Annotated in this window: 39 protein-coding genes (1 of these 39 running past the window's edge); 20 read left to right on the top strand and 19 right to left on the bottom strand. The window is 48.2% G+C overall.

All coding sequences use genetic code 11. The annotated features are described in order from the left end of the window. The 4 genes from DXD65_RS04530 to DXD65_RS04515 form a co-directional block, all read right to left on the bottom strand. Nucleotides 1-737 carry the 5' portion of a RagB/SusD family nutrient uptake outer membrane protein gene (locus tag DXD65_RS04530; protein WP_117866950.1) on the bottom strand. The gene continues 730 nt to the left of window position 1, outside the view, so only the first 737 of its 1,467 coding nucleotides appear in the window; the start codon lies at nt 735-737; its stop codon lies beyond the left edge, outside the window. A 20-nt stretch (nt 738-757) separates the two neighbouring features. Next, a complete protein-coding gene (locus DXD65_RS04525) occupies nt 758-4,114 on the bottom strand; it encodes a TonB-dependent receptor (protein WP_117887390.1) in 3,357 nt (1,118 codons plus the stop codon). 18 nt (nt 4,115-4,132) lie between these two features. After that, a complete protein-coding gene (locus DXD65_RS04520) occupies nt 4,133-5,308 on the bottom strand; it encodes a FecR family protein (protein ID WP_005823927.1) in 1,176 nt (391 codons plus the stop codon). 104 nt (nt 5,309-5,412) lie between these two features. Next, complete coding sequence (locus DXD65_RS04515; protein ID WP_005823929.1) at nt 5,413-5,979, bottom strand: RNA polymerase sigma-70 factor; 567 nt, start codon at nt 5,977-5,979, stop codon at nt 5,413-5,415. A 467-nt stretch (nt 5,980-6,446) separates the two neighbouring features. Between DXD65_RS04515 and DXD65_RS04510 the strand changes: the two genes are divergently transcribed. The 3 genes from DXD65_RS04510 to DXD65_RS04500 all read left to right on the top strand — a co-directional run bounded on the left by DXD65_RS04510 (nt 6,447) and on the right by DXD65_RS04500 (nt 10,454). After that, nucleotides 6,447-7,838, top strand: coding sequence for a PTS galactitol transporter subunit IIC (locus tag DXD65_RS04510; RefSeq protein WP_005823931.1), 1,392 nt, complete (start codon nt 6,447-6,449; stop codon nt 7,836-7,838). Nucleotides 7,839-7,865: 27 nt separating this feature from the next. Further along, nucleotides 7,866-8,822 carry a 5-dehydro-4-deoxy-D-glucuronate isomerase gene (gene kduI / locus DXD65_RS04505; protein WP_005835232.1) on the top strand — a complete coding sequence of 319 codons (957 nt, stop codon included), beginning with the start codon at nt 7,866-7,868 and terminating at the stop codon, nt 8,820-8,822. Nucleotides 8,823-8,963: 141 nt separating this feature from the next. Beyond that, nucleotides 8,964-10,454: an MFS transporter gene (locus DXD65_RS04500; protein WP_034523103.1), complete on the top strand. Its 1,491-nt coding sequence runs from the start codon at nt 8,964-8,966 to the stop codon at nt 10,452-10,454. Nucleotides 10,455-10,775: 321 nt separating this feature from the next. On the opposite strand, the gene DXD65_RS04495 is transcribed toward DXD65_RS04500, so the two are convergent. The 6 genes from DXD65_RS04495 to DXD65_RS04470 all read right to left on the bottom strand — a co-directional run bounded on the left by DXD65_RS04495 (nt 10,776) and on the right by DXD65_RS04470 (nt 20,266). Continuing rightward, the gene (locus DXD65_RS04495; RefSeq protein WP_165859430.1) at nt 10,776-14,207 is read right to left on the bottom strand and encodes an AAA domain-containing protein; all 3,432 of its coding nucleotides are present in this window, start codon (nt 14,205-14,207) and stop codon (nt 10,776-10,778) included. Then, nucleotides 14,207-15,028, bottom strand: a complete 822-nt coding sequence (tatC, locus tag DXD65_RS04490; protein WP_005835227.1) for a twin-arginine translocase subunit TatC — start codon at nt 15,026-15,028, stop codon at nt 14,207-14,209. Before tatC ends, DXD65_RS04495 begins: the two co-directional genes overlap by 1 nt. Before the next feature lie 177 nt (nt 15,029-15,205). Beyond that, nucleotides 15,206-15,421 (bottom strand): twin-arginine translocase TatA/TatE family subunit, encoded by a 216-nt coding sequence (locus tag DXD65_RS04485; RefSeq protein ID WP_005823939.1) that lies wholly within the window; start codon nt 15,419-15,421, stop codon nt 15,206-15,208. Between the two features lie 111 nt (nt 15,422-15,532). Beyond that, nucleotides 15,533-18,049 (bottom strand): bifunctional UDP-N-acetylmuramoyl-tripeptide:D-alanyl-D-alanine ligase/alanine racemase, encoded by a 2,517-nt coding sequence (locus tag DXD65_RS04480; RefSeq protein ID WP_117887388.1) that lies wholly within the window; start codon nt 18,047-18,049, stop codon nt 15,533-15,535. Beyond that, a complete protein-coding gene (locus DXD65_RS04475; RefSeq protein WP_009037151.1) occupies nt 18,025-19,014 on the bottom strand; it encodes a GSCFA domain-containing protein in 990 nt (329 codons plus the stop codon). Before DXD65_RS04475 ends, DXD65_RS04480 begins: the two co-directional genes overlap by 25 nt. Before the next feature lie 154 nt (nt 19,015-19,168). Then, on the bottom strand, nt 19,169-20,266 hold the full coding sequence (locus DXD65_RS04470; RefSeq protein ID WP_117877933.1) for a hypothetical protein: 1,098 nt from the start codon (nt 20,264-20,266) through the stop codon (nt 19,169-19,171). A 571-nt stretch (nt 20,267-20,837) separates the two neighbouring features. Here DXD65_RS04470 and dxs point away from each other — a divergent pair. From dxs to DXD65_RS04395, 14 genes are all read left to right on the top strand, one after another. Further along, a complete protein-coding gene (dxs, locus tag DXD65_RS04460) occupies nt 20,838-22,742 on the top strand; it encodes a 1-deoxy-D-xylulose-5-phosphate synthase (protein ID WP_117877857.1) in 1,905 nt (634 codons plus the stop codon). A 66-nt stretch (nt 22,743-22,808) separates the two neighbouring features. Then, nucleotides 22,809-24,149: a Trk system potassium transporter TrkA gene (gene trkA, locus DXD65_RS04455; RefSeq protein ID WP_009037154.1), complete on the top strand. Its 1,341-nt coding sequence runs from the start codon at nt 22,809-22,811 to the stop codon at nt 24,147-24,149. A gap of 21 nt (nt 24,150-24,170) precedes the next feature. Further along, a complete protein-coding gene (locus DXD65_RS04450; protein WP_005835219.1) occupies nt 24,171-25,622 on the top strand; it encodes a TrkH family potassium uptake protein in 1,452 nt (483 codons plus the stop codon). Between the two features lie 103 nt (nt 25,623-25,725). Next, nucleotides 25,726-26,097, top strand: coding sequence for a hypothetical protein (locus DXD65_RS04445; protein ID WP_005823953.1), 372 nt, complete (start codon nt 25,726-25,728; stop codon nt 26,095-26,097). A gap of 111 nt (nt 26,098-26,208) precedes the next feature. Further along, nucleotides 26,209-26,559, top strand: coding sequence for an NADH-quinone oxidoreductase subunit A (locus DXD65_RS04440; protein ID WP_005823956.1), 351 nt, complete (start codon nt 26,209-26,211; stop codon nt 26,557-26,559). Beyond that, a complete protein-coding gene (locus tag DXD65_RS04435; protein ID WP_005823959.1) occupies nt 26,550-27,131 on the top strand; it encodes an NADH-quinone oxidoreductase subunit B in 582 nt (193 codons plus the stop codon). The genes DXD65_RS04440 and DXD65_RS04435 overlap by 10 nt, the downstream gene beginning before the upstream one ends. A gap of 15 nt (nt 27,132-27,146) precedes the next feature. Next, nucleotides 27,147-28,736 carry an NADH-quinone oxidoreductase subunit D gene (locus tag DXD65_RS04430; protein WP_008665629.1) on the top strand — a complete coding sequence of 530 codons (1,590 nt, stop codon included), beginning with the start codon at nt 27,147-27,149 and terminating at the stop codon, nt 28,734-28,736. Nucleotides 28,737-28,876: 140 nt separating this feature from the next. After that, a complete protein-coding gene (gene nuoH / locus DXD65_RS04425) occupies nt 28,877-29,953 on the top strand; it encodes an NADH-quinone oxidoreductase subunit NuoH (RefSeq protein WP_009037156.1) in 1,077 nt (358 codons plus the stop codon). Between the two features lie 57 nt (nt 29,954-30,010). Beyond that, a complete protein-coding gene (locus tag DXD65_RS04420) occupies nt 30,011-30,514 on the top strand; it encodes a 4Fe-4S binding protein (protein WP_005835213.1) in 504 nt (167 codons plus the stop codon). A gap of 30 nt (nt 30,515-30,544) precedes the next feature. Then, on the top strand, nt 30,545-31,057 hold the full coding sequence (locus tag DXD65_RS04415) for an NADH-quinone oxidoreductase subunit J (RefSeq protein ID WP_005823970.1): 513 nt from the start codon (nt 30,545-30,547) through the stop codon (nt 31,055-31,057). Nucleotides 31,058-31,062: 5 nt separating this feature from the next. Beyond that, the gene (nuoK, locus tag DXD65_RS04410; RefSeq protein ID WP_005823972.1) at nt 31,063-31,371 is read left to right on the top strand and encodes an NADH-quinone oxidoreductase subunit NuoK; all 309 of its coding nucleotides are present in this window, start codon (nt 31,063-31,065) and stop codon (nt 31,369-31,371) included. 58 nt (nt 31,372-31,429) lie between these two features. After that, complete coding sequence (gene nuoL / locus DXD65_RS04405) at nt 31,430-33,343, top strand: NADH-quinone oxidoreductase subunit L (protein ID WP_117887387.1); 1,914 nt, start codon at nt 31,430-31,432, stop codon at nt 33,341-33,343. A gap of 51 nt (nt 33,344-33,394) precedes the next feature. Next, nucleotides 33,395-34,879, top strand: a complete 1,485-nt coding sequence (locus tag DXD65_RS04400) for a NuoM family protein (protein ID WP_117887386.1) — start codon at nt 33,395-33,397, stop codon at nt 34,877-34,879. Between the two features lie 121 nt (nt 34,880-35,000). Then, nucleotides 35,001-36,440 (top strand): NADH-quinone oxidoreductase subunit N, encoded by a 1,440-nt coding sequence (locus tag DXD65_RS04395; RefSeq protein WP_005835210.1) that lies wholly within the window; start codon nt 35,001-35,003, stop codon nt 36,438-36,440. 135 nt (nt 36,441-36,575) lie between these two features. Here the strand turns inward: DXD65_RS04395 and DXD65_RS04390 are convergent, their stop codons facing one another. Further along, a complete protein-coding gene (locus DXD65_RS04390) occupies nt 36,576-39,359 on the bottom strand; it encodes an ATP-binding protein (protein ID WP_117887408.1) in 2,784 nt (927 codons plus the stop codon). 234 nt (nt 39,360-39,593) lie between these two features. Between DXD65_RS04390 and DXD65_RS04385 the strand changes: the two genes are divergently transcribed. Next, on the top strand, nt 39,594-42,299 hold the full coding sequence (locus tag DXD65_RS04385) for a TonB-dependent receptor (RefSeq protein WP_117887385.1): 2,706 nt from the start codon (nt 39,594-39,596) through the stop codon (nt 42,297-42,299). 119 nt (nt 42,300-42,418) lie between these two features. Continuing rightward, nucleotides 42,419-43,600, top strand: coding sequence for a hypothetical protein (locus DXD65_RS04380; RefSeq protein WP_117877855.1), 1,182 nt, complete (start codon nt 42,419-42,421; stop codon nt 43,598-43,600). Between the two features lie 121 nt (nt 43,601-43,721). Here DXD65_RS04380 and DXD65_RS04370 read toward each other — a convergent pair whose 3' ends face one another. The 4 genes from DXD65_RS04370 to DXD65_RS04350 all read right to left on the bottom strand — a co-directional run bounded on the left by DXD65_RS04370 (nt 43,722) and on the right by DXD65_RS04350 (nt 47,643). Continuing rightward, a complete protein-coding gene (locus DXD65_RS04370; RefSeq protein WP_005835201.1) occupies nt 43,722-44,147 on the bottom strand; it encodes a hypothetical protein in 426 nt (141 codons plus the stop codon). 335 nt (nt 44,148-44,482) lie between these two features. Further along, the gene (locus DXD65_RS04360; protein WP_009037162.1) at nt 44,483-45,760 is read right to left on the bottom strand and encodes a mechanosensitive ion channel family protein; all 1,278 of its coding nucleotides are present in this window, start codon (nt 45,758-45,760) and stop codon (nt 44,483-44,485) included. Nucleotides 45,761-45,787: 27 nt separating this feature from the next. Beyond that, nucleotides 45,788-46,801, bottom strand: a complete 1,014-nt coding sequence (locus DXD65_RS04355; protein ID WP_005823997.1) for a DUF4435 domain-containing protein — start codon at nt 46,799-46,801, stop codon at nt 45,788-45,790. An 11-nt stretch (nt 46,802-46,812) separates the two neighbouring features. Further along, nucleotides 46,813-47,643 carry an AAA family ATPase gene (locus DXD65_RS04350; protein ID WP_057282152.1) on the bottom strand — a complete coding sequence of 277 codons (831 nt, stop codon included), beginning with the start codon at nt 47,641-47,643 and terminating at the stop codon, nt 46,813-46,815. Between the two features lie 139 nt (nt 47,644-47,782). Here DXD65_RS04350 and DXD65_RS04345 point away from each other — a divergent pair, with 139 nt between their 5' ends. Next, nucleotides 47,783-48,694: a DMT family transporter gene (locus DXD65_RS04345; RefSeq protein ID WP_009037165.1), complete on the top strand. Its 912-nt coding sequence runs from the start codon at nt 47,783-47,785 to the stop codon at nt 48,692-48,694. Nucleotides 48,695-48,710: 16 nt separating this feature from the next. Here DXD65_RS04345 and DXD65_RS04340 read toward each other — a convergent pair whose 3' ends face one another. From DXD65_RS04340 to DXD65_RS04325, 4 genes are all read right to left on the bottom strand, one after another. Then, nucleotides 48,711-49,295, bottom strand: coding sequence for a Crp/Fnr family transcriptional regulator (locus DXD65_RS04340; RefSeq protein ID WP_005824006.1), 585 nt, complete (start codon nt 49,293-49,295; stop codon nt 48,711-48,713). A 24-nt stretch (nt 49,296-49,319) separates the two neighbouring features. Beyond that, the gene (meaB, locus tag DXD65_RS04335; protein ID WP_057282151.1) at nt 49,320-50,423 is read right to left on the bottom strand and encodes a methylmalonyl Co-A mutase-associated GTPase MeaB; all 1,104 of its coding nucleotides are present in this window, start codon (nt 50,421-50,423) and stop codon (nt 49,320-49,322) included. Between the two features lie 49 nt (nt 50,424-50,472). Next, the gene (locus DXD65_RS04330) at nt 50,473-51,546 is read right to left on the bottom strand and encodes a DUF1573 domain-containing protein (RefSeq protein ID WP_005824010.1); all 1,074 of its coding nucleotides are present in this window, start codon (nt 51,544-51,546) and stop codon (nt 50,473-50,475) included. Between the two features lie 141 nt (nt 51,547-51,687). Then, entirely contained in the window at nt 51,688-57,585 is a 5,898-nt protein-coding gene (locus DXD65_RS04325) for an alpha-2-macroglobulin family protein (RefSeq protein ID WP_117887384.1), read from the bottom strand. Nucleotides 57,586-57,671 lie beyond the last annotated feature (86 nt).

Below are 57,671 nucleotides of genomic sequence, written 5' to 3'. Positions count from 1 at the left end.
CCCGCAATGGCAGCTTCAGCCGTAATCAAGGCATTCTGATTATCTTCCATATACAAATAGGCTCTACTCAGCAACAGCATTGCCGCCCACTTATTAATCTTACCCTTGTTGAATTCTTCATCCAGCAGGTCAGCACCTTCCTTCAAATCCTTGATGATTGCCTCATAACACTGGGCAACGGTATTGCGCGACGGCTTGTTTTCCGTATTGGATACTTCGGTCACAATAGGCACTCCCAAAGAAGCTCCTCCATCCTTGGCATACGGATAGCCGAAGAAACGGGTCAGGTCGAACAAGGCAAATCCACGGAGAGCCAAGGTCTGGCCTTTCAGGTCGTTGAAGTATTCCGTATCATCCTCACTGACATCCAATCCGTCTATTTGAGACAAAATGATATTACAATTCTGGATAATCTTATAGGCATAAGACCAGTGGGAAGACGGACCGGAATCCTTTGTATAGTCCAGCATATAGTAGCTGGTGGTACGCTTTCCGGTCTTTATGGACTGCGCATCGTCACCCGTCACGTCTCCGTAATAAATCATACGGCCCGAGTAATAGTTGGTACTGCGCATCACGTCGTAGATACCGTTCAAGCTATATTCCACATCATCCAGATTCTGTATGGCGGTTTCAGTCGGAATCTTTGTACTGGATTCAACATCAAGCCAGTCATTGCCACAGGAGGCGGTCAGGCTGACCAACATCCCCATCATCATATATTTTAATGCTTTCATTGTGTTTCTTTATTATGAGGTTAGAAATTCAAATTAAGACCGAAAGTTACTGTTTTCAAAGGAGGTGTTCCCCAGCCGGCTGTACCTGCACTGACTGATTCCGGATCATAGAAATCGTAAGCCGCCCAAGTCCACAAGTTGTTGGCAGATGCGTAAAGGCGCAGGCTGTTTACGCCGATTTTCCGAGTCCATGTTTTAGGAACGGTCACACCGAAAGTCAACGTTTTCAGACGGATAAAGTCCGTGCTGTGCAAGCGGCGGGTAGTGGTAACGCCATTCATGGCTACCGCCGGCTTCTCTATAAACACTTCATATTTACTGATATCTCCCGGTTGCTTCCAATTGTCACGATAATAGGCCGGAATATTAAGAGTAAAGTCCTTGCCGCCATGTTCTGTTTTCTGTGCCCAGTTATCATATCCATAAGCACCGAACTGATAAGAGAACATGAAGCTCAAATCGAACCACTTGTAACGCAAAGTATTAGAGAGACCACCGGTCACATTGGGCTCGGCATGTTTCTTCAGAGGAATGGCTTTGGCATCCTTGTTATTCTCTGTGATTTCCTTAATATAGTTTCCATTCTCGTCCACGTCGTTGGTATAGAACTGAGGTGCACCGGTCTCGGGGTTGATTCCGGCAAATTCTATCATGTAGAATGTACGGTAGGACTTGCCAATCATGTGAATCTGCGAGCCGCTGATAATCTGGGTCTGTTCGCCGTCCAGTTTCACAATCGTATTCTTGTTGTGCGAAAGGGTGAAAGAGGTAGACCAGTCAAAGTCTTTGGACACAATGTTCTTGGAATTGATTTCCAATTCCACACCCTGGTTCTTCACCTCACCGATATTCATCAGATAGGAACTGAAACCGGTAGTCATAGATACGGGACAGTCCATCAAAAGGTTCTTAGTAGTACGGGTATAGTACTCCAAAGTGAAGTTCAAACGGTTGAAGAAGCCGAAATCCAGACCGATATTCAGGTTGTAATTCGTTTCCCATTCCAAATCCCTATTTTCAATCTGCGACTGAATCAATGCGGGATTCTCCATATAGCCGCCACTAAGGCTTGTCAGGCCCATATAGCCGTATAAGTCGGAGGGCAACGTACCATTCACACCGTAGGATGCACGGAGTTTCAAATCGGTCAGCCATTTGGACGTGGGTTTCATGAAATCCTCTTCGATAATACGCCATGCTCCTGAAACAGACCAGAAACTTCCCCAGCGATTATCTCTGTGCAAGCGTGAACTGCCATCCATACGATAGCTCCCACCCAGATAATACTTGTTCTTGTAGTCATAGTTGAGACGGGTGATGTAAGAAACCATTCTTGACCTCTTGGAAGAACCATCTATGCTCTCCAAAGTCTGCCCGTTGGCAATGTCATTCTTTATCGGAGTCAGGAAGTTAGTAGCATATCCCGACAAGAAATCATTGTACTTGGAATCGATTTCATATCCGACAAGGGCATCCAAATTGTGGTCCTTTTGGATAGTAGTCTTGTAAGTCAACTGGTTTGACCACACCAACTTGTTATATTCACTATATGCCTTTTCGGCTCCACCATTATTCTTCTCACCGTCGGAGGTACGGGAGTCTTTCCATTCTTTACCCTTACTGATGTTATAGTCATAGCTCAAAATAGACTTTAACTTCAAGTCCTTGATAAATTCATATTCGGCATTAATCGTATTGAACATACGGGTAACATACTCACGCTGGTAATTGTACTCCTGGGCAAGAACGGGATTTCTTCTTGACAACGAAATCAAGTCCTGGTTATAGCTTCCATCTTCATTGTAAACCGGATCTGAAGGCGTCAATTTGCTTACGCTGGAGTAGAAAGGAGCAGTATAACCGGTTCCTTCACTATATACATCCTGATTCAGATTGGTAAACATGATGTTGGCACCGAATTTCAATTTATCCGTAGCCTGAAAATCAACATTCAAACGTCCGGTAATTCTTTCCAGACCCGATGTTTTTACAATGCCCTCTTGGTTGAGATAGGACAATGAAGAATAGTATTTGAATTTGTCGGTTCCTCCGGATATGGAAGCCTCATAACTGGAATGGCTTCCTTTCTTGAACAGATAATCTCCCCAATCCGTATAGCCGCACCAGGGAACCGGAGCATATTTGTCGATATTCTTATCAGCATAAGCTATGGCATCCGCATCCGATTTGCCGCTGCGCTGTTGTCCAAGAACCATACCATTGTATATGTATTCGCGACGTTCTGCTCCGCTCAAAATAGGACGATAATCCATAGCAAAGTCACTGAATCCCCAATCGGCTTTCAAACTGATAGAAGCCTTACCGGTTTTACCTTTCTTCGTCGTAATCAGAACCACACCATTCGCAGCGCGCGAACCGTAGAGTGATGCAGCAGCGGCATCCTTGATAATCGTAATATTCTCAATATCCGAAGTGTTGACGGTTGACATGGCATCCAGACCACCATCCGAACTGATGGAGTTTATCGAACCGGAAGTAACGGGCACTCCATCAATAACATACAGCGGAGAGTTGGAGGCATTGAAAGAGCCCATACCACGAATACTCAAAGAAGCTGAAGAACCCGGCTGGCCAGAAGCAGAAGTAAACTGTACACCCGTAGCATTTCCCTGCAACAAATCCTGGAAAGAAACGGAAGGCACATCGGCAATCTTTTCATTCTTCACACTGGCAGCCGAACCCGCATAAGCAGATTTCTTGAATGTACCGTAACCGGTTACAACCACCTCTTCCATCATATTTGCATCCGGCACCAATACAATCTTCAATATCTTACCCGAAGTAGCTTTCACTTCCTGACGAACATAGCCAACATAAGAGACAAGCAAGGTAGCCGATGCATGCTCCACCTTGATAGAGAAACCTCCATTCAAATCGGTAATCTGGCCGTTTGTAGTACCTTTGACCAAAACATTGGCTCCAATGACGGGCTCACCGGTCTCATCCACCACTGTTCCGGAAATAACATTAGCTTGTTCTACTGCCTTCACAGCATTCACTTCATTGGCTGGACGGATAGCAATGGCCCCGTCTTTTACGACATAAGCCAATCCGCTATTCTTAAGACATTCATCCAGCACTGCTGCGATTTTTCCATTCGTGACCCTCAAATTACGTACCTTGACATTCTTTACGTCATTTGTACTATAAATGAAAGTAAAATCCGTCTGGCGTTGAATTTCCCATAACACGTCACTTAAAGTGGCGTCCTGCACATTTACAGTAACTGTTGTCTGGGCAAACGCCGTATTGGCGGCCTGCACAAAGCCAATCATAATAAAACTGAAAAACAGGAATGTAATCCACATACGTTTACTACCTTCCCAAAACCTGGTGTAGCTCTGTTCCTTAGTCATAATTAAATTATTAAATGGTTATTTATAGAATATAATAGTTTTACCGTTGATTTTGACATGTATGTTTTCCGTCGCTTCCAGTAGCTCAAGGAAAGGAGCTATTTCCTCATAACGGTTCACATAGCAACCGAAACGCAGGTTCTTTAACGCTTCGTCTGAATAGTCCACTTCAATATTATACCACCTTGAAAGGATTCTCATAATATCTTCCAGCCGTTGATCTTTAAAATTGATTTTTCCCTTCACCCATGATGTATAGAAGGCAGTATCTACTGTACGCACTTGTATATTCCCGCTCCCGGGAATTAATGATGCCTGCTGTGAAGGTTTTAAGACAAGACTCTGTCCCTCCCCGGTGTCCACCTTAACAGAACCACTGACAAGAGTCGCCTGATATTCTTCACCCGGATAGGCCGAAATATTGAAAGTTGTTCCCAACACCTCAATCTGCATACCTTGAGTCGATACAATGAAGGGATGACCGGTCTTATTTACTTCAAAATAAGCTTCTCCCGCCAATTCCACTTCCCGCTTCCCTGCTTCGAAAGCAAGCGGAAAACGTAGACTGCTCATTGAATTCAGATGTACTTTTGTACCATCATTCAGAACAAGTGTATACTCACCGCCTCGAGGCACTTCAACTTTATTATATGCCAAAGCTGACAGCACAACCTGCCCGTCTGCAGCGCTGTAGTTCAAGGTCGTCGAATCTATCTGTATTTGTTTACCAGCCAACTGCAACTGCCGCCCATCGGCATTCTCATCCAGATAAACCGTTTCCCCATTATCCAATGTAAGAATAGCTTTGGCTCCACCCGGCAGTATTTGCTGGGCAGCCAATAATTGATTGCCATCCATGACATGGGGTACAGAAATATCCTGAAATGCAAAAACCAATATCAGCACCGGTGCAATAAAAAGAGCAACGTACCGTAACAGTTTCAAATGTCTCCTTCTGAGCTCCATCCTCTTGATACGTGTTTCGACACCTTTCCATCCAGCCTGCGAATCAAACTCCATTTTACGAATTTCGTGCTGTGCATAATGTTCATCACTACAAATCTTTTGGAAAAGCTGCTCATGGCTTTTGCTCTCTTTGCGCCATTTATCCAAAAAACGGCTCTCTTCCGGTGTTACTTCACCGGATAGGTGCCTGGAAATAAGATGAGCTATATGAAAGTACTCTTTTATCATAATTTGGCATGTTTTAGTCTATCTTTAATGATAATACAAGCCAAAATGAAAACATGGTGAATCGATAAAGACTTTTTTTTGAAAAAATAGAAAAAAATGTGCTTTTAGATAAATAACAGAAGGCAATAATAATAATCGGTAAGGAATGCACGAAGCTTTTTATAAGCCACTTTTTTAAGAGTATGTACCGTTTCGGGAGAGACATTGAGACGCTCTGCTATTTCTGCATTCTTTTTACCTTCCAGAGCCAACTGCATGATGGCTCTCATTTGGGTAGGAAGTTTCTCTATAGCTTCTGACAGAATCCGGAAAGTCTCTTCTTCCACAATCGCATCACGAAAAAAAGCATCTGCTTTTTTGGCTATAATCTTTTGCTCGTATTCATGAGCTACCTTCGAATGCTCAAGTTCGTTCAAGGCATGGTTACGTACGGCCGTATAAAGAAAAGCTTTCACCTGATGAAGATAAAAGAAATCGTCTCTTATCTGCCACAACTTGGCAAATACGTCTTGTACTATATCTGCTGACATATCCGCATCCTCCATGTATTGGAACGCGAAAGAACAAAGCGCCGCATAATATTCCTTAAAAATATTATGAAACTCTTGCTCATCCAGCTTAATGCTTACAACAGAGTGGGATTTATCCTTTTTTATCAGATTTAGCGCCATATTTATGCTTTTCGGGCGCTAATATAGTTAAATTTTCAGAATATAACCAATATAACTATCAATCCTCTAAATCTTTTCCCCATAAATCAATATCGGATGGAGCTTTCCATAAGCTCCATCCGACCAATAGTCCTATTGCCAATAAAAAAATCAAATATATCATTATAGTCCGGTTTGTTTCAATGTCTTATAATAACACAGTAAACTGTATTAAAGTTCACTCCACCCAAAATTGTTGTTTTTCCTATGTATACTTTTCAATGCAGAGAGTGTATTATTGAGGTTTCGTGTACGAAAACGAGCAATTTTGTGCACGATAACGACCAATTTCGTCCAAAATTGTCCCATTTACTAAATAATTATGCTTTTCGAGTTTGATTAATTGAGAAAAGGTCTTATTTTTGACCCGGTTTTTAATTCATACTATTGCAAAAACAAACTCAATTACCTAATTAAATCACAAGAGAATGGAACAAGTTTTCGGCTATATCATCGGCTTAGGAGCAGCAGTGATGATGCCTATAATCTTTACAATTTTGGGAGTATGCATCGGCATCAAATTCAGTAAGGCGCTAAAGAGCGGTCTGCTGGTAGGTGTCGGTTTCGTAGGTCTGTCAGTTGTCACTGCGCTGTTGACCAGCAGCCTCGGTCCTGCTCTGAGCCAAGTCGTTGAAATTTACGGTCTTCAGTTGAAAGTATTCGATATGGGATGGCCTGCAGCTGCGGCTGTAGCCTATAACACATCGGTGGGTGCATTCATCATTCCGGTATGTTTGGGAGTAAATCTTCTGATGTTATTAACGAAAACGACCCGTACGGTCAATATCGACCTTTGGAACTACTGGCATTTCGCATTTATCGGCGCAGTCGTTTATTTTGCCAGCGACAATATCTGGTGGGGTTTCTTCGCCGCTATTATCTGCTACATCATTACCCTGATTATGGCCGACTATACCGCCGACAAATTCCAGGGATTCTACGACAAGATGGAGGGTATCTCCATTCCCCAGCCTTTCTGCGCAGGTTTCGTTCCATTTGCCGTAGTCATCAATAAAGCATTGGACAAAATCCCCGGTTTTGACAAATTGAACATTGATGCGGAAGGCATGAAGAAGAAATTCGGTTTGCTGGGTGAGCCTCTGTTCCTGGGTATTCTGGTCGGTTGCGGTATCGGTGCTTTGTCTTGCAAGAACGGTCAGGAACTGGTAGACAAGATACCTTATATATTAGGTTTGGGTATCAAGATGGGCGCCGTAATGGAGCTGATTCCGCGTATCACCGCTTTGTTCATCGAAGGCTTGAAGCCCATTTCCGATGCTACCCGCGAGCTGATTGCCAAAAAATTCAAAGGTGCTGTCGGCCTGAACATCGGTATGAGCCCCGCATTGGTTATCGGCCATCCTGCAACGCTGGTGGTTTCCCTGCTGCTGATTCCCGTAACCATACTGCTGGCTGTCATCCTGCCGGGTAACCAGTTCCTGCCTCTGGCGTCGCTGGCCGGAATGTTCTACCTCTTCCCGCTGGTACTGCCCATCACGAAAGGAAATGTAGTAAAGACGTTCATCATCGGACTCGTTGTACTGACCATCGGTCTTTATTTCGTAACAGACCTCGCCCCCTATTTCACACAAGCAGCCCACGATGTATACGAGAAGACACAAGATGCTGCCGTGAATATCCCCGCCGGCTTTGAAGGCGGTGCACTGGACTTTGCATCCAGCCCCTTTGCTTGGGTCATTTTCCACCTGACCTACTCGTTGAAATGGATAGGCTCCGGTATCCTTGTATTATGCACATTGTTCCTGATGATTATGAACCGTCGTGCCATTATCAAATACCAGAAATCAATCAAAAATTAAAAGTTAAAAATTAAATAGTAACAAATTATGAAAAAGTTAGTACTTGCATTTATGATGGGAGCAGTTGCCATGGCAGCCAATGCCCAAGTGAATTACAAAGTGCAGACCGCCTGCCATCCGCAGGACGTGAAGCATTATGACACGGAACTTCTACGCAGCAGATTCATGATGGACAAAGTCATGGCTCCGGATGAAATCAACGTAACCTACACCCTCTACGACCGATTGATTTACGGTGGCGCCATGCCGGTGAACAAGACATTGAAGTTGGAAGTGTTCCGTGAACTGGGTCCGGAAATCACTTACTTCCTCGAACGCCGCGAACTGGGTGTCATCAATACCGGCGGTGACGGAGTGGTTACTGTAGACGGTAAGGAATACCCCATGAAGTATAAGGAAGCCCTTTACGTAGGCTGCGGAAATAAGGAAGTAACTTTCAAGAGCAACGACGCAACCAATCCCGCCAAGTTCTACATCAACTCGGCTCCGGCCTACAAGCCCTATGTTACTCAGCTGATTACCACCGATGCCAAGCTTCAGAAAGCCAACCCCAAGAAATATGCACTGGGCATCTCCGACCATTATGGAAAAATGGAAGACAGCAACGACCGTATCGTAAACCAGCTGATTGTGAAAGATGTACTGGAAAGAGTGAAAGACGGCGGTACCAACCAGTTGCAGATGGGACTCACGGAACTGGCTCCCGGCTCTGTATGGAATACCATGCCTGCCCACACGCACACTCGCCGCATGGAAGCTTACTACTACTTCAACCTGAAACCCGGCAACGCTATCTGTCACCTGATGGGCGAACCGCAGGAAGAACGTTTGATATGGCTGCACAACGAACAAGCCATCACTTCTCCCGAATGGTCCATCCACGCTGCTGCCGGAACCAGCAACTATACTTTCATCTGGGGTATGGGCGGTGAAAACCTGAAATACAGCGACAAAGACGAAATCAAATACATCGATATGAAATAAAGTTGCCCTGCAACGTCCGATAGGCATGGACTTAAATAATCCATGCCTATTTTTGTCATTTTCTACATCCTTTTTACTCAATATTACACCTCGAACAACACACAAACCCCTACATTTGCATCAAAATATAAATCTATTATCATGAGTACATTTCAAAACACCGCAGGGCGGATGACCAATTACCGTTGGATTATCTGCGCCATGCTATTCTTCGCGACAACCGTCAACTACCTCGACCGCCAGGTTCTTTCATTGACCTGGAAAGATTTCATCTCCCCCGAATTCCACTGGACCGATACACACTACGGCTACATCACAGCTATCTTTTCCATTGTCTATGCCTTAGGCAATCTGTTTGCCGGACGTTTCATCGACTGGATGGGAACGAAAAAAGGGTATTTATGGGCCATTGCCGTATGGTCTATCGGCGCTTGTATGCACGCCCTCTGCGGACTTGCCACAGAAATGACCCTCGGCATTGAAAATGCCGCCAACATGATTAGCGCTACCGGTGCATTGGCCTCTACCATAGCCATCACCAGCGTTTACTACTTCATTGCCGCCCGTATCATACTGGGCATCGGTGAAGCAGGAAACTTTCCTGCCGCCATCAAGGTGACTGCCGAATATTTTCCAAAGAAAGACCGTGCCTTCTCCACTTCCATATTCAATGCCGGCTCTACCATCGGAGCACTGATAGCCCCATTGTGTATCCCTACCCTGGCCCGCTACTTCCAACGCATGGGCGTGGGTAACGGCTGGGAAATGGCTTTTATCGTTATCGGCGGATTGGGTTTCATCTGGATGGGACTGTGGATATTCATGTACAAGAAACCTGATGAAAATCCACACGTAAACGCAGCTGAGCTGGCATATATAGAACAAGACAAAGACAATGAGGAGGATAAAAAGGCGACTACTCCGACAACCAAGGATGAAAAGAGCATTTCTTTCCTGCAATGTTTCAAATATCCGCAAACCTGGGCTGTATTTTTCGGCAAATTCATGACTGACGGTGTATGGTGGTTCTTCCTCTTCTGGGCACCCGCATACATTTCGGACGTTTACGGATTCTCCTCAGATACTCCCACGGCACAGATGCTTATCTTTGTGCTCTATGCCATCACGATGTTGTCCGTCTATGGCGGGAAATTGCCCACCATCATTATCAACAAAACCGGTAAGAACCCCTACGCCGCACGCATGCAGGCCATGTTCATCTTTGCACTGTTCCCGCTATTGGCATTGTTTGCACAGCCATTGGGCAACAAGGAAGTATTTGGCGAACAAGCCTATTGGTTCCCGATTATCATCATAGGTATTGCAGGCGCTGCCCATCAGTCCTGGTCGGCCAACATCTATTCTGTGGTAGGTGATATGTTTCCCAAGAGCACCATTGCCACCATTGTGGGAATCGGAGGTATGGCGGGCGGTATCAGCTCATTCCTTATCAACATGAGTTCCGGTTTGCTGTTCGACTATGCCGACAAGACACAAATGGTATTTCTTGGATTCCAGGGCAAGCCTGCCGGATATTTCATCATCTTCTGTGTATGTGCAGTGTCCTACCTGATAGGCTGGTGCATCATGAAGGCACTGGTTCCGAAGTACAAACCGATTATAGTGGACTAATCAGAAGTCTCTATATAGATATTCAGAATCATGCGGAGTTTGCAAACTGCATTACATGCCTTGCAAACTCCGCACAAAAAAAGCCTTTTCTCACGAAATGGCTTTTCTTCGTTCAATTACAGTCAAAAACAAAAAACTGTAAATGGAACACAATTTAAGATGAAAAAAAGGGAAGTCTCACGACTTCCACAATTCTTCTAACCTTAAATCTAAATCTCTATGAAAAAAACGTGATGCAAAGATAATGGTTTATCTCACACAGCGTTATTAATAAACTCTATAAAGAAGCAGAAAATATTTAAGATTTACTAAATAAGACGGTTACGAATGGCAAACTACAGACAAGAGCTCGGCATAAATAGGATTAAGTTTCAATAGTTGCGGCACTCCTGTCATAAACATCTGCCTGCGGGCACGAGTAAGGGCAACATTCAATTTCCGGTCAATCCGAGTACCGTTTTCCTCTGTCATATTTGCCAGAAACTTCAACTGATAAGCCCGGTTCACACAGAAAGAGTAGATAATAACATCCCGTTCGCTACCTTGGAAGCGTTCCACGGTGTCTACCAATATATCCTCCAAAGGAGCAATACCCAAAGCAGCAATCTCTTTCTTAATCAAGGCTATCTGACTGCGATAAGGAGTGATGACACCTAAAGTGACAGCCGGGTTGAAACCGGAAACAGCTGCATACTGCCGATAGATAGCCGCTGCCAACCGTGCCACAATCCGCGCCTCCGAATGGTTCATCTTGGCCGACTGTGCCGGCGGTTCGACTGCGGCAGGCAGAAAAGCGACACGACGAGTCAGCAAGCCGGCAAACTCACAATCACACAGCTCAGGAGCAAGAGTCAGCTCTCCCTGCTGGTGCGGCAGACCAACCGGTTCCAACAGACCACCGTAAAAAGCCCGGTTAGGAAACAAAGCTACCTCGATATTCATACGACCCTGACGGCAGAGCATGTCGTAGGAGGGATGAGGGATAAAAGATGAAGAATGAGAGGTTGATGCCTGGCGATTGGCACTTTCCTTGGAGAGATTCCTATAAAGGCGTTCGAAAAGGGAATCTTTCAAATTATACAATCCGATGGCCTGCAAAGCTTCGTCACACACTTCCGACTGCTCGGACGACTGCAAGACCACTGCGGGTAGCTGCTTATGGTCACCTATCAAAATAAATTTACCGATGGCATCCGCGCCTGCGGGATTGCGGGTACAGAGTAACCCCAGCAGTTGTGGTTCCAAAATTTGGGTAGCCTCATCCACAATCGCTACATCAAAAGTCTTCAACCGGAAAAGTTCGGTCTTGGAAGAAAGCGTGGCAACCGTACCGACAAAAACACGGCAACGGGCAATGCGCTCCTGCACCTGCCGCCGAGTGGCACAAGGTTCCAACACATTCTCAATCAGATACGGGCGGAATGAGTCATCGCAAGACAACTCACTGCCTAAACGGATAAAGTCTATTTCAGGCTCAATGGAAGCCAGCGCCTTACTGATTTCATCTACAGCACGATTGGTATACGAAAGCAGTAGAATCTGTTTCCCCTCCCGGTAAAAGGCTTCTACCATGCCCCGCAGCGCGCGAGAGGTCTTGCCAGTACCCGGCGGACCTATTAAAAGGAAATAGTCGCGAGCAGCCTGCGCTTTCAGAATAATCCGCGAAAAATCATCCGGAGCGGTCGCAATAGCGGCATCCAAAGAAGTATCGAATTCGGGAGAGCGCTGCCCCAACAACAAGTCACGCCGTCTTTGGGTGGCAGAAAGGAAAGCGGAAAGTCCCAGATACATGCTACGAAAGGAGGTGTCCATATAGTCGTGCTCTATGGCATAGAGGCTAGCAACAGGCAATACACCCGCATTCTGCTGGGTGGCACGAAGACGGATACAAACCTCGTCATCGGATATGCACTCTATATTACCTTTAAACACCATCTTGTTGGTAACGTTATCGGTATCCGTATTCCGTTCGTAAAGAACCACCGCATCACCCTGGCGGAAATTGGGCAGAACCCGCTCCTGCCGGGAAGCAACCATTTGCTTCGTTCTGAGGGACAAATACGGTTTATGCGTATCTGCCGCATGATTCTCGCAAATAGCCAAATCGTACAGAATTTCACCTGCCTCACATTTCTCAGCCAGTGTGGAAAGCCAGAGGGCGGCAGCACCGGTACGTCCTTCATAATCCACATCTCCAGATTTGGAGGTATAGAGTTCCTTGGTTATAAAGTTATAGAGCGTATAAAAATAGCTTTGTTCCAACGACGAAAGCGAACGGATGCGTTGCGCTACGGCATCGATGGAGGGGCAAAGGAAGCGTTTCCACAAGGTATTGTCCAAACCGCGCTCATTCAAGGTATCCGGATGGATGTCTTTCAGGCGCTCTGCCGTATACTGTGGGCTATTCCGTAACTGGATGCCATATTCATTGGCTACAATCCGGTTACGCACATCCATCACACGGCGCACCATTGCCCACGAAGGACGCGCCGGATAAAGCAACGGATAACGGGTATAGAGCAGATAAGCCTTTACACGTCGATGGTCCATTCCCATAGAATACTCCAACACAGCCTGATAGAGCAACATCTGCACCTTATTGTTTTCTTTAGGCTCCACCTTACCACGGATGGAATACTCGTCCGCCTTACCGGACTTCATTTCAATGAACGAGGTCATATCCCGCTGCATGTAGTCCAGACGCCCTTGCAAACCCAATGCTTCACAGATGTAAGAGGGTTCCAGCACGGCATCAGTCCTATCGAGCTCATAGCCGGATGCACGGAATGTTTCTGTCACCGTCCGGTGGATATTATCGAAATGGCGCTTGCAATCGGAAAAGAATTCAGCTTCCTTCTCCCGGTCGCGCAGGTCGGCACATGCTGCCAGCTCGATGGGATAAGAACGGAAGGCCTTCTTCATGCATGCCAAATAATCGGGTGCCTCCTTGGCATGAATCCATTCGTCCAGAAAGAGGTTGGCAATATTACCCAACAGTAACGGACGGGTATTGTCTGGCGACTGGAGCCGTGCCAGGATATAATTGGCAGGATGATGCCCGTAATCCTTGAAGCATTCGGCAAGCGAACTGATGTCTATCAAGTAATCGGGCTCAAGTATAATAAAGGAAGGGGTGAGTATGCCGACTTCGTCCACCGTAACATCCAGCAGATTGACCTGGGCATGCCGCCACAGAATCCGGCAGATTTCTGCAAACTCTTCATTAATCTGAGGTACATTATAACGGACACGCAACGGCTCATCGGCTACAGTGTCTACGGGCAGTACATATAAATAAGTATCATCGGCATACTGAAAACAGACGCGCATGCGCTTTATCCGTTCTTTGGCGGGCGGTGCCACTATATAGGTGGCATCCGCACGGGGTAGCAGGCGATAAAGTTCGGCAGGTATCTCCTCCCCCGTCAAGCGCTTGACAAAGAATGCCAGTGTCTTGGCATCACGCAACAACTGTTCACGTTGCGGTTCCGCCTGGCGGTTCAGAATAGCATTGGAGGTCAGCCGGAAGGTATGCAGACGGTTCTGTTCCACGGTGGAAAGTCCGGCCTTCGAAGCCACGAAACTGATACGTGCAGAAAGGTCCGTCATCTGCAAGCTGCCGTCGGGCATCTGTGTACGGCACAAACGCTCCAGCAACTCGCGCAATTGCCGATAGGCCACGTCCAAGGAGATTTCCTCAACGTGGCAGGCTTCCAGCAATATACTAAAATATTCCTTTACTTCACAATCCATCATTCCTCTGTCTCCACTTCTTCCGCTTCATCATCAGTCTTTTTATCCTTTATCATCAGGATACTCAACTCATAGAGCAGATAAAGCGGCACCGCCACTACTGTCAAGGTAAACGGGTCACCGGTCGGAGTAATGATGGCCGAGGCAATAACAATGATGACAACAGCATGACGGCGGTATTTCCGCAAAAAGGTCTTGTGCACCAGTCCCAGCAGGGAAAGCAGCCATGTCACCAGCGGCAGTTCGAATGCCAGTCCCATGCAAAGCACCAACATCATGAAATTGTCGATGTACGAGTTCAGGGAAATTTGATTCTCGATGGCTGCGCTCAATTGATAAGTGGAAAGGAAACGCAATGTCAGCGGATAGACCATAAAATACCCCAGCAACACACCGATGAAGAACATCACCGTACCTATACCCAGCGCTTTCCTCACCCCTTTACGCTCGTTTGGATAGAGTGCAGGGCTTACAAAGCGCCAGATTTCATAGAAAATATAAGGAGCAGCCGTTACCACCGACATCCAGAAAGCGGTAGACATGTGGACAAAGAACGGTGCGGCAAGATTGATATTGACGAGCTTCACATGAAACTCCTGGGTAAAGAATTCATCCTGCAAATCCAGTCTCTGCCCTATCCAGCGCAGCAAGTCATAGAAAATGAAGTCGTTATGGCAAGGAGCCAATATCACATTGTCAAACAGATAAGGCATGGCAATAAAATAACCGATAGCCAATACAAACCACACACCGAGTACACGAAACAACACCCGGCGCAACTCGTCCAAGTGGTCCCAAAAGGTTAGTTCTTTTTCTGACATAAAGGGATTTACTATTTACTATTTGGGCTGCGCTGCGGGGATTTACTATTTGACAATTTACAATTTACTATTTGGGCTGCGCTGTGGAAAAGGCAACAAGCCTACCCATACTCCTGAACTTCTCAGAGTATCAAATAGTAAATAGTAAATTGTCAAATAATAAATACCCTTGTTCCTTTATTTCTTTTCAGCCGGTTTATCCAAATCTTCCTGAGCCTTGTTTATCTCTTCTTTGGCTTCATTCACACCATCCTTGAAGCTCTTCACTCCTTTGCCCAAACCACGCATCAATTCGGGAATTTTCTTACCACCAAACAACAGCAAGATGACCAATGCAATAATTATCCATTCGGAACCGCTGGGCAGAAAGCCTAATAAAAGTAAGTTTGTCATAGTTATATCTGATTAATTATAGTGCAAAGATAGGAAAATTAAGGATTAGGGATTAAGGATTAAGGATTAATTTTATCGCAATCCCTAATCCCTAATCCCTGCCCCCTATCTTCAGTCTTGATAATAAATACGTTTTACCCGTGTAGAAACGCTTGTCAACACCTCATAAGGAATAGTTTCGAGTACATCGGAAAGAACGGTTATAGGCAGATGGTCACCAAAAATTTCCACACTGTCACCCTCCTTGCAATCGATGTCCGTCACGTCAATCATACAGACATCCATGCAGATATTCCCTACATAGGCTGCCCGTTGGCCGTTTACAAGACAATAGGCATGTCCATTTCCAAGATGGCGGTTCAGGCCGTCGGCGTAACCGATGGGAAGAGCCGCTATACGCGACGGACGGGTGAGATGCCCTTTCCGGCTATACCCCACCGTATCCTCTTCGGGAACATCACGTATCTGGAGGATGGTAGTCTTCAACGTGCTCACATTATTCATAATGGAATTGTCTATGGGATTGACACCATAGAGGCCGATACCCAGGCGCACCATATCGAATTGCGCCCCGGGGAAACGCTCGATACCTGCGGAATTGCAGATATGGCGAAGTATCTTATGCGGAAAAGCCTCCTGCAATTCCATGGACGCTTTCTCGAACATTTCTATCTGCCAGCGTGTAAAACTGTCGAATTGTTGCGAATCGCTCCCTACCAAATGCGAGAAGACGGAACGGGCAATCACAGCATTCTGTCCCTTCAGCCGTTCTATCAGCCGGGGCATATCCTCCGGAGCAAACCCCAGGCGGTGCATACCGGTATCCAGCTTTATGTGGATGGGGAAGTTTGTGATACCTTCCTTTTCCGCTTCTTTAATCAAAGCGTCCAGCAGATGGAAGCTATATACTTCGGGCTCCAGCTTGTAATCGAACATGGTCTTGAAAGCAGTCATCTCAGGATTCATGATAATGATGTTCGCAGTGATGCCCGCTTTGCGGAGTTCGGAGCCTTCGTCGGCAACCGCCACGGCAAGATAATCGACATGATGTTCCTGCAAAGTCTTGGCTATCTCATAAGAACCTGCACCGTAAGCGGAGGCTTTCACCATGCAGACCATCTTTGTTTCCGGCTTCAGCTTGCCACGATAATAGTTCAGATTGGCAATCATCGCTCCAAGATTAACCTCCAGAATGGTTTCGTGCACCTTCTTCTCCAATACTTCCGTCAAGGAGTCAAAACCGAACTTACGTGCACCCTTAATCAGAATTATTTCGTTTTCAAGGCGAAGTTCCCCACGCTGAATAGCACGTATCAAGGCCGCTGTATCCGGATAAAAGGTCTTCTCTATATTAAAGCGTGCAGCGCAGGAAGATATTTCATTTCCTACACCTATGATGCGTTCAATGCCACGGCTGTTTACCAGCTGTGCCACTTGTCGGTAAAGTGTCGGCGTGTTCTGACCGGTCTCCAATATATCCGAAAGAACCAAAGTCCGCCTCAATCCCTTACTTTGCGAACGGCGGTAAAGAAAATCGAGTGCAATATCCAATGAGCCAAGGTCAGAATTATAACTGTCGTTAATCAACAGACAGTTGTTTTTTCCCTCCTTGACTTCCAGCCGCATGGCGATGGGTTCCAGCCTTGCCATACGTTCTGTAATCTGTTCGGCAGGAAGCATCAGATAGAGGCATGCGGCCAGGCAGTTCAGCGAATTCTCGATGGAAGCATCATCTATGAACGGTAGAGTAAACGTATTGTCCATATCCAGATAGCGATAGGAAATGACAGTACAGTCATCCCGTTTCTCCACTTTACTTATATATAGAGGACGTTCCATATCTTTCCGGCTCCACGCAATCTCACGTGCAGACAGCATGGACTTCGCCACACAGTTGCTGACGAACTCATCGTCACCATTATAAATCACTACATCACAATTCTTGAAAAGCGTCAGCTTCTCCATGCATTTCTCCTGCAACGAGAAGAAATTTTCCTGGTGAGCCCCTCCTATATTGGTCAGGATGCCTATGGTAGGCTTGATGATGTTCTGCAAAGCGCGCATTTCCCCCGGCTCGGAAATACCGGCTTCAAAAATAGCAAGTTCGGACTGTTCGTTCATCTGCCACACAGACAAAGGCACTCCAATCTGGGAGTTATAACTGCGGGGAGAACGGATAATGGCACGTTCCGGACTGAGCAACTGGTGCAGCCATTCTTTCACAACGGTCTTGCCGTTGCTTCCCGTAATACCGATGACCGGTATCTGGAACTGGTTCCGATGCTGTTCCGCCAGTTTTTGCAGGGCTTTCAGCGGGTTGGGAACAATGAGATAATTGACAATTGACTGCGCATCATCACGCTGCATAGCATTGTCAATTGTCAATTGTCCATTGTCCATTAATCTAAAGCTTTCTTCGCTAAGCACAAAATTACGTACTCCACGGGCATATAAATCTGTAATATAGCGCGCACCGTCATTCCTCTTGGTGGTCAAGGCAAAGAATAATGTTTCCTCAGGAAAATTCAGGGAACGGCTGTCAGTGAGCAGCCAGTCTATGGTAGCCGGCGCGTTTCCCATACGCCGTGCGCCAATACTTTCGGTTATGCTTTCAATCGAATACGACATATTTCTCTCTCTTTTTGGAAATCTAAGTACGGGTATTTTCCGTTAAGTTGGTCTATTTTTAACACAATTTGTCCTAAAAAACGCTTATACTCTTCTGAAGCGGGATAAAATGGCTTATGTGACAACATCTTACGGATATTTTCACTTTCTTCCATAATCCGTAACGCATCGGCAGAGATGCACGACCGGGTAAACCGTTCCCAGACATAGCGAATGGCTGTTTCGGAAGGATGCACCATGTCTTCTGCATAGAAGCGATAGTCACGAAGCTCGTCGAGCAGCAGCTCATAAGCCGGAAAATAGAAAACATGTTCCGGGAAAGTGGCTTGCAACTGGTTCACGGCAAGTAGCAGGGTAGCTTTACTGAGCTGGTTGGCATGCATTCCGTCACGTACGTGGCGGATGGGGCTGACGGTGAACAATACTTTCAGCCGGGGAATCCGCGCCAGCAAGCCGGAAAGCAAAGAGGTGTAGTCAGATACTATTTCACAGACAGAAAGCATACGGCGGGTAAAGCAGGACTCAGGTTGCTTATGACAATTGGCAACTACAGTTCCCGTCTTTTTATTTTCATAAACCCAGGCAGATCCGAAAGTCAGCAGCAGACAATCCAACCGGTCCAGCCTTTCATGGGCGCTTTTCAAACGCCCGTTAATGCCTGCCAATGTTTCCTCTGCAGAGACTGAGGAAAAACTACCATGATGCATGGCACTATGCCAAAGTTCATGAAAGAGGAAAATATCGTTTTCATTGTAGCATCTGCCCGCAATGATTTCACGCAATGCCGCAGAAATGGAAAACGGATTATAAAGCACACCATAAGGATTGACGTCACAACGGAACTTGGCATCCGCCAGCCTTTGCCCCATCTCGGACGCAAAACAAGAACCCATCAGCAACAGATTATTCTCTTGCGAAAGAAGGGGCATACTGGAAACTACTTCTACAGGCGTATAAAGATTCATAAGTTCGAAATAAATAAACCATTCACTTTCTCTGAAAAAATGATGTACCAACTGCTTGCTACGCCACAAAGATAGTAAATTTCAATATAAAAAAGGCAGGTGATATAACCTCTCATTATATCATCTGCCTTAAATAAAAATACTATATATTCTATTAATACCAATTAGCCGTAGGATCAGCCACCCAATCTGCAAAACCTGGATATTTATCATTAATAGCCTGACGCTCAGTAGTCCATTCATATCTTGTCTCTACACGTATCTTCTGCGGAGCTTTGCCAATCTCTGCTTTCAGTGTATATACTTCAGCATTTTGGCCTTCCACTTTGATATTTACGGCACCGGTACCGTTAACTCTGTACATCACCGGAGCCTTAGTTGCCCCAGCATCCGTATTTACCATTGTAGTATTAGAAACACCAAAGAGTTCATGAACTTCACGGCTATCACCGCCTACCTCAATATACAAAGGCAAAGTACCACCCGCAGCCTGCAGGGTAATGATAGTTGCTCCCCCATTGGTCGCTACATCAAACACGACATCGTTGAAGTCAAAATCATCACTGTCTCCAAGGTCTTCTGCTATGATTCTGTACGCATTCGTATATACGGCCGGAGAGATTTTCACAATCCAATCACTATAATACCCATCTGCAGCCACTTGTTGATTTGGGTTCTGTCCGGTAGCTTCAAAGTCAAATCCCACATAATAAGCACCCCCAATATATTGTATAGTATAATTATAGTGCATTTTACCATCCAAAGAAACCCTATAGCCAAAAGAAGACGTTCCACTATTCTGCATTAGCATTATAGCCCCCTCAGTAGCATTAAAATTATTGATATGCTCATCTGATGCTGCAACCAAAAAATCCATATTAGAGTGTGAGCCACTTACATGTTGAACAAAAAAGTCGGTCCAATCCACACCAATGGATTGTGGATTCTGATGTGTTTTAAACCATTCCGTAACCACTTCTTTTTCTGTAGCCGTAATACCCTCGGGTACTTCCGTAAAATCTTTCCATTGATTGCTATTAGTGTTAGCAACACGCGTTGTCGGTGTTGCCCCAAATCCCCAATCCTGATCAACTGCAATTTCTCCATACTTCTGCACGAAAGCCGATGCATACTGTGCCTCTTTCTTAGCCGCCGCCTTTTCCGGGTCGAACAAATCGCTATCAGAACCGCAAGCGGAAAATACCACTACGCCCATAATAGCCAAAATTCCAAAGTTGAGCTTTTTCTTCATATCATTCATTGTTTATTCATTTAACAATTCGTGATTACACCCCATTCCGACACATATTACAACCAAGGATATCATTATATACAACTCAAAATTGTATAACATATTGATAAATAGGACATATTCTACTTCGCAAATATACATAATACTATATCAAATAACAACCAAAACCTCAAAAAGTTGCAATAAATAATTTATTAAGTTGTATTTTTCAATAAACATTAAATTTAAAGCATCTCTTATCATAGATGCACACATACGAAAGTACAAGTCAATTTTTGAAAGGACTAATATCTTTGCCTACCAAAATTAAATTATTCCTATATGGAGAAAAAATCGTTCCACCATGGTGGAACGATTTTTTCTCCAGGATGGAACAATATTTTCTCCATGGAGGAACGATTTACTATCAGGCATCTTTTCCCTTAACCATAGGCAGGCTGAACGAGAAATATGGCGTATGCAAAGAGAAAGTAAAAACAGAAGTGAACAAAAGAGGCTTTTTTTCCTTCTAAAACTTCCCGCCATCCGTTTTCTTTTGCTATTTTTGCATTTTGTAATCTTCAGATTAGAAATGAGAACAGAACCAACAACATATAACTTGCTTAACACCATTACATTTCCCGAGGATTTACGCCAACTCAGCGTAGAAGAGCTTCCTGAAGTCTGTAAAGAATTGAGGCAAGACATTATAAAGGAGGTTTCGTGTAACCCCGGACATTTCGCTGCCAGCCTGGGCACGGTAGAGCTGACCGTTGCCCTGCACTACGTATTCAATACTCCGTACGACCGCATAGTCTGGGATGTAGGCCATCAGGCGTACGGGCACAAGATACTGACCGGACGCCGTGAAGCATTCTCCACCAACCGTAAATTCAAGGGAGTTCGTCCTTTTCCCTCACCAGAGGAAAGCGATTATGACACATTCACCTGCGGACATGCGTCAAATTCAATCTCCGCCGCTCTTGGCATGGCTGTTGCCGCTGCCGAAAAAGGCGAGAAAGACCGCCATGTGGTCGCCGTCATCGGTGATGGAAGCATGAGCGGCGGCCTGGCTTTCGAAGGACTGAACAACGCTTCGTCCACCCCCAACAACCTTCTTATCATTCTCAACGACAATGACATGTCGATAGACAGAAGTGTAGGTGGCATGAAGCAGTACCTTTTCAACCTGACTACCAGCAACCGCTATAACCAGCTGCGCTTCAAGACATCCAGACTGCTGTTCAAAATGGGACTTTTGAACGAGGACCGCCGCAAAGCGCTGATTCGCTTCGCCAACAGCCTGAAATCAATGGCCGCCCAGCAGCAGAATATCTTTGAAGGGATGAACATCCGCTACTTCGGCCCTATCAATGGACACGATGTGAAAAACATAGCCCGTGTCCTGCGGGACATCAAAGATATGCAGGGACCGAAAATACTGCATCTGCACACTGTGAAAGGAAAAGGCTTCGAACCTGCCGAGAAGAATCCGGATATCTGGCATGCACCGGGCAAATTCGATCCGGAAACCGGAGAACGCCTCAAGGCGGATACCAGCAATTTGCCTCCGCTTTTCCAGGACGTGTTTGGGGAAACGCTGGTAGAACTGGCAAAGGAAAATCCGAAAATCGTCGGAGTAACCCCCGCCATGCCCACCGGCTGCTCTATGAACAAGCTGATGGACACCATGCCCGACCGTGCCTTCGATGTGGGTATTGCCGAAGGGCATGCAGCCACTTTCTCGGGCGGTATGGCTAAAGAAGGAATGCAGCCTTTCTGCAACATCTACTCCTCCTTCATGCAGCGGGCATACGATAATGTCATCCATGACATCGCCCTGCTCCGCCTCCCCGTCGTACTTTGCCTGGACCGCGCCGGACTGGTAGGAGAAGACGGACCGACACACCATGGAGTTTTCGACCTGGCCTATTTCCGTCCGATTCCCAACCTGACCATATCTTCACCGATGGACGAACATGAATTGCGCCGCCTGATGTACACGGCACAGTTGCCGGACCAAGGTCCGTTCGTCATCCGCTATCCCCGCGGACGCGGCGTATTGCTGGATTGGAAATGTCCGCTGGAAGAAATCCCCGTAGGCAAAGGGCGCAGACTGAAAGAAGGCAAAGACCTGGCAGTCATCACCCTCGGTCCCATAGGCAACGTGGCCGCACGTGCCATAGAGCGTGCGGAGAAGGACAAAGGAATCTCCATAGCCCACTACGACCTGCGTTTTCTCAAGCCGCTCGACGAAGCCCTGCTGCACGAGGTGGGACTCAACTTCCAGCATGTCGTCACCATAGAAGACGGTGTCAAAAAAGGAGGAATGGGCAGTGCCATACTGGAGTTCATGGCGGACAATGACTATATTCCCCATTTCAGACGTATCGGTGTACCCGATGCCTTCATAGAACACGGCACCATACAAGAGTTGCACCATCTTTGCGGAATGGACGAAGAAGGAATCTATAATCAATTGATAATTGATAGTTGAAAATTGACAGTTTGAGCATTTACCCCATAGGTCAACTATTAATTACCAACTATCAGCGAACTAAAAGTGAAAATAATTATTGCAGGTGCCGGCGCAGTAGGCACACACTTGGCCAAATTGCTGTCCCGCGAGAAGCAGGACATCATTCTGATGGACGACAACGAAGACAAGTTGAGCACACTGAACTCCAACTTTGACTTGATGACGGCTACGGCCTCCCCTACCTCCATAAAAGGCTTGAAAGAAGTGGGAGTGGGAGAGGCAGACTTGTTCATAGCCGTCACCCCCGATGAAAGCCGGAACATGACCGCATGCATGCTGGCAAACAATCTGGGAGCACAAAAGACCGTAGCCCGTATTGACAACTACGAATACCTGCTGCCCAAAAACAAGGAATTTTTCCAGAAGCTGGGTGTCGATTCACTCATCTATCCGGAAATGCTTGCCGCCAAAGAAATCGTATCTTCCATCCGCATGAGCTGGGTACGCCAATGGTGGGAATTCTGCGGAGGAGCCTTGATACTGATAGGTACCAAGATGCGCGAAAAAGCCGAGATACTGAACATCCCCCTCCACGAACTGGGTGGACCGGAGCTGCCCTATCACGTGGTAGCCATCAAACGGGGAAGCGAGACACTGATTCCCCGTGGTGACGATACCATCAAGCTACATGACATCGTATACTTTACCACCACACGAAAATACGTCCCCTACATCCGCAAAATAGCCGGCAAGGAAGATTATGCCGATGTGCGCAACGTGATGATTATGGGTGGAAGCCGGATTGCCGTACGAACCGCCCAATATGTCCCGGACTACATGCAGGTGAAAATCGTGGACAACGACCTGAACCGCTGCAACCGCCTGACCGAGCTGCTTGACGACCGCACCATGATTATCAATGGCGACGGGCGGGATATGGACCTGCTTGTGGAAGAGGGACTGAAAAATACGGAAGCCTTCGTTGCCTTGACCGGCAACTCGGAGACTAATATCCTGGCCTGCCTTGCCGCCAAACGCATGGGAGTCAGCAAAACCGTAGCGGAAGTGGAGAACATCGACTACATAGGCATGGCCGAAAGCCTTGACATCGGCACCGTCATCAACAAAAAGATGATTGCTGCCAGCCACATCTACCAGATGATGCTGGATGCGGACGTCAGCAACGTGAAATGCCTGACCTTTGCCAATGCCGATGTAGCGGAATTTACCGTTAAGGCCGGCTCGAAGATTACCAAACATCCGGTAAAAGACCTCGGCCTCCCGAAAGGAGCCACCATCGGCGGACTTATCCGCCAGGGGGAAGGCGTTGTGGTTATGGGTAACACCCTGATACAGCCGGGTGACCATGTAGTGGTATTCTGCCTGAACATGATGATTAAGAAAATCGAAAAATACTTTAACTAATTGAGAATGAGTAGTTGGTAAATGATTAACTTCAAGACAATCATACGGATTATCGGTATTCTGCTATTGCTGGAAACAGTCATGTTTCTGGTCTGTTCGGGCGTGTCCTTCTACTACAGAGAAAGCGATATGCTCGATTTCTGGAAAGCAGGAGGCATCACAGCAGGGGTAGGCTTATTGCTGGCAGCTCTCGGCAAGGGAGGCGAACGGCAACTGACGCGCCGTGACGGATATGTACTGGTCAGCTTTGCCTGGGTGGCATTCTCTCTTTTCGGAATGCTGCCTTTCTATATAGGCGGATACATACCCGACATTGCCAATGCATTCTTCGAAACCATGTCCGGTTTCAGCAGTACGGGTGCCACCATCTTGGACGACATCGAGTCACTTCCTCATGGAATACTGTTCTGGCGCAGTATGACACAGTGGATTGGCGGCTTGGGAATCATCATGTTCACCATTGCAGTGCTTCCCATCTTCGGAGTCAGTGGCCTGCAGGTGTTCGCCGCCGAGGCAAGCGGCCCTACACATGACAAGGTTCATCCCCGTATCGGTATCACCGCCAAATGGATTTGGAGTATCTATGCCGGCATAACCGCTCTGCTTGTCGGTCTGCTGATGCTTGGAGGTATGGACTGGTTCGACAGTATCTGCCATGCATTTGCCACTACCGGTACCGGTGGCTTCTCCACCAAGCAGGCCAGCGTTGCCTACTACAATTCTCCTTATATAGAATATGTCATCTCCATTTTCATGTTTATCTCCGGCATCAACTTCACCTTGCTATTATTGTTCGTCAACCGGAAATTCAAGAAGTTCATCGGCAATGCCGAGCTGAAATTCTATTTCGGTTCAGTTGTGCTCTTCACTGCCGTCATAGCCATCGTGCTTTACTATACCAGTCCCATGGGGATGGAAGAATCCTTCCGCAAATCCTTGTTCCAGGTAATCTCCCTCCAGACCTCCACCGGTTTTGCGACAGATGACTATATGCAATGGACACCCGTCTTGTGGGGGCTGCTTACCATCATCATGCTGATGGGAGCGTGTGCAGGCAGTACCACCGGAGGCTTGAAGTGTATACGTATGGTAATTCTTACCAAAGTCTCACGAAACGAGTTCAAACACATCCTACACCCCAATGCCATACTTCCGGTACGGATAAACAAGCAGGTAATCTCTCCCTCCATTGTCTCCACCGTACTGGCTTTTTGTTTTATTTATATCTCCATTATAGTCATCGGCACACTGCTCATGATGGCTATGGGTGTCGGGGCTGAAGAATCAATGGGCTGCGTCATTTCCAGTATCGGTAATATGGGACCCGGATTGGGTGAAACCGGACCTGCCTATTCGTGGAATGCCCTGCCCGATGCAGCTAAATGGCTGTTATCCTTTTTAATGCTTCTGGGTCGTCTTGAGTTATTTACCGTACTGCTGCTTTTCACACCGGATTTCTGGAAACGGAATTGATTTAGGATAAAAAGTGTAAAAATAATCATTTTTTGTTATGCGGGGATAGCAAATTGAACAATACTTATTATATCTTTGCGTCCTTGAAAGAGAGAATTGTGGTATGAAGCAATGCATTAAATACTGTTTAATCATAATCTTTGCAGCCCTATTGCACGACAGTGCAACCGGAGCTGCAGATATTTTGTGCGTTCCTGCCACCCGACAAGCAGAATGCTGTACGCTGTCACAAGCTCCTACCACCCAACAAGCAGTCCAGAAGTTCTACGACTTGTTTTCACCAAACTCCCTCTGCATAGAACATGTGGACCATACGCAAGTACCAACCAACAAAAGCGTACTCCTGCGCATGTACATCTACAAGATGCAGCAGCATGCCTATGCACCGGAATGCGACCGTTTGTTGAATCTGTCTCCTCATCCCGTACCCGACGCGAATTATTACGTGTTCGGGCTAAGAAAGATTATCATTTAGAAGGCCTGCAAGCGCAGACGCTTGCCCCTGACCTCGCCGGACAACAAATCAGAGGTTTTGTCCTCCGGTGCGATGTATCTATTATTATATATCTAAAATCTTATCAGGTTTATGAACTTTACTTTGTTAGTGGTCGTCTTATTGACGGCAATCGCTTTCGTGGGTATCGTCATCGCGCTCTCCAATGCGATAGCACCCCGTTCGTACAATGCACAGAAGATGGAGCCGTACGAGTGTGGTATCCCTACCCGCGGTAAATCGTGGATGCAATTCCGGGTAGGTTACTATCTGTTTGCCATCTTGTTCCTGATGTTCGAAGTGGAAACGGTATTTCTGTTCCCTTGGGCAGTCATCACCCGCGAACTTGGCGTGGCAGGACTTTTCAGTGTTTTATTTTTCCTGATTATATTGATTCTGGGCCTTGCTTATGCCTGGAGGAAAGGAGCTTTGGAATGGAAGTAACAAAGAAGCCGAAAATTAAATCTATCCCTTATGAGGAGTTTACAGACAACGAAACGTTGGAGAAACTGGTTCGGGAACTTAATGCCGGAGGCGCCAATGTCGCCCTTGGCGTACTGGACGATTTCGTCAACTGGGGACGCAGCAACTCACTGTGGCCTCTTACGTTTGCAACCAGCTGTTGCGGTATCGAATTCATGGCCCTCGGCGCAGCCCGCTACGATATGGCGCGCTTCGGGTTCGAGGTAGCCCGTGCCAGTCCGCGCCAGGCAGACATGATTATGGTTTGCGGAACAATAACCAACAAGATGGCTCCCGTTCTGAAACGTCTTTACGACCAGATGGCCGATCCGAAATATGTAGTAGCCGTAGGCGGCTGTGCCGTCAGCGGAGGCCCGTTCAAGAAATCCTATCACGTGGTGAACGGTGTGGACAAGATTCTGCCGGTGGATGTCTACATTCCCGGTTGCCCTCCGCGTCCGGAAGCATTCTACTACGGCATGATGCAATTGCAGCGTAAAGTGAAAATAGAGAAATACTTCGGTGGAGTAAACAGAAAAGAAGAGAACCACTAATCAGTACTTAAAAATATGGAAATAAAATACATAGAGCCCTCAGTCCTGCACGACGAAATGCTGCGTCTGCGGAAAGAGAAACAAATGGACTTCCTGGAATGCCTCAGCGGTATGGATTGGGGAATACCCGACGAGAAAGACGCACCGGACACCCCCCGCGGACTCGGTGTAGTCTATCTGTTGGAATCTACTGTTACCGGCGAACGGATAGCGGTACGCACCGCCACTCTAAACCGGGAACATCCCGAACTTCCTTCCGTCAGCGATATCTGGAAAGCTGCGGATTTCAACGAGCGCGAAGTCTACGACTTTTACGGCATCGTTTTCATCGGTCATCCGGATATGCGCCGACTCTATCTGCGCAATGACTGGGTAGGCTATCCCATGCGTAAAGACAATGAGCCGGAAAAAGATAATCCGTTGCGTATGGACAACGAAGAAACGGTGGACACCACCATGGAATTGGAGCTGAATCCCGACGGTAGCATCAAGAATAAGGAGATGCAACTTTTCGGTGATGAGGAATATGTGGTGAACATCGGTCCCCAACATCCGGCCACCCACGGCGTAATGCGCTTCCGTGTATCATTGGAGGGTGAAATCATCGACAAGATTGATGCCAACTGCGGCTACATCCACCGGGGTATCGAGAAGATGTGCGAAAGCCTGACCTATCCGCAGACCTTGGCTCTAACCGACCGTCTGGACTACCTGGGCGCACACCAGAACCGCCATGCCTTGTGCATGTGTATCGAGAAGGCAATGGGCGTGGAAGTAAGCGAACGCGTGCAGTACATACGTACCATCATGGACGAGTTGCAGCGAATAGACTCTCACCTGCTGTTCTATTCTTGTCTTGCTATGGACCTGGGTGCATTAACGGCCTTCTTCTACGGTTTCCGCGACCGCGAAAAGATACTCGACATCTTTGAGGAAACTTGCGGCGGACGCCTCATCATGAACTACAACACCATCGGTGGCGTGCAGGCAGACATTGCTCCCGGCTTCGTAAAGAAAGTGAAGGAGTTTATCCCCTACCTCCGCGGTATCCTACACGAATATCACGACGTATTCACCGGGAACATCATTGCCCAGCAACGTCTGAAAGGTGTGGGTATACTCTCACGGGAAGATGCCATCGCCTTTGGAGCTACCGGAGGCACCGGACGCGCCAGCGGATGGGCCTGCGACGTGCGTAAGCGTATGCCATATGCCGTATATGACAAGGTGGACTTTAAAGAAATCATCCGCACCGAAGGCGATTCATGGGCACGCTACCTTATCCGTATGGATGAAATTCTGGAGAGCCTGAAGATTATCGAGCAACTGATAGACAACATCCCGGAAGGAGCCTACCAGGAAAAGATGAAACCTATTATCCGCGTACCGGAAGGCACTTATTATGCAGCCGTAGAAGGTAGCCGCGGTGAGTTCGGCGTCTTCCTCGAAAGCCATGGCGACAAGATGCCTTACCGCCTGCATTTCCGCAGTACGGGCTTGCCATTGGTATCGACCGTAAATACGATTTGCCGCGGAGCTAAAATCGCCGACCTTATTGCCATTGGCGGAACATTGGATTATGTAGTACCAGATATTGACAGATAAAAGGATTTACGATTTGACAATTTACAATTTACCATGCGGAATTACAGCGCAGCCAAATTGTAAATTGTACATTGTGAATTGTAAATCAAAAAGCGCCTCGTAAATTGTAAATAGTAAATTGTAAATAGTAAATGAACAACGTGTTTGACTTTAGTATAGTAACCAACTGGATACACCAGATGCTGACTTCCCTGATGCCGGAAGGTCTGGCAATATTCCTCGAATGCGTGGTGATTGGCGTATGCATCATCTTGATGTATGCCGTGCTTGCCATCATCCTGATTTACATGGAGCGTAAAATATGCGCCTTCTTCCAATGCCGCCTCGGTCCGATGCGCGTGGGGAAATGGGGATTGCTCCAAGTGCCCTGCGACGTCATCAAGATGTTGACAAAGGAAATCATTGATTTGAAATTCTCTGACCGGTTCCTCTACAATCTGGCACCGTTCATGGTAATCATCGCTTCTTTCCTGACATTTGCCTGCCTGCCCATCAACAAGGGATTGGAGGTATTGGACTTCAATGTAGGAGTGTTCTTCCTGCTGGCTGCATCGAGTATCGGCGTAGTGGGTATCCTGCTGGCAGGCTGGAGTTCCAACAATAAATTCTCGCTGATTGGAGCCATGCGAAGCGGTGCGCAGATTATCAGCTACGAGTTGTCCTGCGGATTGAGCATACTGACAATGGTAGTGTTGATGGGAACCATGCAGTTCTCCGAAATAGTAGAAGGACAAGCTGACGGCTGGTTCATCTTCAAGGGACATATCCCTGCATTGATAGCCTTCATCATCTACCTCATTGCCGGAAATGCGGAAACCAACCGCGGTCCCTTCGACTTGCCCGAAGCCGAAAGCGAGTTGACTGCCGGATACCATACGGAATACAGCGGTATGGGCTTCGGATTCTTCTATCTGGCAGAATATTTGAATCTGTTTATCGTAGCCTCCGTGGCAGCCACCATCTTCCTGGGAGGCTGGATGCCGCTACACATCGTAGGCCTGGACGGCTTCAACGCAGTGATGGATTACATTCCGGGATTTGTATGGTTCTTCGGAAAGGCCTTCTTCGTAGTCTTCCTGCTGATGTGGATAAAGTGGACCTTCCCCCGCCTGCGTATTGACCAGATTCTGAATCTGGAGTGGAAGTACCTGGTACCCATCTCTATGGTGAACTTGATTTTGATGGTATTAATTGTAGTATTTAAATTGCATTTCTAACCGGCGTAGCGCCGGAGCAAGATTTCCTTGCGGATAATTTTAATAAAGGCAAAAGTAATGAAAGAAAAGAACTCTTATATCGGCGGACTCATACACGGCGTCACTTCTCTGCTGACAGGTATGAAGACAACCATGACCGTATTCTGCCGACGAAAGACTACCGAACAATATCCGGAAAACCGCTCGACATTGAAACTCTCCGACCGTTTCCGTGGCACGCTGACCATGCCCCATAATGATAAAAATGAACATCGGTGTGTAGCTTGCGGTTTGTGCCAGATGGCTTGTCCCAACGACACTATCAAGGTGACCGGCGAGATGGTTGAAACGGAAGACGGCAAGAAAAAGAAGATATTGGTTAAGTACGAATACGACCTCGGTTCGTGCATGTTCTGCCAACTCTGTGTGAATGCCTGCCCTCACGATGCCATCACGTTCGACCAGGATTTTGAGCATGCAGTGTTCGACCGCACGAAACTGGTCATGACGCTGAACCGTCCGGGCAGCCATGTAGAAGAAAAAAAGAAACCCGCTGCTCCCAAAGAAGAGACAACAAAGTAATTCGTTAATAGTAACTTGTAATTAAACAACATGGAAATAACTCTTGAAACAGTAGTATTCTACTTCCTTGCGGCCTTTATCACCGTATTTTCCATCTTGACGGTAACGACCCACCGCATGGTGCGCTCGGCCACCTACCTGCTGTTCGTACTTTTCGGTACGGCAGGCATCTACTTTCTGCTGGGTTACACCTTCCTCGGTTCCGTGCAGATTATGGTCTATGCCGGCGGTATCGTAGTGCTCTACGTCTTCTCCATACTGCTTACCAGTGGCGAAGGCGATGTCATCGAGAAGTTAAAGCGTAGCAGGTTCCTTGCCGGACTGGGTGCCACCGTGGGCGGTGCCATCATCGTAGTATTCATCACTTTGAAGCATAAGTTCATTGCCACCACCGACGTGGAACCTTTGGAGGTCAACATCAAGACCATCGGTCACCACATGCTGAGCGGTGACAAGTATGGTTATCTGCTTCCCTTCGAAGCTGTCAGCATCTTGTTATTGGCATGTATCGTAGGTGGATTATTAATAGCACGTAAAAGATAAGAATTATGATACACATGGAATATTATCTGATAGTTTCGGCTATCATGTTTTTCGCAGGCATCTATGGGTTCTTTACCCGCCGCAACACGCTGGCGATACTTATCAGCATCGAGCTGATTCTGAATGCCACGGACATCAACTTTGCGGTGTTCAACCGTTTCCTATTCCCCGGAGGACTGGAAGGATATTTCTTCTCTTTATTCTCCATCGCCATCTCGGCGGCCGAAACGGCTGTAGCCATTGCCATCATGATTAACATCTACCGTAACATCCGCAGTATCCAGGTGAACAAACTGGATGAGATGAAGTGGTAAGAGCAAGAATCGCCAAGCGATGTTTCTTGAATAGTAATAATTGATAAACATAGTATATATGGAATATACAATATTAATCCTTCTACTCCCTTTCCTCTCTTTCCTCGCTCTGGGACTTGGAGGTAAATGGATGTCACACCGCACTGCCGGCCTTATCGGAACTGCGGCACTGGGTGTGGTCGCAGTGCTTTCCTATCTCACCGCAGGAATGTACTTCAGCGCTCCCCGCCTTGCCGATGGTACGTACGAGGCGCTGATGCCCTATAACTTCAAATGGCTGCCTTTCACAGAAAGCCTCAGTATCGACATGGGTATCCTACTCGACCCGATTTCGGTTATGATGCTCGTGGTCATCAGTACCGTTTCGCTGCTGGTACACATATACTCTTTCGGCTACATGAAGGGCGAACGCGGTTTCCAGCGTTACTACGCCTTCCTGTCGCTCTTCACCATGTCCATGCTCGGACTGGTAGTAGCAACGAATATCTTCCAGATGTATCTGTTCTGGGAGTTGGTGGGCGTGTCCTCCTATCTGCTGATTGGTTTCTATTATACGAAGCCGGCGGCTATTGCCGCTTCGAAGAAGGCTTTTATCGTGACCCGTTTTGCTGACCTGGGATTCCTTATAGGTATCCTCGTCTATGGGTATTATGCCGGTACATACACCTTCAGCCCTAATGAGATGGCGCTGGCAAAGGGCGGTGCGGCAATGATTCCGCTTGCCTTGGGACTGATGTTCATCGGTGGTGCCGGAAAGAGTGCCATGTTCCCGTTGCACATCTGGCTGCCCGATGCCATGGAAGGTCCTACGCCGGTCAGTGCACTGATTCATGCCGCCACGATGGTGGTTGCTGGTGTCTATCTGGTGGCACGCATGTTCCCGTTGTTCATAGAATATGCTCCCAGCGTGCTGCACATCGTGGCATACGTAGGAGCCTTCACGGCATTCTATGCCGCCAGTGTGGCATGTGTGCAGAGTGACATCAAGCGTGTACTGGCATTCTCCACCATCTCCCAAATCGGTTTCATGATGGTGGCGCTGGGTGTATGTACATCAGCCGACCCACACGAAGGGGGACTGGGCTACATGGCAGGCATGTTCCACTTGTTCACACACGCCATGTTCAAGGCATTGCTGTTCCTCGGAGCGGGTAGCATCATCCATGCCGTACACAGCAACGAGATGTCTGCCATGGGCGGACTGCGGAAGTATATGCCCATTACACATATCACGTTCCTCATCGCCTGCCTTGCCATTGCAGGTATTCCTCCGTTCTCCGGATTCTTCTCCAAAGATGAAATCCTGACGGCATGCTTCCAGTTCAGCCCCACTATGGGATGGATTATGACAGTGATTGCAGGTATGACAGCATTCTATATGTTCCGTCTTTATTATGGTATCTTTTGGGCCGGCTCAGAGCCGGGGCAAAAGTCGGCAAGCGATGGGGGCGACAGCCACATGCCTCACCCCCACGAGAGTCCTCTGGCGATGACCCTGCCCCTGATGCTCCTTGCTGTGGTTACGATAATTGCCGGTTTCATTCCTTTCGGACACTTCATCAGTTCCAACGGTGAAGCATATAACATCCATCTGGATTGGAGTGTGGCAGGTACAAGTATCGCCGTAGCGGTGGTTTCCATAGCCATTGCCACCTACATCTATGCAGGTAGCCGGCAACCCGTTGCCGATACATTGGCACACCGTTTCAAAGGCTTGTGGACAGCAGCTTACCACCGCTTCTATCTGGACGAGGTCTACCAGTTCATCACCCACCGCATCATCTTCGGCTGCATCTGCCACCCCATTGCATGGTGGGACCGCCACGTGGTCGACGGTTTCTTCAACTTCCTTGCCTGGGGGGCTGAAGCTACCAGTGAAGAGATACGCGGCCTGCAAAGCGGACGCATCCAGCAATATACATTTGTATTCCTGCTGGGCACGCTGGCACTGATACTGCTACTATTGCTATAACCCGAGATTTTTCAATCGTAAATCGTAAATCGTTAAATCGTAAATATAAAGATGAACTTTTTATCATTATTCGTACTCATCCCCTTGCTGATGTTGCTGGGTCTTTGGCTCAGCCGCAACATCGCACAAATACGCGCGGTGATGGTGACCGGTGCATCGGCTCTGCTGGTTCTTTCTGCAGCATTGACCGTGATGTACCTCAATGCACGCCACGCTGGTGCCACGGATGAAATGCTGTTCCGTGCCGACATGGTCTGGTATCCTGCACTCAACATCCACTATTCGGTAGGAGTAGACGGTATTTCGGTAGCCATGCTGCTGCTTTCGGCCATCATTGTCTTTACCGGAACATTCGCCTCCTGGAGGCTGCAACCGCTGACTAAAGAATATTTCCTTTGGTTCACCTTCCTCTCCATCGGTGTGTTCGGGTTCTTCATCTCGATAGACCTGTTCACCATGTTCATGTTCTACGAGGTTGCCCTCATTCCCATGTATCTGCTTATCGGTGTATGGGGGTCGGGACGCAAGGAGTACTCCGCCATGAAGCTGACACTGATGCTGATGGGCGGCTCCGCCTTCCTGCTTATCGGTATCCTGGGTATCTACTACGGTGCCGGAGCCACCTCTATGAACCTATTGGAAATAGCACAGATGCACAATATTCCCATCGAACAGCAACGTATCTGGTTCCCGCTCACCTTCCTCGGTTTCGGTGTGCTGGGCGCTCTGTTCCCGTTCCACACATGGAGCCCCGACGGTCACGCCTCCGCACCGACTGCCGTATCCATGCTCCATGCCGGTGTATTGATGAAACTGGGAGGTTACGGATGTTTCCGCATAGCCATGTACCTGATGCCCGAAGCTGCACAAGAACTGGGATGGATATTCCTGATTCTTACCGGAATCTCCGTGGTATACGGTGCATTCTCCGCTTGTGTACAAACCGACTTGAAGTATATCAATGCCTACTCTTCCGTCAGCCATTGCGGCCTGGTGTTGTTCGCCATCCTGATGATGAACCAGACAGCTTGCACGGGTGCTGTTCTGCAGATGCTCTCTCACGGACTGATGACAGCCTTGTTCTTCGCCCTTATCGGTATGATATACGGACGTACCCATACGCGTGACGTCCGCGAACTCTCCGGTCTGATGAAGATTATGCCTTTTCTGGCTGTCTGCTATGTAATCGCCGGTCTTGCCAATCTGGGACTGCCCGGACTCAGCGGTTTCATTGCCGAAATGACCATCTTCACCGGTTCGTTCCAGCATCCCGATACGTTCCACCGCGTGTGGACGGTCATTGCATGCAGCTCCATCGTGATTACGGCAGTCTATATCCTGCGACTGGTAGGAAAGATTCTCTATGGCACCTGCACTAACAAGCATCACCTCACCTTGAGCGATGCAACCTGGGACGAACGTACAGCGGTCATCATCCTCATCGCATGCGTTGCCACCCTCGGTATGGCACCATGGTGGATTAGCGGCATGATTGGAGACAGCGTGCTGCCAATAACTGATTTATTTACGATTTGACGATTTACGATTGATAAATGACTTGTAAATCCCAAGAGTAACCTCAATCGTAAATCGTAAAATCGTAAATCCCAAGAGTAATTTCAATCGTAAATCGTAAATCGTAAAATCGTAAATAGATATGGATTATTCCCAATTCCTCCTGCTCAAAGAAGAGCTTTCGCTGATATTGGTCATCGTCATCCTTTTTGTCGCCGACCTCTTCATGAGTCCGGATGCACACAAGAATGACGGCAAACCGGTGCTGAACACAATGCTGCCAGTTGTTCTGCTGACCATACATACACTTATCACCATCGTCCCCGGTCCTGTGGCAGATGCTTTCGGCGGCATGTATCACAATCAGCCGATACAGAGCATCGTGAAATCCATCCTCAGTATAGGTACACTGATTGTATTCCTGATGGCGCACGAATGGATGCGCCGTCCAGACACTGCCATCAAACAAGGTGAGTTCTACATTCTGACACTTTCCACCCTGCTGGGTATGTACTTCATGATTTCCGCCGGACACTTCCTGATGTTCTTCATCGGACTGGAGACGGCAAGCATCCCGATGGCAGCCCTGGTTGCCTTCGACAAATACCGCCACCACTCTGCCGAGGCAGGTGCCAAATATATTCTCACGGCACTGTTCTCCAGCGGATTGCTGCTATACGGATTATCTTTGATTTACGGTACGGTAGGCACTCTCTACTTTGCCGACATACCGGCACGCCTCACCGGCGACCCGTTGCAGATTATGGCATTCGTATTCTTCTTCTCCGGCATGGGATTCAAAATATCACTGGTGCCTTTCCATCTTTGGACAGCAGACGTTTACGAAGGTGCTCCAAGCACGGTGACAGCCTATCTGAGTGTCATCTCTAAAGGCTCTGCCGCTTTCGTGCTGATGGCTATTCTCATCAAGGTATTCGCTCCAATGGTGGAACAATGGCAGGAAGTGCTGTACTGGGTTATCATCGCCTCCATCACAATTGCCAACCTCTTCGCCCTACGCCAGCAGAACCTGAAGCGGTTGATGGCTTTCTCCAGTATCTCGCAAGCAGGTTACATCATGCTGGGTGTCATCAGCGGAAGCGCACAAGGTATGACGTCGCTGGTATACTACGTGCTGATATATATGTTTGCCAATCTTGCCGTATTTACCGTTATCACGATTGTGGCACTGCGGGCAGGCAAGTTCACACTTGAAGACTATAACGGGCTGTATACCACTAATCCGAAGTTGGCGTTCCTGATGACACTGGCACTGTTCTCTCTGGCAGGCATCCCGCCGTTTGCGGGCTTCTTCTCGAAGTTCTTCATCTTCGCGGCAGCTTTCGAAGGCGGCTTCCATCTGCTGGTATTCATTGCCCTTATCAATACAATCATCTCGCTTTATTACTATCTGAAGATTGTAAAGGCAATGTACATCAACAAGAGCGACGAGCCGATTGCAGCATTCCGCAGTGACAACTATACACGTGCCAGCCTGGCCATTTGCACGCTGGGTATTGTGGTACTGAGTATTGCAAGTGTGGTATATCAATCCATCGATAAGTTCTCATTCGGATTATAACCGGAGGGTATCATCACTTACCACAAATTACGCAGATTGGCACAAATTATCTTTAGAAGTTCTGATAATCAAGAGCTTTGAGTTGTGTTAATCTGCATAATTTGTGGTGAGTGTGTATTTTAGCACATTTCCATACTATACAATCGGCAGCACAAACCAAAAGCATGAGCCTTTCCCCGGTTCACTGTCCACACCGATTGTGCCACCCAACTGCTCTATAATGCTCTTGCTGATAGAAAGCCCCAGGCCGGTGCCATGCACAAACGTATTCAGCTTTATAAAACGGTCGAATATCTGAGCCTGCATTTCCGGCTCAATGCCAAGGCCCGTATCGGCCACATAAAAACGCAAATGAGTTTCATCCACCTTATCATATCCTACACGTATACTTCCCGCAGTGGTGAACTTGATGGCATTGTTGACAAAGTTGGCTATGACCTGATTCAAACGGTTACGGTCACTGACAATCCGGCATTCCGGCAGATGACGGTCGAAGAGAACTTCCACACCCGGTTTAGCCTTCATCTTCATGAAGCGCACGATGTCCTCACACAGCATGTTCACGTCCAGCTCTTTTTCCACAAAGTCAAATGTCCCGGCCTCTATCTTGGACAAATCCAGTATGTCGGAAATCAGCTGCAACAGCAGGTCATTGTTTTCTTCAATAATCGCCATATACTGCCTTTTTTCCTCCATGTCCCCGGTCTCTCCCATCAGACTGGAGAAACCGACAATCGCATTCAGGGGCGTACGTATCTCATGGCTCATATTGGCAAGGAAGGCACTCTTCAGACGGTCGGCGGTTTCTGCCTTCTCCTTGGCTTCAATCAGCATAGCCTCCGTCTCCTTCAATTCCGTAATGTCATAGTTGACGCCTATCAGCTCTATTTGTCCGTTCTCCGGTTCAAACAGATTGACAACCACATTGGTACGTACCCAGTTCCATTTTCCCTTTTCGCCCGGACGCTCAATGCGCATCTCTCCCTGGAAATGTTTGGCTTCGCCCACACGGGCCTTACTGAAGAAATCAAGCATCCTCCTGCGGTCACTGGGGTACATCTTGCTGTATATTCCCACGACATCTGCCAATTGGGTATTCTCGTCCTCTCCCATATTCTTATACCATTGCTTGATGGCATAGCCTTTCCGGTCGAGCAGGTTCAGCTTGGCATAACCTACCTTCGCATAATCCGATATAAGCAGGAAGAAATTCTCGAAATCACAGATACGGCTCATGGCATCAATCCGTTCCGTATTGTCGATGTTAATCATGGCATAGCCGGTAAAGTTACCTTTACTGTCATACACCTTGCTCACTTTCGTATAAAGATGTATCACATCCTTCGGCTGTTTGGAAGTGGAGTAATACCCTTCAGTCCGGTCGAAAGCATAATTCAGGCGGAAGTCGACCATATCCTCAGTCTGTATACGTTCTGCCAATTGGGCGGACACATTCGGGTTCTCGAATAAGTTCACTCCAATGACATCCTGTTTGTCACGGACCCCGAATATCTCCATATCCTTATTGTTGATGTCTACCAGGAATCCGTCTTTGTCATAGATTTCCACCCCGGCCGGTATATTGGCAAAGATATTCTTGAACAGTTTTTCGCTATGGTCCAAAGCCAGATGAGTCTGTACCGAGTCTGTCGTATCGAGGAATAACGCCACCACTTCATTCTTTTCCGGAGAGTATATCACCACGTGGCAGTGCTTGTTGGTGAGCTCAAAACACATGTCCATTTCCTTATGTGTCCCGGTGTTCACTATATCAAGCAGATATTCCAGTCTGGGGGCCGCCTCCCTTGAAAAAGACGAGGCAGTCTTGCCGATAAACGTCGACGCGGGTTTTCCCAGAAAATCGGCAAAGATAGAATTCGCATCTGTCACATAATACCCGTAGGGATTGTCCTTTTCATCACAGACAATGGACATCCGCACATACCCCAAAGGCATATAGCGGAACAAATTGCTGAGGAAAGTACGTTCACGCACAGCCTCATCCTTCGTTTTGCGCAACTCTATGCAAATGCTGATGACATTTGCCAACGAACTAAACCATTGGTAATCCTCGTTAGTCCACATTCGGGTACGGTCCACCAAATCAATGCCCATATATCCCCACACCTGGTCATTGGCAACCAGCGGAGTTACCATCAAGGACTTTATATTCTGTCTCGCCAGAATTTCATATTCGGCGTAAGCGTGCTCCGGCAGTTGCCCCAGCGTTTCCAGCAGAACGGGCTTTTGTGCCATAATCTGTGACGTCCACCACGGCAAGCTGTCAGCCTGGACTCCCTGAAGCATTTCTTTCTCAGGAGCCACTCCCGGAGCCACCACCTCGTATGTGCAGCTCTGGTACCGGCACTTCTCATCGTATTGGAATATATAGACACGCCCGCCGCGAAAGAAATCGAGAATATCTTTCAGTATGTCGTAAATGCCCGCACTGATATCCTCGTCTTTCAGGAAACGGAATAAGGAATGGGATATTGAGGTCTGCCGATAAAGCAAATTGTTCACTCTTTGCAAAGCCTGCTTCGCAGCTTCCTCCTTCGGCATCTCTACGCGCTGCAACACTCCGAAAGCCTTCAACGTACCATCCGGCAAATGCTCCTTATACCCCACGCGCGAGTAGACCCAGACCACTCCTTCAGTAGAATAGATAGGAAACGTCTGTTCATAGACCTCCATATTCTGAATGGCAAGGAACTCCCGGCTGATACGCGTCCGATAGTCTTCGCGTATCATTTTACCGAAATCCTCAAAGCTCAGGTATTCCCCTTCCAAGCCTAACAACTTACAGACATATTCGGAGCAGAGATACTGCCTTGAAGAAAAATCAGCCTCCCACCAACCTATCCGGCCAAGAATGGAAAGGCGCCGGAAACGTTCACTATCGTCACGATGAACAGCCATATATTTATCAATATTGGTTTGAGATACAAAAATAGCCATAAAACTCTAATAAGCAACCATTAGAAACCTTTTTCGTCCCAAGCAGCCTATATATAAGGATAACAAACAATCCGGAAGAATGTGCGGTAACCGAATCGTAATAAATTTGAAAATGAAACGTATGTGCCATGTATCACCGGTGTAATGTCATTGCCTCATCTTTGCAGCGGATTAAAAAACGTACAAAGAAAAGAGATGAGCATGAAATTAGACTTGGGAAAGATTTTCTTCCTTATTTTATTCCTCACACTTTCCGTCATGGCTGCCACGGCGGGAACCATCAAAGGGACAATCACCGACCGACAAACCAAAGAACCGCTGACGGGAGCCACCGTGCAAGTGAGCGGAACGGCACAAGGCGCCGTCGCCGATTTGGATGGTAACTATACACTGGAGCTGAAAAACGGAACCTATACCCTCACCGTCCGTTACATCGGCTACAAAGACATGACGATAAATGCCGTAGAGATAAAGGGCGAAACCGTGCTGAACTTCGACATGGAGCCGGACACGCAAACCCTGGGCGAAGTGCAGGTCACCGCCAAGAAGAACCTTGAGGGCGAACGCGCCTTGCAGATGGAACGGCAAAAAGCGACCCTCGCCATCGAGAACCTCGGTTCCAAAGAGATGTCCCTCAAAGGCATCGGCAATGTGGAAGAAGGAGTAAAGAAAATAACGGGCATCTCCATCGCCAGCGCCGGACAACTTATCGTCCGCGGACTAGGCGACCGCTACAGCACCACCACGCTGAACGGACTGCCCATCGCCTCGCCCAACCCGGACAACAAGCTGGTGCCGCTCGACCTGTTCCCCTCGTCCACCGTACAGAACATCACCGTCAGCAAGGTGTATGACGCAGCCGCCTTTGCCGACTACAGCGGTGCGCACATCAACATCAGCACCAAAGAAAACATACCGCAAGATTTCTTCCAACTGAGCCTCAACACGGGCGGGAAGTTCAACACCTTAGGCAAAGACCGCTATCAGATGGACCGCAGCGGCTCGCTCCTGAAGACACCCGGAGTGGACGCAGCCGCCCTCGGCATGCCCCTGATGGAGTTTGACAAATACGTGAAGACCCGCAATATCTTCGATACCTCCTTCAGCGCCGGCAAGAAGAGTTCGTTGCCCGAACTGGGCGGGAACCTCGGCTTCGGCAAGAACTTCGGTATAGGCAACCAGACACTCAGCCTGCTCGCCTCCTTCAGCGCCAGCAACGGCTACCAAAACATGGAAGATGCCTTCTACAAGACACTCGAGGCCACCGGCACCGTGCAGGACGACTTCTCCTACGACAGCTTTGCGCAGGAACTGAAGCTCGCCGCCCTCGGCTACCTGGGCTACACCCTGCGCCGGAGCGACCGCATAGGCTACACTTTCTTCTACGCCCGCAACGCCATCGACACCTACCAGCGCCGCGAAGGTACTGATGCCGAAGGACACGAGCTGACCGGCAGCAACAACATCATGCACATATACACCCTGCAAAACCATCAACTGAACGGAATCCATAACTTCGGCGAGGGCGACAGGTGGCAACTGACCTGGGGAGGCTCGTACAGCAAGACCGGCAGCGAAGAGCCCGACCGACGGCAAGTGATGTACGTCAAAGACAACGACGGCAGTCTCAGGCTCTTCAAACTGAACCGCCAAGAGACTATGCGCTACTTCGGCAGCCTGGACGAAGAAGAGTGGAATGCCAACCTCGCCATGCGCTGGAAGTGGAACGACACCAGCCACCTCAAGCTCGGCTTCAACTACAAGGACAAGAACCGCGACTACAACGCTACCCGCTTCTACTACAACCTGAACAAACTGAACCCCGTCATCACCGACATCTACAACACCGACGGCTTCCTCAACCAGCAGAACATTGCCGACGGACAAATCGTGGTACAGCGTGTGATGCAGCCCAAAGACAGCTACCGCGCCGGAAACGAAATCTACTCCGCCTACCTGCTGACCGACTTCTATCCCACCGAAGCCCTCTTGGTGAACCTCGGCCTGCGCTACGAAATGAGCAAGCAATGGGTGCGCTACGCCAGCGACGGCGGCGACTGGTACTCCCGTCGGCGCAATTTAGACAAGAACGACCTCTTCCCCGCCCTGAACCTGAAATATGCGGTGAACCCCACCAACAGCATCCGCTTCTCTGCCTCGCGCACCGTCACCCGTCCCTCGTTCATCGAGATGGCCCCCTTCCTCTATCAAGAGTCCTACGGTTCGGCACAAATCCGCGGTAACGAAGAGTTGCAGAACGGTTACAACTACAACTTCGACCTACGTTACGAACGCTTCGGCAAGGACGGCGACATGCTCTCCGTGACCGGCTACTTCAAATACCTCGACAGCCCCATCGAACGCATCCAAGACCTGCAAGGCGGCGCCACGCTGCACAGCTTCAAGAATGCCGACAACGGCATGGCTGCCGGCGTGGAGCTGGAGATGCGCAAACGGCTCGTCAAAGACCTGCGCCTAGGCGCCAACATCAGTTACATGTACACCAACGTGAAGCTGCCCCAAGGCGGTGCCTACACCAACAAGGAACGTTCGCTGCAAGGCGCATCGCCCATCCTTGCCAATGCCGACCTCACCTACTCGCCACGCTTCGGCGAAGACAGGCAGCTCAACCTCGCCCTGCTCTACAACCTGCAAGGCAGCCGCATCCATGCGGTAGGCGTGTCGGGTCTGGGCGATGTCAGGCAACAGACGCTGCACACGTTGAACTTCAGCGCCGGATATAGCCTGAACAAGCACTTCAACCTGAAGCTGCAAGTGAACGACCTGCTGAACCGCGATGTCATCTTCAAGCAAGATGTGCCCACCACGGGGCAGGAAATGGAAGTGGAACGCTACCACAAGGGAACGAACTTTGAGGTGGGAATAAGCTACAACCTATAAAGCCCCCGCCCTCCCCCTGAAGGGAACGGAGAACACTCTTTGACAAACAAGCAGATTTAAGAGAATCAATCTGAATGACAGACAGATAAATTGGATATAACAACTAAAACAATTGAATTATGAAAACAATGAAATGGAAATTCTACTCTCTGGCCTTTGTAGCCGGAATGTCTATCCTCACCGCTTGCAGCAGCGACGACAACAACGACAATGACGGTAACGGCGGCAACGGAAACGGCAATGAAATCGAAAACGGTACGATATTGAAAGGTACCATCACCTCCGACGTGACCCTGGCTGCCGGAAACACCTACAAGCTGAGCGGCGAATACATCGTAGAAGAAGGTGCCACGCTCCACATAGAGGAAGGCGTGAAGATTATCGCCGTCTACGATGACATCGCAGACTACATCCTCGTGAAGCAGGGCGGTAAAATCAACGCCGTAGGCACGCCGGACAAACCCATCGTAATGACCAGCGAAAAAGAAGAGCCGGGCGCATGGGGAGGCATCCACATCTGCGGACGCGCCCACACCAATGCCGAAGGCGGCAAGGGAAGTTCTGAAATAGGCGGTGCCGTTTACGGCGGCAACGATGATGCCGACAACTCGGGCACGCTGCAATACATTCGTCTGGAATACACCGGCTTTGCCTTCGATGAAGAGCACGAAGCCAACGGTATCTCTTTCTACGGCGTAGGCAACGGTACCATCGTGGACCACTGCCAAGCCTACAAAGGTTCCGATGACGGCTTTGAGTTCTTCGGCGGCTCGGTAAACGTGAGCAACCTCGTAGCCGTAAGCTGTAGCGACGACTCCTTCGACTGGACCGAAGGCTGGAACGGCAAAGGCACCAACCTCGTGGCTTACCAAGAAGCCGAATCCACACTGGGCTACGACTGCGACTGCCTGATGGAGTGCGACAACAACGGCAGCAACAACGCCGCCACTCCCGTTGCCCACCCCGTATTGAAGAACCTCATCCTCGTCGGCAACGGCGGCAGCAAGCAAGGCATCCGTCTGCGTGCCGGCACGGAAGTGGAAATAGACAACGCCAAGGTCTGCGGCAAAGGCCAACCCCTAACCGTGGAAACCGCCCTTACCGAAAACGCCCTGAAGAACGGCACTTCCAAGCTGACCAACATCACCCTCACCTCCGAGCTGAGCTGCAAAGAAGGCATCTACACCCATGCCGACTTTATCGCCGTGACAAGCAACAAGGTGGACGCCAACCTGAGCTATAGTTCTTTCGAGGACATCAAGAAAGAATGCAGCTGGATGAACGGAAACTGGGTGAAGTAAAAAAAAAGAAGCACTCACAAGACTATAAAGAAACACACAACTTCTTCAACAGCGTACCCCTCGAATGCCTTCCGGCTTCAAGGGGTACGCGCTGTTTCAAGAAAGAAACTAAAAGTACCGTTTACTTCTTCTTCAGCTCCTTCTTCAATTCCTGAACCTGAAAGCTGAACAAGTCCAGATGACGGCAAACGCGCTGCATGAAACTGCCTGCCGCCCTGAAGCAGATACGCGAAATGCGCACTTTATCTGCCGTACAGTCCTCTATCCGTTCCACCGGTTCGCTGGTGATGGAGGGAAAAAAGTTTCCAAGTCCCTTGATGTTCACCGTGCGTCCACTGGCCAGATAGTCCGCTATAATATCCGGCAGTTGCACCAGCACGGACTGGGCATCGCCCACCTGCAGGGAGCTGACAAAAGCCAGCCTCTTGGCCAGTTCGTCATTGCTCACCGGTTCCGGCTGAAGCACTTTTGACGCCGCGTAGTAGCGCACCACTTCCTTGTCTCCACTCTTGTCCACCTTCTTGCGGACCACATAATTCATTGACATACCAATCTTTCTTTATAATTAGGTTCGTAAAAAACGAAAGATATTCCCGCCCGACGCGAGGCACACCTACAACTTGCATACACAAAGCCTATACCTTACGGTAAAGACTCCGTGACCGAATACCTTTCACTATATGACTGAATACCTAAAACACCCGGATGTATTGCCCCAAAACATGGGGATGTTTTCACCCAAAACACCCGGATGTAATACCCCAAAACATGGGGATGTTTTGGGAGAAAAGATGGGGATGTTCTGACCTTTCAGTATAGGGTTCAAAGGTAATGACTCCCTATGAGAAATACAATAGATATAGGCCTTTTTGATGGTCGGAATCAAGCTCCTTTTTCTTCGGAAGCAGCAGGCAGTACCCGCTGGAAATCTCTGCCGGACGGAGACTGGAATACCTGCAAATCGAATTCGGGGATGATTGCCAGCACATGGTCGAACACATCCGCCTGCACCCCTTCATAGGGCACCCAATCCTTCAGCGCACAGAAGAAATAAAGTTCTATCGGGATACCGCGGTCGGTAGGCTGGAGTTGGCGCACCATGCAGGTCAGTTCCTGATTTACGTCGGGAAGACTTTTCAAATAAGCCGTCAGATACGCCCGGAACACACCCAGATTGGTCTGGCGGCGTCCGTTGACGAGGATGGAGTTATCGATGCCGTTTTCCACATTGTACTTTTCAATCACTTCCTCCGTCTGCTCCACATAATCTTTCAGTAGCTGTATCTTGCGATATTTTGCCAGCATCTCCGGGGTGCAGAAACGGACGCTGGTCATGTCGATATTGATACTGCGCTTCACTCGCCGCCCACCGCTCTCGCGCATGCCGCGCCAGTTCTGGAAGGAGTCGCTGACAAGCAGGTAAGGAGGGATGGTGGTAATGGTATTGTCCCAGTTGCGCACTTTTACGGTGTTCAACGTTACCTCTATCACCGTACCGTTGGCACCGTACTTGGGCATCTCAATCCAGTCGCCCACCTTCAGCATGTCGTTGGCCGAAAGCTGCACACCGGAGACAAAGCCCATAATGGAATCCTTGAATACCAGCATCAGGATGGCTGCCGAAGCACCCAATCCGGCAAGCAGCGAAAGCGGGTCGCGGCCTATCAGTTCGCCCACGACCACAATGCCGCCCACCAGCCATAGGATGACTTGCATGGTTTGCAACATCCCCTTTAAAGGGCGGTCACGAAATTGCTCCTTCTCACTGTATACACTGTAAACAGCCTTCAGGAACGAGTTAACGAAACTCAGGAAAGTAATGATGATGTAAATAAGGCAGATACGCCGGATGAAATCCATTGCCGATGAACCGACTTCGACAAATGCCAATGGAACAAACAGATAGATGATAACGGGAGCCACCATGCGGCTGAGGTGCACCATCACTTTACGGTCGAATACGATGTCGTCCCACGTAGCCTTGGTCTTCTTCACCAGTTGTGCCACTACCTTCAGCAGGATTTTCCGGCATAGGGCATCCGCCAGGAAAGCAACGGCAAGTATCAGTGCGAAGGCAATGAATTGGTCGAGCATATCAGCCCGGGAAGGGGATATGCCCCACCCGATTAAAAGGTCGTCTATCTTCTTCAATATCTCCATAATCGTATGTTTATCATAACGGCAATCTTATCTACGCGACTGTTCCTCCCGCTCGAGGAACTCCATAATGTCTTCTTTCAACCACTGATAAAGATAAAGGTTCTTGTAGCCGCTGTTTTTTTTCAGCATCACGGATACATTGACCTGACTGTTCTCATACCCCGTCAGTTCGTTGCGGAACTGTTCGTTATGCTCTGCCAGGCGCTTTATCTCCTGCTCGCGTTCACGACGCAGCACCGTACATACCGGGATAAGGATTTTCAGCACTACACAATCCATGATATGGTGTCCTTGGATATAAAGATAGGTATTGTCCGGAGTCAGTCCCAAACGTTCCAACTCCGTGCCCAGCTGCTCCACCCGGTCGATGTAGCGGGGGAAACGGGCTTGCAGTTCGGACAGCTTTGCCGACACCGTCTTTTGCATCTCGTCCAGACTACGGTAAGGATGACGCAGGTTTATCTCTTGCAAACGCACGCAGGCGTTGAAGTCGTACATCGGGAAAGTGTGTGTGTCGTGCTGGCGGTAGAACCAGACATTCCACAGAAACAGCGGATAGGCAATCTGAGAATAACGCTTCAGAAAAGCGGGGAAGTCCAGGATATGCCGGTCGTTCAGCGTGGCCTGCACACAGACTTCATGCAGACTGTCGGCAAAGCAGTGGAAGTTCTCGATGGCATAGCCATAAGTCTGGAAGATATAGGGATTCTTGTTTATCTTATGCGACACCTTGGTGGCACCTTGCAGCAGGAAGTCGTAGTCGCTGTCTACACAAGCTATCAGGCTGCGGCCCAGCTCCGATGTGTTCAACGTATTCATCAGCACCATCTTCTTGCCCTTTGCCAGGGAGGTGGCAGACGGAAGCATCACCTGGAAATAACGCTCCTCATTCTCGAACTCGGACAGCAGCGTCCGCCAGAAAGCGATGTCGTCATAGCTCTCCACATACGCCACTATGCGCCTGCGTGCTCTCTTGGGAGACAACTTGCGGGCGGCATCCAGATAGGCGGAAGTAAGGTTATGTTTTAAAGAAGTGGACACTTGGGTAGGGATTAAGGATTAGGGATTAGGGAGGAGATTTCGCTGACTTCGGTGACGGCATCCAGCCAGCCTTCCATGATGACGGCGGGCGAATGGGTGGTGAGGATAAGCTGCACATTGGGATTCAGGCTGCGTATCATGCCGATGAGCTTCTGCTGCCATTCGATGTGCAGGGAGGCTTCCGGCTCGTCCATGAAGAGTACGCAGTGGTCATCGTCACGCACCAGCACGGTCAGCAGGATGACCAGCATCTGCTTCTCGCCCGAAGACAGTTTGTAGGGCAGCAGGCGCTCGCCGTTCTGATAGAAAACGATGTCGTTGCTTTTGCGGTCTATCGTCTTATGGGTATAGCTGAAAAGCTCGTCAATCATATCCTGGAACTTCCGCTTGGGGAGGGAAAGGGAGGGAGCCAGGCTGCGCTGCTCTTCGTCACCGCTGAGCAGTTCTATCATCTTGTTGCCGATGTTCACCTGATAGTCCAGATAACGGCGCTGGAGCAGATAGAGCTGCCAGTCCAGTTCCGACTTCACGTTGGCATCGGCCATGCGTGCCGTAAAGTCGCCCATGATAAGGGGACGGTCGTAGCTGCGGATTACATCATAGGGGATAAAGGTGGCTGCAGAATTGTCGAAGTAGACGTGTACGCCGTTCTTCTCGTCACTCTTCACTTCACCCGATGTCTGTTCCAGATAGTTGACCGAACGGTTCAGGATAGTGGTTTTCCCCACTCCGTTGATGCCGGAAAGTATATTGACGTCAGGACGCAGGTCCCAGGCAATATCGTACCGATGCCACAATCCGTGTATTTCGATACGCTTGATGTAATTGGCTTGTACTTCCATGGTTTCTTGCTTTAATTAGAAGCAAATATACACGATAATCTCTTATTTCTACGCCCATGAACCAGAAAAATCATATAATGAAAGATTTTCTCTTTTCAGAAAATAGTTGTTCTTTTGCACCCGCAAAGAACAAAAGAGTATGAACAAGAACATTCAAGGGCATCTGTTCGCCCTTACCGCAAATATCTTATGGGGCTTGATGGCACCTATAGGCAAGTCAGCTCTGGTAGAGTTTTCCGCGTTGTCAGTAACCACATTCCGCATGGTAGGCGCAGCCGCCTGCTTCTGGCTCCTCTCCTTATTCTGCAAACGCGAACAGGTGGACCACCGGGACATGCTGAAGATATTCTTCGCCGCACTCTTCGCACTGGTATTCAATCAGGGTGTCTATATCTTCGGACTCTCCATGACTTCGCCCATAGACGCCTCCATCGTTACAACCACGCTGCCTATCGTCACCATGATAGTGGCTGCAATCTATCTGAAAGAACCGGTCACCAACAAGAAAGTGCTGGGCATCTTTGTAGGGGCTATGGGAGCATTTATACTCATCATGAGCAGCCAGACCACCGGTGCCGGCAATGGCAGCCTCATCGGAGACCTTCTCTGCCTGCTCGCCCAAATCAGCTTCTCCATTTATCTGACCGTATTCAAGGGGTTGTCGCAAAAATACTCTCCCATCACCCTGAACAAATGGATGTTTGTCTATGCCTCCATGTGCTACATCCCGTTCTCTTACCACGACGTGGCTGCCATACAGTGGAGCGAAATATCTACAGCCGCCCTGCTGCAAGCGGGATATGTGGTTGTGGGAGGAAGCTTCCTTGCCTATATCTTCATAATGAGTGCGCAGAGGCTGTTGCGCCCCACTGTGGTGAGCATGTACAACTACATGCAGCCCATCGTGGCCTCAACCGTTGCCATCATCTTAGGATTGGGAGTGTTCAATTTGGAAAAGGGAATAGCCATAGCCTTGGTATTCCTGGGAGTGTACATCGTGACACAAAGCAAGTCACGCAAGGATTTCGAGAAAGAAGGGAAAGCCGTATAAAACAGCCGTTCCACCGTCACAGTACTCCGGCACGTACCCGGCTCAGAGACTCGGGAGTCATTAACAGATAAGATGCTATGTGGTTGACTGAGGCACGCCGGGCTATCTCCGGATAATCCCTGACGAAGCGCGCATACCGCTCGCGTGAGGTTTCGAAACGCCAAGAGTCTGCTTTATATTGGGAAAGCATTAAAGACCCCTCCAATAAATGGCGAAGCAGACGGGCTATATGCAGATAACGCTCAGAGAGTTCGACCAGTCCTGCATACGAAATGCTCCAGATGACGCCTTCCTCCAGGGATTCCAGCTGAAGGCAATTACGGCGTCCGGTGAAAAGGCTGACGATACACATAGCGCCGTCACCGTCGCAGGCAAAGTTCTCTGTAATGTCCCGGCCTTCTTTGAAATAGAACTGGCGAAGCAGTCCTTTCTCTACGAAAACAATATCCCTGGCTATATCTTTCTCACTAATCAACAGTTCTCCTTTGTGCACCTCACGGCGTACAAACAAACCGGCAATGAGCTCCAGCTCCTCAGAAGGGAGTTCATGAAGGCGGCGGGTAAACCGCCGCGCCACTTCCATGTTGTTTTCCTTAGTCATCGATATAGGGAAAGGGATATGCCCTTATTTCTTCAGTTCTGCAAAATAGGTGTCCAGCAAGTTCTTGGCAGCCACAAAAGAAGTCAAGTTGCCCTGTAGCACTTGTTTTTCCTTGCCAGTCAGCATCGCTTCAATCTGCGGATTGTGGTAGAAGCTGTCGCGCAGCTGTTCGTTAATGGTCTCGTACATCCAGTATTTGCTTTGCTCATTGCGGCGGTATTCAAAGTAGCCGTTGTCTTTCACAAAGTTAATGTATTTGTAGACCATATCCCATACTTCTTTTACACCAAGATTATAGAAACCGGAATAAGTCAGCACTTGGGGTGTCCAACCGCTCTCCGGAGCCGGGAAGAGGTGCAGCGCATTACGGAACTGAGTTGCTGCCAGCCTGGCCCGCTCCAGATTGTCGCCATCAGCCTTATTAATGACAATGCCATCGGCCATTTCCATGATGCCGCGTTTGATGCCTTGCAACTCATCGCCCGTACCCGCCAGCTGTATCAGCAGGAAGAAGTCTACCATAGAATGTACGGCAGTCTCACTCTGCCCCACCCCTACTGTCTCTACAAATATCTTGTCGAAACCGGCAGCCTCACAAAGCACAATCGTTTCACGCGTCTTGCGTGCCACGCCACCCAGCGAACCGGCAGAGGGACTGGGACGTATAAAGGACTTGGGATGAACGGAGAGTTTCTCCATACGCGTCTTGTCACCGAGAATACTGCCTTTGCTGCGTTCGCTGCTCGGATCAATGGCAAGGACAGCCAACTTGCCGCCGTGTTCCTCCAGTACATGCAAGCCAAATACATCAATAGAGGTACTTTTACCGGCACCGGGCACACCACTGATACCCACACGGACGGAGTTGCCCGAATAGGGCAAACACTTCTCTATCACCTCCTGCGCCACAGCCTGGTGCTCCGGTTTCACACTTTCCACCAGTGTTACAGCCTGGCTGAGTACCGTAACATCACCTTTCACTATACCCTCCACATAGTCTGATACGGAAAGCTCGCGTTTCTTCCGCCTGGGACGGTTCTTCAAGTAAGGATTGACCGATGAAGGTTGCTCAATGCCTGCATTGACAACCAAGCCTTTATATGCTTCATTATTTTCGGGATGTTCCATGGCTATTTGTGAGTTATAAGTTATGAGTTATGAAGGACTTTACGACTTCTTATTGTTTTGCTTTAATGTTGATTTCAACTTTCGGCTGCATCGGGTCATTGGTAATCATCAGCAGACGCAGATGACGGCGCTTCTTGCCTATATTCTTCTTCACTACCGTTACCCGCAGGCGAGTGCTTTCACCGGGTTGCAATACACTCTTCTTGAGGTTAACTCCCACTGCCGGGTGGAATACCTGGAGCTTGTTTATCTGTAAAGGAGAACGCCCGGTATTGGTAATGGTAATATCCTGACGTGCTTTTGACTTCTTTGCCAATATCGCACTCATATCAACTTCTTTGGTAGAAAGGCTGATGGCAGGAGCATTTGCCTTCTCCACTTCCGTCATTCCGGAGAAATCCGGTAAAAGAATGGCAGAAACGGGAATCTCGTTTTCATCGCCCACCTTGTCACCGGAGAAGCGAGAAAGATAGACCGACGTTTGAGTCAGTCCGAGGCCAGTCAGTCTTTCCGAATTCAATGTAAGTGTAATCACTCCTTTTTCTCCCTTTTGCAAGACATTGGGCTCTACTTTTGTCTGCAAATAAGGAGGCAGATGCATCAGTACCGGTTCATAAGGACGGTCGGAAAGATTGACCACGCCGATATGAATCACCGGCTGCTCACCATGCTGAATATCGGGAAAGTCGAGGCTGTTCTTGTCAATACGTATCTGACCGATAAGATAGGGATGCGTCTTGGTAAAGTCCTTGATTTCCTGTACTACTTCACCATTGAACTTCAAATAGACCAGATTGGGTTGCGCATTGCTGTAAATAGCCACGGATTTCTGGAAATGTCCCAATGCCTTGGCATCAAAAGTCACATTCACCGTTCCTTTTGCCCCCGGTGCAATAGGCGTTTTTGTCCACTGGGCCACGGAGCAGGCACAATCCGGCTCCACTTCTGTAAGCACTAAAGGCTGGTCACCCGTATTGGTGATGGTATATTGCACAGTCACGGGATGCTTCCATTCTATCTGGCCGAAACTGTACATCTCTGTATTCGAGGTAAAACGAGCTTGCGCTACAGCAGTCAATACCACACTTGCAAGCACATATAAAGTTATCAATATCCGCTTCATCTATTTTTCTTAATATCAAGATTTCCTAATTCTGCCACTCTCATTCAATATTAGTCGGACAAAAATAGGTGTTTTTAGCGAGAGTACCTAAAATAGCGGAGCGCAATTTGTACAAATTGCGCTCCGCTCCATACTCTATTGTTACTTTATTACAATTATCCCTCCCGCCGAATGCGAAGCATACTCCGGAGCATACGCACACTGTATCGTGGCCAGCCCCGTTTCGTATGTTCCGCCACGGGCTATGCGATAACTGTGCTCTAAGACATAAACGCCTTTGCCCAAATGGTCGAAGAAGAAATTGGTTGCGGCATCTTCCACTTCTGCATAATAACCAAGGCCGTTACTCCAACGATAACCGGAAAGCGAGCCTATAGGTTCAAAGCAGGCACCCCGCTGGTCTTTCAACTGAACAAAATCCATAGTACGGTCCAAGCGGATAGTCAAACGGGCCACTATTTTATCACCGACGGATAATACGGTCCCTTCCGTAACCGGTTGCAAGGACTTGCTACCACCGGCCGATATACGCTCTACATAAAGTTTCTTCTCTACATTCAATTCCCCCCCCTGCTGCTTTACATCAGATATGGGTGACAGATACTGGGCATAAACAGCTCCCCAGGCAATGCCTGCATCCCGTTTCTCTACGGTGACGGTTTTAGCTTTCAGCTCCGGACTTCCTTGAGCGAAGGTTTCCTTGACATAACCCAAACCCGGGATTATGGTCTTTGTAGGCGACAATGTTTCCAAAACTTTGTTACCTAACGTGATACGTACGTCTCCCCGACTTTCCAGCAGATTAGTACCTTGACAAAGCAATGCATAAACAGCATCAGCCGTTGCAACCGGAGAATTCCAACTGGTAGTCTGCTTCTGTTTCAGCAGCCAGAGTTTCATTTCCTCCACCAAAGCATCGTTGCCACCTGCCATACGCAGGGCTTCCATTACTTCCACATGGGCAGGGATGGGCAGCATACCCCAGTTATACGGATTTGCTTGGAAAGCAAAGTATGCACCCAGTTCATCCGTCTGTACCAGATGTTCCTTGAGGGAAGCGATGAATTCATTCGCCTCGGCTGTACGCCCTACTGCTTTCAGGATGATGGCAGACTGCGCCTTGCTGCTCATGGTTCCATCTTTAAGATTGGCACCTACTTTTGATAGGAAATAGCGGTAAGCCGCTTGATTGTCTGCCGGCACTTGTTCGCCGCTAAGGGCTATCAGATACAGATATGTCATTGCCGATTCGGAGTTGGCAGTAATTCTGGCGCCATTTTTTTCGGCTTTACGGATATTGCGATACTCTTCCAAAGCCTGCCGATTCAAATAGCCGAAAGCTTTCTGCCGCATGGCGGCAACTTCTTCAGGCTGTTCATTTTTCGTCAGCAGAGGAAGACGAACAAGTAATTCTGTAATATAGCCAGTTATATAGCGGCTACCGGACATTCCCTTATACCAGCTCCATCCACCGTCTTCACCCTGCAATTCTTTCAATTTGGTAAAAGCGGAAAGATTGCGGTTATTCAGTTGGTTGATATCAAACAGCGTGGCAATACGTGCCTGCTGTTCGGCTTCAGTAGTAGCTTCCAGTACCCACGGAGACTCGCTGAGCAGGATATTCTTCACATCCTGATTCTTCTCCAACTGGCTGAGGAAGGTTTCTTTCGTGCCACCGGCAGCCTTCCAACTGTCAAATACAGTCTTAATGCGGGGCTGGCTGTTGGCAATGAAGCCTGCCAGACTATTGGCATACCAAGCTGTAGCCCAAGAAATGGCATTATCATTGGCAGGCAGGCTCAATGCCGGCAACGCTTGTACAGCATACCAAGCCGGATTCCCGGTAAATTCTACAGTCAGACGACGGTCTGTCGCTGTACGGCTATTACGGTTGAAAAGGCTGTCTAATGAGAACGTACGGGTCTCCTCGCCACGGATAGGCATAGCAAGCGTTTCCGTAATATACTCCTTATTACTTAATACGGGCAACAGATGCTGCTCGCCATCGCTAAACGTACCTCCATCGGCAACCATACGAATACCAAGCAAATCATAGCGGTCGGACACTTCGAAATGGAAGTTGACAGCAGTATTTCTTCCTGCTTCTACCAAGAATTTCTGACGTTGAGTAGCAATAACTTTCTCCGTCATAGGGTCGAACAGTGTGAATACTGCTGTTCCTTTCACCGCTTTACCCGTCAGATTGGCTATTGTTCCGGCTATCTGTGTTTTATCTCCAACGCGGACAAACCGAGGCATATTCGGAGTCAGCATAAACTCCTTGGCAGTTACAACGGAAGCATCCAATATCCCAGTCAGCATATCCTTAGTATGTGAGTAACCACGGAAATTCCAACGAGTCAAGCTCTGCGGCATCGTAAAAGAAAACGCAAGCTCCCCTTGTTCGTTTGTACGAAGTTGAGGATAAAAAAAGGCTGTTTCGGCAAAGTTGGTGCGAAGCCCCTCAATAGGTTGCAAGGCCTCGCCAACCGGTATCGTTTCCGATTCAAAAACAACATCTTCCACCGCGTCTTCCGCTACTTGTGCAGGAACATATTTCACTTCAACGGCATTCCCGGATTCTGCTTTGGAAGCAAGCATCGGCTGGTTGGCACCACGTATTCTAAGATTACCGGTCAAAGAGCTATTCCGGGTAGTCCCATACCCCACAACACTTACTTCTTCCAAAAGCGCATTGTCTTCTACCATCACTATCCGCATCCTTCCATCCATATAAGGAGAACAGAAGTAGTCAAACGACCACACCGGAACCCTCCAAGCCTTCAACGGGAAATAAACGGAGAAGTAATTGCTATTATAACGGCTCGCACCACGGAATGCCCCATACAGATTATCCGGATAGAAAACCCGTAGTATCTGGTTACTCTTATAAATCTTATCCAGTGAAGCGTCGTACATCGTAGCCAACATCTCAGCCGCAGCAGGCATACCTTGAGGCGTCTTTATGACGAGCTTCCACTCTTCTTCCTGTCCGGGACGCAAACGGTCACGGAACACTTCCCATTTCATGTCGAGAGCACGTTCCGGCTCCCGCTTCTTCAGTTCAACCTGATGACTGTACATCTCGCCAGCTTTCACAAAACTGAAAAGAATGGTGATTCCCTTGCCATATGCTTCCTTATAAGGGAATTCCATACGAATAATAGTATCATTCAACTGCAACACACGGCTTTCAATGCGTTTTCTGTCACAAAAGACATCCATCAGCACATATGCATCCCGATAAGAAGTCCCCAAAAGAAAAGCGGCAGGGTACTGTACATCAAATTCCTCATTTTCTTTATAATAAAAGAAATCTGTAAACGCAGCCGGACGCTTGTCACTCTTTGAAAAGAGCATGAAACTGTCACTGCCATATGCCCCATTATTCTCTTCACGTCCCAAACTATCACGTACAGAAAGTTTCAAGCGATAGTTACCTGAAGGAAGCTTGTTCCAAGCCGAAAAATCCTGGAGCCGATTGGCTGTGAAGGTACCCTCCAATACAACATCATCCAAGGGTTCAGAACCTGCAATATTCCTTGCCCCATTTTGTTCTGCAAATGGATAAAGGCAATAGGAACCTTCAATGTGCTGAGGAATATTCATTACATTATTCACTCCAAAAGTGAAAAGCATACTGTCTTCCTTACAAACATATTGAGGCAAGCGAATATCAAAGGAATAAGCCTTAGGACCTGCCAACAAGTTATACGAAGCGGATTGCGTTTCACCGGCCTCATCCGTCACCACCGCCTCCACATGATAAGTATACACACTCCCATACCCGTCTGTATCTACAGCCGGAGCTTCCAAAGTCAAGGGTATGGAAAAATCCCCGTTGGTATCCAATTGTATGGTGTCAGACAATAATGGTTTATCAGCATTGCTCCAATAACCAGGTCTCGGATTCCGGCGAGTCACCGTATATGCCAATGGCACATCCTGCACCATCATGCCATTGAAGGCCTTGACATTTCCTTTCAACACAACCTTGTCACCCAGCCGATAAGCTTCCGAAACCGGAGTGAAGGCAATCTCGAACGTAGGTCGCTTGTACTCCTCTACCCTAAAAGTGACGGTAGATTGAGTCTCTTTGGTTCGTATGCTGAACATGCCATTCAGGCAAGCTGCCGGAAGTACAAACTCCGTAGCAAAAGAGCCGAAATCATTGGTCCGCCCCTTCCTGGTGGCAAGTTCCTTGCGGTTGGCATCCAACAAGACAAGCTCATAATCAACTCCTTGTAGTACCTGGGCGCTATCACTATTCTGCTTGTAAGCTATCCCTTTTACATGAACGGTCTGCCCGGGACGATAAAGCGAACGGTCTGTCAGCAATGCCATCTGCCTCCAATCTGTATCCTTAATACCGTAATAAGGATGATTCATATAAACGTTCTGCGGCATCATGGCTGTGTCTCTGCCTTTACGCGCCACATAACTTCGGATTTCACTCTGCCAGGGTAATACAGCTTTCCCCCCGGCATCAGTCAGTACCTCTGCCATCGCTTTTCTATTCTTCTCATCATAAAAAGAGTAGAAACTCACCTTGGCACCAGCAATCGGCTGTCCACTACGGGCATCCAATGTAGCCACTTCCATACGGTTGTCACCCAAATCCAATGTCAGCACCTTGAAGCGGGTAGATACCAGAAATTTATCATCTGTACGGGCCGTTTCAGTATCAGGTACTATTTGAAGAATATAGACTCCCGTTTCCCGAGGAATCATGAACTTAAATACAGTGTCCGAGGCAAGATAAGGGACATCTTCAGGCAATTTATCCTTGCCTGGCAACGGCTTTAAGCCAAAATGCGTGGAAGAAAACTTCCGGGCATACTTTCTATAAGTATCTTTATTTATACCATGGTCCATCCAAGGTACTTCACTTAAAGTAGTGGTATATAAGTTGAGAGTGAAGCCCTCGACATTACGATAATGCAGCCTCATATTCACCGAATCGCCGGGATAACCGCTTTCATTCATAGTCAGAATGAGTTCAGGCTGTAAAATCTGTTCACGGATATTTTTCAACTCATTGATACGCTTATACGCAGGATAGCGCTTCAAGCCTTCTTCACAGACTTTTAGAGCCTCATCAGCGCGTTTCGGTTCCAAACGGCGCAGGTGGTTGGCTTTATGAATGTAAACCTCGGCACAAACCTCTCGTGAACCGTATTCCTTTATCAATTTATTCAAAACCTCAAGATATTCCCGATTAGCCTTTTCCTGACGCATTCGGAAAGTAGGATAAGGCTGCTGGCTGATACCACCGGTCAACTTCCAGTTCCAATAATCAAGAGAACAGAGCAACATAGCATCTTCCGAACCGGCACGATGGCGATAAGCATTCATCATATCCAGATAAATCCTTTCGATACGGGTCTGTACCAAAGAATCCACGCTGAAACCATCCAGCTGCCGATAAGCATCAACAGCACGGCTCACCAATAGATGGTACATATCGTGCCCATAGAACCGGCTACCGTCTTCCAACACCACAAAAGGCACATATTGTTCTGCAGATGTATTGAGCAAGCGGATGGAATCCTGCAAGGATGCACGGTTACACCTATCTATTTTATCCACAAACTGGCTGATACTCCACTCACGGATATCTGCTGGAACCTCGTCAACAGTCAGTAAAGTACGTGACAGCAAGACACGGCGATTCTTCCGCATCAAGTCAGCATATTCATATGCCAACAAAGAGTGTAGAATAGCCTTGTTCACCGGATTCCTCTCCGATTGTGCCCAAGATTCCATATATTTCAGACTGGAGTAAAGGCTGTCCGGAGTCAGCCCCTCTTGATAAGTCTCCCTACAAATGTAGGCTTTCAACATTTGCGGAGCATTCTGCTCTTGCCGACCTTTCCGATAGATTTCATCAGCCAGTTTTATCACTGTTTGAGGCAGGCTTTTCTTTTGAGCCTGCTCCACCTGCTTCCACAACTTATCGTACGTCTGCGCATACAATGCCGAAGCCCCAAATGTAACCAGCAGTAACAATATGCTACAAATTCTTTGAATTACTCTCATAATTATTCGTTTGTTAGTCTTTGTATTAACCTTAATTCCGCAACACTATTATAAAATATTTTTTTTAAGTACCTGAGCAACAAAAA

Source organism: Bacteroides sp. 4_1_36 (assembly GCF_003466325.1).
GTDB classification, from domain to species: domain Bacteria; phylum Bacteroidota; class Bacteroidia; order Bacteroidales; family Bacteroidaceae; genus Bacteroides; species Bacteroides uniformis.
This window is presented reverse-complemented; position numbering and strand designations above follow the sequence as displayed.

Bases quoted from the DNA above. Each gene is read 5' to 3' on its own strand.
- DXD65_RS04525 (WP_117887390.1), bottom strand. From the start codon at position 4,114: ATGACTAAGGAACAGAGCTACACCAGGTTTTGGGAAGGTAGTAAACGT.
- DXD65_RS04520 (WP_005823927.1), bottom strand. From the start codon at position 5,308: ATGATAAAAGAGTACTTTCATATAGCTCATCTTATTTCCAGGCACCTA.
- DXD65_RS04515 (WP_005823929.1), bottom strand. From the start codon at position 5,979: ATGGCGCTAAATCTGATAAAAAAGGATAAATCCCACTCTGTTGTAAGC.
- DXD65_RS04510 (WP_005823931.1), top strand. From the start codon at position 6,447: ATGGAACAAGTTTTCGGCTATATCATCGGCTTAGGAGCAGCAGTGATG.
- kduI (WP_005835232.1), top strand. From the start codon at position 7,866: ATGAAAAAGTTAGTACTTGCATTTATGATGGGAGCAGTTGCCATGGCA.
- DXD65_RS04500 (WP_034523103.1), top strand. From the start codon at position 8,964: ATGAGTACATTTCAAAACACCGCAGGGCGGATGACCAATTACCGTTGG.
- DXD65_RS04495 (WP_165859430.1), bottom strand. From the start codon at position 14,207: ATGGATTGTGAAGTAAAGGAATATTTTAGTATATTGCTGGAAGCCTGC.
- tatC (WP_005835227.1), bottom strand. From the start codon at position 15,028: ATGTCAGAAAAAGAACTAACCTTTTGGGACCACTTGGACGAGTTGCGC.
- DXD65_RS04485 (WP_005823939.1), bottom strand. From the start codon at position 15,421: ATGACAAACTTACTTTTATTAGGCTTTCTGCCCAGCGGTTCCGAATGG.
- DXD65_RS04480 (WP_117887388.1), bottom strand. From the start codon at position 18,049: ATGTCGTATTCGATTGAAAGCATAACCGAAAGTATTGGCGCACGGCGT.
- DXD65_RS04475 (WP_009037151.1), bottom strand. From the start codon at position 19,014: ATGAATCTTTATACGCCTGTAGAAGTAGTTTCCAGTATGCCCCTTCTT.
- DXD65_RS04470 (WP_117877933.1), bottom strand. From the start codon at position 20,266: ATGAAGAAAAAGCTCAACTTTGGAATTTTGGCTATTATGGGCGTAGTG.
- dxs (WP_117877857.1), top strand. From the start codon at position 20,838: ATGAGAACAGAACCAACAACATATAACTTGCTTAACACCATTACATTT.
- DXD65_RS04450 (WP_005835219.1), top strand. From the start codon at position 24,171: ATGATTAACTTCAAGACAATCATACGGATTATCGGTATTCTGCTATTG.
- DXD65_RS04445 (WP_005823953.1), top strand. From the start codon at position 25,726: ATGAAGCAATGCATTAAATACTGTTTAATCATAATCTTTGCAGCCCTA.
- DXD65_RS04440 (WP_005823956.1), top strand. From the start codon at position 26,209: ATGAACTTTACTTTGTTAGTGGTCGTCTTATTGACGGCAATCGCTTTC.
- DXD65_RS04435 (WP_005823959.1), top strand. From the start codon at position 26,550: ATGGAAGTAACAAAGAAGCCGAAAATTAAATCTATCCCTTATGAGGAG.
- DXD65_RS04430 (WP_008665629.1), top strand. From the start codon at position 27,147: ATGGAAATAAAATACATAGAGCCCTCAGTCCTGCACGACGAAATGCTG.
- DXD65_RS04420 (WP_005835213.1), top strand. From the start codon at position 30,011: ATGAAAGAAAAGAACTCTTATATCGGCGGACTCATACACGGCGTCACT.
- DXD65_RS04415 (WP_005823970.1), top strand. From the start codon at position 30,545: ATGGAAATAACTCTTGAAACAGTAGTATTCTACTTCCTTGCGGCCTTT.
- nuoK (WP_005823972.1), top strand. From the start codon at position 31,063: ATGATACACATGGAATATTATCTGATAGTTTCGGCTATCATGTTTTTC.
- nuoL (WP_117887387.1), top strand. From the start codon at position 31,430: ATGGAATATACAATATTAATCCTTCTACTCCCTTTCCTCTCTTTCCTC.
- DXD65_RS04400 (WP_117887386.1), top strand. From the start codon at position 33,395: ATGAACTTTTTATCATTATTCGTACTCATCCCCTTGCTGATGTTGCTG.
- DXD65_RS04395 (WP_005835210.1), top strand. From the start codon at position 35,001: ATGGATTATTCCCAATTCCTCCTGCTCAAAGAAGAGCTTTCGCTGATA.
- DXD65_RS04390 (WP_117887408.1), bottom strand. From the start codon at position 39,359: ATGGCTGTTCATCGTGACGATAGTGAACGTTTCCGGCGCCTTTCCATT.
- DXD65_RS04385 (WP_117887385.1), top strand. From the start codon at position 39,594: ATGAGCATGAAATTAGACTTGGGAAAGATTTTCTTCCTTATTTTATTC.
- DXD65_RS04380 (WP_117877855.1), top strand. From the start codon at position 42,419: ATGAAAACAATGAAATGGAAATTCTACTCTCTGGCCTTTGTAGCCGGA.
- DXD65_RS04370 (WP_005835201.1), bottom strand. From the start codon at position 44,147: ATGTCAATGAATTATGTGGTCCGCAAGAAGGTGGACAAGAGTGGAGAC.
- DXD65_RS04360 (WP_009037162.1), bottom strand. From the start codon at position 45,760: ATGGAGATATTGAAGAAGATAGACGACCTTTTAATCGGGTGGGGCATA.
- DXD65_RS04350 (WP_057282152.1), bottom strand. From the start codon at position 47,643: ATGGAAGTACAAGCCAATTACATCAAGCGTATCGAAATACACGGATTG.
- DXD65_RS04345 (WP_009037165.1), top strand. From the start codon at position 47,783: ATGAACAAGAACATTCAAGGGCATCTGTTCGCCCTTACCGCAAATATC.
- DXD65_RS04340 (WP_005824006.1), bottom strand. From the start codon at position 49,295: ATGACTAAGGAAAACAACATGGAAGTGGCGCGGCGGTTTACCCGCCGC.
- meaB (WP_057282151.1), bottom strand. From the start codon at position 50,423: ATGGAACATCCCGAAAATAATGAAGCATATAAAGGCTTGGTTGTCAAT.
- DXD65_RS04330 (WP_005824010.1), bottom strand. From the start codon at position 51,546: ATGAAGCGGATATTGATAACTTTATATGTGCTTGCAAGTGTGGTATTG.
- DXD65_RS04325 (WP_117887384.1), bottom strand. From the start codon at position 57,585: ATGAGAGTAATTCAAAGAATTTGTAGCATATTGTTACTGCTGGTTACA.